Annotated in this window: 56 protein-coding genes and 1 tRNA gene (1 of these 57 running past the window's edge); 35 read left to right on the plus strand and 22 right to left on the minus strand. The window is 66.3% G+C overall.

Annotation, left to right across the window (positions count from 1 at the left end):
- The 8 genes from U1E69_RS16310 to U1E69_RS16345 form a co-directional block, all read left to right on the plus strand.
- On the plus strand, window positions 1–371 hold a 371-nt coding region (locus tag U1E69_RS16310), incomplete at its 5' end, for a S8 family serine peptidase (protein WP_416200299.1).
- Between the two features lie 381 nt (window positions 372–752).
- The gene (locus U1E69_RS16315) at window positions 753–2,357 is read left to right on the plus strand and encodes a peptide ABC transporter substrate-binding protein (RefSeq protein ID WP_322245474.1); all 1,605 of its coding nucleotides are present in this window, start codon (window positions 753–755) and stop codon (window positions 2,355–2,357) included.
- Between the two features lie 66 nt (window positions 2,358–2,423).
- On the plus strand, window positions 2,424–3,386 hold the full coding sequence (locus U1E69_RS16320) for an ABC transporter ATP-binding protein (protein WP_322245475.1): 963 nt from the start codon (window positions 2,424–2,426) through the stop codon (window positions 3,384–3,386).
- Window positions 3,383–4,312, plus strand: coding sequence for an ABC transporter ATP-binding protein (locus tag U1E69_RS16325; RefSeq protein ID WP_322245476.1), 930 nt, complete (start codon window positions 3,383–3,385; stop codon window positions 4,310–4,312). The genes U1E69_RS16320 and U1E69_RS16325 overlap by 4 nt, the downstream gene beginning before the upstream one ends.
- Before the next feature lie 9 nt (window positions 4,313–4,321).
- The gene (locus U1E69_RS16330; protein WP_322245478.1) at window positions 4,322–5,251 is read left to right on the plus strand and encodes an ABC transporter permease; all 930 of its coding nucleotides are present in this window, start codon (window positions 4,322–4,324) and stop codon (window positions 5,249–5,251) included.
- Entirely contained in the window at window positions 5,248–6,105 is an 858-nt protein-coding gene (locus U1E69_RS16335; RefSeq protein ID WP_322245480.1) for an ABC transporter permease, read from the plus strand. Before U1E69_RS16330 ends, U1E69_RS16335 begins: the two co-directional genes overlap by 4 nt.
- 1 nt (window position 6,106) lies before the next feature.
- Window positions 6,107–7,300: an aminotransferase class V-fold PLP-dependent enzyme gene (locus tag U1E69_RS16340; protein WP_322245481.1), complete on the plus strand. Its 1,194-nt coding sequence runs from the start codon at window positions 6,107–6,109 to the stop codon at window positions 7,298–7,300.
- 38 nt (window positions 7,301–7,338) lie between these two features.
- Window positions 7,339–8,061: a FadR/GntR family transcriptional regulator gene (locus U1E69_RS16345; protein WP_322245482.1), complete on the plus strand. Its 723-nt coding sequence runs from the start codon at window positions 7,339–7,341 to the stop codon at window positions 8,059–8,061.
- Window positions 8,062–8,070: 9 nt separating this feature from the next.
- On the opposite strand, the gene U1E69_RS16350 is transcribed toward U1E69_RS16345, so the two are convergent.
- On the minus strand, window positions 8,071–8,535 hold the full coding sequence (locus U1E69_RS16350; protein ID WP_322245483.1) for an Lrp/AsnC family transcriptional regulator: 465 nt from the start codon (window positions 8,533–8,535) through the stop codon (window positions 8,071–8,073).
- Between the two features lie 121 nt (window positions 8,536–8,656).
- On the opposite strand from U1E69_RS16350, the gene U1E69_RS16355 reads away from it, so the two are divergent.
- Complete coding sequence (locus tag U1E69_RS16355; RefSeq protein ID WP_322245484.1) at window positions 8,657–11,026, plus strand: 1-deoxy-D-xylulose-5-phosphate synthase N-terminal domain-containing protein; 2,370 nt, start codon at window positions 8,657–8,659, stop codon at window positions 11,024–11,026.
- Between the two features lie 96 nt (window positions 11,027–11,122).
- On the opposite strand, the gene U1E69_RS16360 is transcribed toward U1E69_RS16355, so the two are convergent.
- Window positions 11,123–11,197: transfer RNA gene (locus tag U1E69_RS16360), tRNA-Thr, on the minus strand.
- Between the two features lie 112 nt (window positions 11,198–11,309).
- Between U1E69_RS16360 and U1E69_RS16365 the strand changes: the two genes are divergently transcribed.
- From U1E69_RS16365 to U1E69_RS16395, 7 genes are all read left to right on the plus strand, one after another.
- On the plus strand, window positions 11,310–11,483 hold the full coding sequence (locus U1E69_RS16365) for a hypothetical protein (protein ID WP_322245485.1): 174 nt from the start codon (window positions 11,310–11,312) through the stop codon (window positions 11,481–11,483).
- Between the two features lie 5 nt (window positions 11,484–11,488).
- Entirely contained in the window at window positions 11,489–12,757 is a 1,269-nt protein-coding gene (gene murA, locus U1E69_RS16370) for a UDP-N-acetylglucosamine 1-carboxyvinyltransferase (RefSeq protein ID WP_322245486.1), read from the plus strand.
- Window positions 12,754–13,227, plus strand: coding sequence for a DUF2948 family protein (locus U1E69_RS16375; RefSeq protein ID WP_322245487.1), 474 nt, complete (start codon window positions 12,754–12,756; stop codon window positions 13,225–13,227). Before murA ends, U1E69_RS16375 begins: the two co-directional genes overlap by 4 nt.
- A 129-nt stretch (window positions 13,228–13,356) precedes the next feature.
- A complete protein-coding gene (hisD, locus tag U1E69_RS16380; protein ID WP_322245488.1) occupies window positions 13,357–14,658 on the plus strand; it encodes a histidinol dehydrogenase in 1,302 nt (433 codons plus the stop codon).
- A gap of 213 nt (window positions 14,659–14,871) precedes the next feature.
- The gene (locus tag U1E69_RS16385) at window positions 14,872–15,024 is read left to right on the plus strand and encodes a hypothetical protein (protein WP_322245489.1); all 153 of its coding nucleotides are present in this window, start codon (window positions 14,872–14,874) and stop codon (window positions 15,022–15,024) included.
- A gap of 408 nt (window positions 15,025–15,432) precedes the next feature.
- A complete protein-coding gene (locus U1E69_RS16390) occupies window positions 15,433–15,909 on the plus strand; it encodes a UPF0262 family protein (RefSeq protein WP_322245490.1) in 477 nt (158 codons plus the stop codon).
- A 62-nt stretch (window positions 15,910–15,971) separates the two neighbouring features.
- Window positions 15,972–16,367, plus strand: coding sequence for a low molecular weight phosphatase family protein (locus tag U1E69_RS16395; RefSeq protein WP_322245537.1), 396 nt, complete (start codon window positions 15,972–15,974; stop codon window positions 16,365–16,367).
- Window positions 16,368–16,476: 109 nt separating this feature from the next.
- On the opposite strand, the gene U1E69_RS16400 is transcribed toward U1E69_RS16395, so the two are convergent.
- Both U1E69_RS16400 and U1E69_RS16405 read right to left on the minus strand, forming a co-directional pair.
- On the minus strand, window positions 16,477–16,953 hold the full coding sequence (locus tag U1E69_RS16400) for a hypothetical protein (protein ID WP_322245491.1): 477 nt from the start codon (window positions 16,951–16,953) through the stop codon (window positions 16,477–16,479).
- A gap of 8 nt (window positions 16,954–16,961) precedes the next feature.
- A complete protein-coding gene (locus tag U1E69_RS16405) occupies window positions 16,962–17,357 on the minus strand; it encodes a helix-turn-helix domain-containing protein (protein ID WP_322245492.1) in 396 nt (131 codons plus the stop codon).
- 93 nt (window positions 17,358–17,450) lie between these two features.
- On the opposite strand from U1E69_RS16405, the gene U1E69_RS16410 reads away from it, so the two are divergent.
- On the plus strand, window positions 17,451–18,281 hold the full coding sequence (locus U1E69_RS16410) for an NAD(P)H-binding protein (protein ID WP_322245493.1): 831 nt from the start codon (window positions 17,451–17,453) through the stop codon (window positions 18,279–18,281).
- Window positions 18,282–18,309: 28 nt separating this feature from the next.
- On the opposite strand, the gene U1E69_RS16415 is transcribed toward U1E69_RS16410, so the two are convergent.
- Entirely contained in the window at window positions 18,310–18,957 is a 648-nt protein-coding gene (locus tag U1E69_RS16415) for a hypothetical protein (protein ID WP_322245494.1), read from the minus strand.
- A 42-nt stretch (window positions 18,958–18,999) separates the two neighbouring features.
- Between U1E69_RS16415 and U1E69_RS16420 the strand changes: the two genes are divergently transcribed.
- On the plus strand, window positions 19,000–19,704 hold the full coding sequence (locus U1E69_RS16420) for an endonuclease/exonuclease/phosphatase family protein (RefSeq protein WP_322245495.1): 705 nt from the start codon (window positions 19,000–19,002) through the stop codon (window positions 19,702–19,704).
- A gap of 172 nt (window positions 19,705–19,876) precedes the next feature.
- Here the strand turns inward: U1E69_RS16420 and ade are convergent, their stop codons facing one another.
- Complete coding sequence (gene ade / locus U1E69_RS16425) at window positions 19,877–21,577, minus strand: adenine deaminase (protein ID WP_322245497.1); 1,701 nt, start codon at window positions 21,575–21,577, stop codon at window positions 19,877–19,879.
- Between the two features lie 75 nt (window positions 21,578–21,652).
- On the opposite strand from ade, the gene U1E69_RS16430 reads away from it, so the two are divergent.
- Complete coding sequence (locus tag U1E69_RS16430) at window positions 21,653–22,597, plus strand: DMT family transporter (protein ID WP_322245498.1); 945 nt, start codon at window positions 21,653–21,655, stop codon at window positions 22,595–22,597.
- Between the two features lie 148 nt (window positions 22,598–22,745).
- Here U1E69_RS16430 and U1E69_RS16435 read toward each other — a convergent pair whose 3' ends face one another.
- Window positions 22,746–23,864: an aromatic ring-hydroxylating dioxygenase subunit alpha gene (locus U1E69_RS16435; RefSeq protein WP_322245499.1), complete on the minus strand. Its 1,119-nt coding sequence runs from the start codon at window positions 23,862–23,864 to the stop codon at window positions 22,746–22,748.
- A 142-nt stretch (window positions 23,865–24,006) separates the two neighbouring features.
- On the opposite strand from U1E69_RS16435, the gene U1E69_RS16440 reads away from it, so the two are divergent.
- Window positions 24,007–24,132: a hypothetical protein gene (locus tag U1E69_RS16440; protein WP_322245500.1), complete on the plus strand. Its 126-nt coding sequence runs from the start codon at window positions 24,007–24,009 to the stop codon at window positions 24,130–24,132.
- 591 nt (window positions 24,133–24,723) lie between these two features.
- Here U1E69_RS16440 and U1E69_RS16445 read toward each other — a convergent pair.
- Window positions 24,724–25,056, minus strand: coding sequence for a DoxX protein (locus tag U1E69_RS16445; protein WP_322245502.1), 333 nt, complete (start codon window positions 25,054–25,056; stop codon window positions 24,724–24,726).
- An 80-nt stretch (window positions 25,057–25,136) separates the two neighbouring features.
- A complete protein-coding gene (locus U1E69_RS16450; protein WP_322245504.1) occupies window positions 25,137–25,598 on the minus strand; it encodes an Lrp/AsnC ligand binding domain-containing protein in 462 nt (153 codons plus the stop codon).
- 104 nt (window positions 25,599–25,702) lie between these two features.
- Between U1E69_RS16450 and putA the strand changes: the two genes are divergently transcribed.
- A complete protein-coding gene (gene putA / locus U1E69_RS16455) occupies window positions 25,703–29,176 on the plus strand; it encodes a bifunctional proline dehydrogenase/L-glutamate gamma-semialdehyde dehydrogenase PutA (protein WP_322245506.1) in 3,474 nt (1,157 codons plus the stop codon).
- A 22-nt stretch (window positions 29,177–29,198) separates the two neighbouring features.
- Here the strand turns inward: putA and U1E69_RS16460 are convergent, their stop codons facing one another.
- Window positions 29,199–29,579: a hypothetical protein gene (locus tag U1E69_RS16460; protein ID WP_322245508.1), complete on the minus strand. Its 381-nt coding sequence runs from the start codon at window positions 29,577–29,579 to the stop codon at window positions 29,199–29,201.
- Window positions 29,580–29,794: 215 nt separating this feature from the next.
- Between U1E69_RS16460 and U1E69_RS16465 the strand changes: the two genes are divergently transcribed.
- The 4 genes from U1E69_RS16465 to U1E69_RS16480 all read left to right on the plus strand — a co-directional run bounded on the left by U1E69_RS16465 (window position 29,795) and on the right by U1E69_RS16480 (window position 32,675).
- On the plus strand, window positions 29,795–30,538 hold the full coding sequence (locus U1E69_RS16465; protein ID WP_322245510.1) for a rhomboid family intramembrane serine protease: 744 nt from the start codon (window positions 29,795–29,797) through the stop codon (window positions 30,536–30,538).
- 55 nt (window positions 30,539–30,593) lie between these two features.
- Window positions 30,594–31,280: a DUF1194 domain-containing protein gene (locus tag U1E69_RS16470; RefSeq protein ID WP_322245511.1), complete on the plus strand. Its 687-nt coding sequence runs from the start codon at window positions 30,594–30,596 to the stop codon at window positions 31,278–31,280.
- A 117-nt stretch (window positions 31,281–31,397) separates the two neighbouring features.
- Entirely contained in the window at window positions 31,398–31,817 is a 420-nt protein-coding gene (locus tag U1E69_RS16475) for a L,D-transpeptidase (protein WP_322245512.1), read from the plus strand.
- A gap of 72 nt (window positions 31,818–31,889) precedes the next feature.
- A complete protein-coding gene (locus U1E69_RS16480) occupies window positions 31,890–32,675 on the plus strand; it encodes an inositol monophosphatase family protein (protein WP_322245513.1) in 786 nt (261 codons plus the stop codon).
- A gap of 70 nt (window positions 32,676–32,745) precedes the next feature.
- Here the strand turns inward: U1E69_RS16480 and U1E69_RS16485 are convergent, their stop codons facing one another.
- Window positions 32,746–33,651 carry a LysR family transcriptional regulator gene (locus U1E69_RS16485; RefSeq protein ID WP_322245514.1) on the minus strand — a complete coding sequence of 302 codons (906 nt, stop codon included), beginning with the start codon at window positions 33,649–33,651 and terminating at the stop codon, window positions 32,746–32,748.
- 86 nt (window positions 33,652–33,737) lie between these two features.
- On the opposite strand from U1E69_RS16485, the gene metF reads away from it, so the two are divergent.
- From metF to U1E69_RS16505, 4 genes are all read left to right on the plus strand, one after another.
- Window positions 33,738–34,607 (plus strand): methylenetetrahydrofolate reductase [NAD(P)H], encoded by an 870-nt coding sequence (metF, locus tag U1E69_RS16490; protein ID WP_322245515.1) that lies wholly within the window; start codon window positions 33,738–33,740, stop codon window positions 34,605–34,607.
- A gap of 166 nt (window positions 34,608–34,773) precedes the next feature.
- The gene (gene aroQ, locus U1E69_RS16495; RefSeq protein WP_322245516.1) at window positions 34,774–35,214 is read left to right on the plus strand and encodes a type II 3-dehydroquinate dehydratase; all 441 of its coding nucleotides are present in this window, start codon (window positions 34,774–34,776) and stop codon (window positions 35,212–35,214) included.
- Complete coding sequence (locus U1E69_RS16500; RefSeq protein WP_322245517.1) at window positions 35,211–36,506, plus strand: AMP-binding protein; 1,296 nt, start codon at window positions 35,211–35,213, stop codon at window positions 36,504–36,506. The genes aroQ and U1E69_RS16500 overlap by 4 nt, the downstream gene beginning before the upstream one ends.
- On the plus strand, window positions 36,494–37,570 hold the full coding sequence (locus tag U1E69_RS16505; protein WP_322245518.1) for a thiolase family protein: 1,077 nt from the start codon (window positions 36,494–36,496) through the stop codon (window positions 37,568–37,570). The genes U1E69_RS16500 and U1E69_RS16505 overlap by 13 nt, the downstream gene beginning before the upstream one ends.
- Here U1E69_RS16505 and U1E69_RS16510 read toward each other — a convergent pair.
- The 5 genes from U1E69_RS16510 to U1E69_RS16530 form a co-directional block, all read right to left on the minus strand.
- Window positions 37,556–38,098 (minus strand): biotin transporter BioY, encoded by a 543-nt coding sequence (locus tag U1E69_RS16510; RefSeq protein ID WP_322245519.1) that lies wholly within the window; start codon window positions 38,096–38,098, stop codon window positions 37,556–37,558. The two genes, U1E69_RS16505 and U1E69_RS16510, sit on opposite strands and share 15 nt — an antisense overlap.
- A 26-nt stretch (window positions 38,099–38,124) precedes the next feature.
- Entirely contained in the window at window positions 38,125–38,721 is a 597-nt protein-coding gene (locus tag U1E69_RS16515) for an energy-coupling factor transporter transmembrane protein EcfT (RefSeq protein WP_322245520.1), read from the minus strand.
- Complete coding sequence (locus tag U1E69_RS16520; RefSeq protein WP_322245521.1) at window positions 38,696–39,427, minus strand: ABC transporter ATP-binding protein; 732 nt, start codon at window positions 39,425–39,427, stop codon at window positions 38,696–38,698. Before U1E69_RS16520 ends, U1E69_RS16515 begins: the two co-directional genes overlap by 26 nt.
- A gap of 97 nt (window positions 39,428–39,524) precedes the next feature.
- A complete protein-coding gene (locus tag U1E69_RS16525; RefSeq protein WP_295074677.1) occupies window positions 39,525–39,791 on the minus strand; it encodes a YMGG-like glycine zipper-containing protein in 267 nt (88 codons plus the stop codon).
- Between the two features lie 146 nt (window positions 39,792–39,937).
- On the minus strand, window positions 39,938–41,212 hold the full coding sequence (locus tag U1E69_RS16530) for a 4-aminobutyrate--2-oxoglutarate transaminase (protein ID WP_322245522.1): 1,275 nt from the start codon (window positions 41,210–41,212) through the stop codon (window positions 39,938–39,940).
- A 175-nt stretch (window positions 41,213–41,387) separates the two neighbouring features.
- On the opposite strand from U1E69_RS16530, the gene dprA reads away from it, so the two are divergent.
- The gene (gene dprA / locus U1E69_RS16535) at window positions 41,388–42,536 is read left to right on the plus strand and encodes a DNA-processing protein DprA (RefSeq protein ID WP_322245538.1); all 1,149 of its coding nucleotides are present in this window, start codon (window positions 41,388–41,390) and stop codon (window positions 42,534–42,536) included.
- Window positions 42,537–42,877: 341 nt separating this feature from the next.
- Window positions 42,878–45,478: a type I DNA topoisomerase gene (topA, locus tag U1E69_RS16540; protein ID WP_322245523.1), complete on the plus strand. Its 2,601-nt coding sequence runs from the start codon at window positions 42,878–42,880 to the stop codon at window positions 45,476–45,478.
- Between the two features lie 157 nt (window positions 45,479–45,635).
- Here topA and choV read toward each other — a convergent pair whose 3' ends face one another.
- Genes choV through choX form a run of 3 tightly spaced genes read right to left on the minus strand, consistent with a single transcriptional unit; the run spans window position 45,636 to window position 48,483 of the window.
- On the minus strand, window positions 45,636–46,667 hold the full coding sequence (gene choV, locus U1E69_RS16545) for a choline ABC transporter ATP-binding protein (protein WP_322245524.1): 1,032 nt from the start codon (window positions 46,665–46,667) through the stop codon (window positions 45,636–45,638).
- Complete coding sequence (gene choW / locus U1E69_RS16550) at window positions 46,664–47,494, minus strand: choline ABC transporter permease subunit (protein WP_322245525.1); 831 nt, start codon at window positions 47,492–47,494, stop codon at window positions 46,664–46,666. The genes choV and choW overlap by 4 nt, the downstream gene beginning before the upstream one ends.
- A gap of 59 nt (window positions 47,495–47,553) precedes the next feature.
- A complete protein-coding gene (choX, locus tag U1E69_RS16555; protein ID WP_322245526.1) occupies window positions 47,554–48,483 on the minus strand; it encodes a choline ABC transporter substrate-binding protein in 930 nt (309 codons plus the stop codon).
- Window positions 48,484–48,571: 88 nt separating this feature from the next.
- Between choX and betI the strand changes: the two genes are divergently transcribed.
- From betI to U1E69_RS16570, 3 genes are all read left to right on the plus strand, one after another.
- Complete coding sequence (betI, locus tag U1E69_RS16560) at window positions 48,572–49,153, plus strand: choline-responsive transcriptional repressor BetI (protein WP_322245527.1); 582 nt, start codon at window positions 48,572–48,574, stop codon at window positions 49,151–49,153.
- Window position 49,154: 1 nt separating this feature from the next.
- The gene (betA, locus tag U1E69_RS16565) at window positions 49,155–50,804 is read left to right on the plus strand and encodes a choline dehydrogenase (protein ID WP_322245528.1); all 1,650 of its coding nucleotides are present in this window, start codon (window positions 49,155–49,157) and stop codon (window positions 50,802–50,804) included.
- A gap of 132 nt (window positions 50,805–50,936) precedes the next feature.
- Window positions 50,937–51,173, plus strand: a complete 237-nt coding sequence (locus U1E69_RS16570; RefSeq protein ID WP_322245529.1) for a YdcH family protein — start codon at window positions 50,937–50,939, stop codon at window positions 51,171–51,173.
- 61 nt (window positions 51,174–51,234) lie between these two features.
- On the opposite strand, the gene U1E69_RS16575 is transcribed toward U1E69_RS16570, so the two are convergent.
- From U1E69_RS16575 to U1E69_RS16585, 3 genes are all read right to left on the minus strand, one after another.
- The gene (locus U1E69_RS16575; RefSeq protein ID WP_322245530.1) at window positions 51,235–52,629 is read right to left on the minus strand and encodes a helix-turn-helix domain-containing protein; all 1,395 of its coding nucleotides are present in this window, start codon (window positions 52,627–52,629) and stop codon (window positions 51,235–51,237) included.
- Window positions 52,630–52,679: 50 nt separating this feature from the next.
- Entirely contained in the window at window positions 52,680–53,885 is a 1,206-nt protein-coding gene (locus U1E69_RS16580; protein WP_322245531.1) for a multidrug effflux MFS transporter, read from the minus strand.
- Window positions 53,886–53,947: 62 nt separating this feature from the next.
- Complete coding sequence (locus tag U1E69_RS16585; protein WP_322245539.1) at window positions 53,948–54,301, minus strand: DMT family protein; 354 nt, start codon at window positions 54,299–54,301, stop codon at window positions 53,948–53,950.
- Window positions 54,302–54,499: 198 nt separating this feature from the next.
- Here U1E69_RS16585 and U1E69_RS16590 point away from each other — a divergent pair, with 198 nt between their 5' ends.
- Window positions 54,500–55,133, plus strand: partial view of an acyl-CoA carboxylase subunit beta gene (locus U1E69_RS16590; RefSeq protein WP_322245532.1) — the beginning only. It continues 899 nt past the right edge of the window; only the first 634 of its 1,533 coding nucleotides appear in the window; its start codon is at window positions 54,500–54,502; its stop codon lies off the right edge, out of view.

Here is a 55,133-nt window from a genome sequence, read left to right on the forward strand (position 1 = left end):
AGGGCGTCATCCTGGACCCGTGGAAGGCGGTCGATCCGATGATCGTCCAGCCCGCCGACGATCCCACACTGGGCGGGCCTGTCGTGGACCTGCCCGCAGAAGGGTTGATCGCGCTGGATGCGCCTGGGCCATATGGCTACAACCCCTCGCCCTTCCGCTACCGTCCCAGCGGCAAGGGTCCGCATTTCGATGTTGGCTCGCTTTACTGCCAGTTCTCCGGCACCTCCGCCGCGACTGCGCTTGCCGCCGGGCTGATCGGTCTTGCGATCCAGGAAAGCGGAAAGTCCTCAAACTCGGAAAAGGCGCCTGAAACCCTTAAGCCGGGGAAGAAGGCCCTGACCTACGCGGAAGCCAAGAAACTTTACCGGTAGCGGGGCCTTTGAACGCATGCGGCTGCTGTGCGTGAGTCCCAGCGCCAATTCCGGCTGACGTGCCTGCACGGGGAAAGAAACGAAGCGCGCTGGGTCACCGGGCCTGGAAGGTCCCCGGCGTGGAAAGTCCCCGGCGTGGGAAGTCCCGAGCGGGTTCGCACGTCCCGGGGCAGGGGGCTGGTCGGGCTGACGATCCTCCGACCTGTGTCAGACCCGCCTGCACCTGCAGCGAATGTGACGCTTGCGCGGTCGCGGTAAATTTGTCAGACATCTGACATTGGCCTGACAGCTCAACGCCGCAGACCAGTGACGCGCCCGCATCGCACCACCCGGCCGACGTGGGGGCGCCAGCCAATAGAACGCGACACGGTGGAGGTACCGATGACATTTCTAAGACGATTGGTGGGGGTTGCTGCGGCCGCGACGCTGCTTGCGACCACCCCCCTGGCGGCCGAGATCACGATCAACAGCGCCGGCGACATGACCAGCGGCTCTTACATGGACTACATGAAGACCGTCTACGCCCGCGCCGGAAACCCCGAGATCGTGCAGCTGCCGCTGACCAGCTTCGACAACAACTTTGAGCTGCACCCAATGGCGGCCGAAAGCTGGTCGCAGTCCGAAGACGGGCTGACCTGGACCTTCAAGCTGCAGCCCGGCCTGACCTGGAGCGATGGCCAGCCGCTGAAAGCCAGCGACTACATCTTCGCCCTGCAGCGCGCGGCGACAACGGGCTATGACTTCGCCTGGTACTGGGGTTATGCCGGCGGCATCGCCAACTGGGACCCGGTGACGAAGGGCGAGGCCGATGTCTCCACCCTGGGCATCGCGGCACCTGATGACCTGACCATCACCGTCACCACCTCGGCGCCGAAGCCCTATCTGCCGGGCGTCGTGTCGCTTTGGTATCCGGTCCCGAAGCACGTCTGGGACGTCCACGGCGACGAATACGCCGCCAATGTCGAGACGATGGTGTCGTCCGGTCCCTTCCTTCTGGAAACCTGGGAGAAGTCGAACAACAAGATGACCTTCGTCAAGAACCCGACCTACACCGGGCCTTGGCCACCCCAGGCGGACCGCCTGGTGATCGACCCGTCGCTGGGCGCGCCCGAGGTCGGGCTTCCGGCCTTCATGGCGGGCGAGTCGGACTTCTCCTACCTGAACGCGGGCCAGATCCCCTTCGTCGAACAGCGCTTCCCCGGCCAGATCGCCAAGAACGCGGTCTTCGCGACCTCGTATCTGTCCTTCGACCTGGAAAGCCCGCCGTTCGACAACATCAACGTCCGCAAGGCCCTGATGTACGCGATCAACCGGGACGAGATGACCGCGACCGTTCTCAAGGACCTGGCGATCCCCGGCAAGTCGCTGTTGCCGCCGGGCTATCCTGGATACAACGAGACGATCACCAGCCAGGCCGTCTATGACCCCGACAAGGCCCGTCAGTTCCTGGCCGATGCGGGCTACCCGAACGGCGAGGGCTTCCCCGAAGTCGAGATCTGGTATCGCGACCAGGGCGGCTACAACGGGGCGATCACCGCGCCGATGCTTCAGTACCTGCAGGCCCAGTTCAAGGACCAGCTTGGCATCACGATGAACATCAAGGTCATGCCCACCCAGGAATGGATGGCCGGCCTGATGGAGCGGAAGAACAACCTGTTCCTTGCGCCCTATGAGTATGACTACCTCGACCCGTCGAACTTCTTCGGCATCTTCTACAACGGCGGCCGTCACCACCACATGGTCAAGGCCTATGACGACCTGGTGGCGCAGGCCGACAGCAACCCCGTCTGGGAAGAGCGTCTGAAGCTTTACATCGCGGCGGAACAAGTGCTGATCGACAACGCCTCCTTCGTGCCGCTGGTCCACCCGGTGACGAACGCCGTGGTCAGCGCCGATCTGAAGGGCGACGGCACGCTGCCGAACAAGCTGGGCTTCACCCCGCTGCGCCAGCTGGCCCTGTACTTCTACACGCATGTGACGAAGTAATCTTCGCAAAGACCGCCTCTTCCGGTTCCGCCGGAAGAGGCTTTCCCAATACACGCGCCCGGACACATGCCGCTTGTCGACATCCAGAACCTGCATGTCAGCTTCCCCCAGCACGAGGGCCTGGTGCAGGCCGTCCGCGGGATGTCCCTGACCATCGAGCCTGGCGAAAGCCTGGGCATCGTCGGCGAAAGCGGCTCGGGCAAATCCGTGACCTGCATGGCGGCGCTGCGCCTTTTGCGCCAGCCGCCCAGCCGCATCACCGCTGACCGGCTGATCCTTGACGGCACCGACATGCTGACCGCCCGGGGCCGCGACCTCGCGCGGGTCCGGGGCAAGGTCGCCTCGATGGTCTTTCAGGACCCGATGTCGGCCTTCGACCCGGTCTTCACCATCGGCCACCAGATCGTCGAGACGATCCGCGCCCATAGCGATGCCAGCATGGCCGCCGCCAAGGACCAGGCCATCGCCCTGCTGGACCGGGTGCGGATCAAGACGCCGGTCTCGATCCTGAACAGCTATCCGCACCAGCTCTCCGGCGGCATGCTGCAACGCGCGATGATCGCGATGGCGCTGTCCTGCCGCCCGAAGATCCTGTTCGCGGACGAGCCCACCACCGCGCTGGACGTGACGATCCAGGCGCAGATCCTGGCGCTGATCAAGGAGTTGCAGGCCGAGCTTGGGATGGGCCTTGTCATGGTCACCCATGACCTTGGCGTCGTGGCCGAAACCGTGGACCGCGTGGTCGTCATGTACGGGGGCCGCGTGATGGAGGAAGGGCCGGTAGAGGCGATCTTCGACGACCCGCAGCACCCCTATACCCGCGCCCTCCTGAACTCGATCCCCGGTCGCACCCCCGGCAAGCAGCGCCTGACCGAGATCCCGGGCCAGTCCCCGAACCCGGTCAACCCGCCCTCGGGCTGCCCCTTCCACCCGCGCTGCACCGTCGCCCTGCCGGACTGCGCCACCACCGCCCCCGCCACGCGCCCCATCGGGCCGGGACGGGCCGCCGCCTGCTGGGGGCTGACATGACCGCGCCCGTGCTGGAACTGCGCAACCTCTGCAAGACCTTCCAGCTTCCCCGCAAGGGCGGCTGGTTCGGGGGCCACATCGACCACCACGCTGTCCGCGACGTGAGCCTGACCCTGCCGCGCAACACGATCCTGGGTCTGGTGGGCGAATCCGGGTCGGGCAAGTCCACCACCGGCCTGATGACCATGCGGCTGATGGAGCCGACCTCGGGCCAGGTCCTGATCGACGGGGCCGACATCACCGCCCTGACCCCGGCCCAGCTGAAGCCCTACCGTCGCCAGATGCAGATCGTCTTTCAGGACAGCTACTCCGCGCTGGACCCGATGATGACCCTGGCCCGCATCGTTGCGGAACCCCTGCATATCCACGGAATCGGCTCGCCCAACGACCAGACGGAACAGGCGCTTGCCATGCTTACCCGTGTCGGCCTGCACCGCAGCTACGGCCAACGCTACCCGCATGAATTGTCCGGCGGCCAGCGCCAGCGCGTCGCCATCGCTCGCGCGCTGATCCTGCGCCCGCAGGTGCTGGTGGCGGACGAGCCGACCTCGGCGCTGGATGTCTCGGTCAAGGCGCAGATCATCAACCTCCTCCTCGACCTGCAGCAGGAGATGGGCCTGTCGATCCTGTTCATCAGCCATGACCTGTCGGTGGTCCGGTCCCTCACCGACCGCGTCGCCGTGATGTTCAACGGTCGCATCGTCGAGACGGCGGCCACGGAAACCATCTTCTCCGATGCCCGCCATCCCTACACCCAGGGCCTGCTGTCAGCGATCCCGGTCCTGAACCCCCGCGACCGCCGCCCGCGCCGCTTCCTGACCGCCGACGAGATCGAGCGCGGCATCCCTCGCCTCCCCGGCGCCGGGACGACCCCCGCCCTGGTCCAGGTGGCGCCCGGCCACCTTGTCGAAGCCGTCGCAGGATAGGAGGCACGGATGCTGCGCTACATCATCGGACGGCTGCTTTCGATCCTCCTGACCTTCTTCCTGGTCTCACTCATCGTCTTCCTGATGATGCACGCCGTCCCCGGCGGGCCGTTTGACGGCAACGACATGCCGGTCTCGGACGCGGTGAAGGCCCAGCTGAACGCCAGCCTCGGCTTGGACAAGCCGCTTTATGAACAATACCTGCGCTACATGTGGGGGGTCCTGCACTTCGATTTCGGCGTGCCGTTTCAAAGCCCCGGTGAAACGGTCACCGAACTTCTCGCCCGCGCCTGGCCGCCCAGCCTGATCCTGGGCGGTTCCGGCGTCCTGATCGGCGCGCCATTGGGCATCCTGATGGGCATGGCCGCCGCGATGCGCCGGAACACCTGGTTCGACTATGTCGTCTCGGCTTTCTCGACCTTGGGCCTGACGATCCCGGTCTTTGTCATCTCGATGATGCTGATCATGGTCTTCTCGGTCTGGCTGAACTGGCTTCCGGCCGGCGGGTGGGAGAAACCCTACAGCTGGATTCTGCCAATCACCGCCTATGCGGCCGTGCCGATGGCGACCTATGCCCGCTACACAAGGTCGGCGATGCTGGATGTGATGAACAAACCCTTCGTCACGGTCCTGCGCGCCAAGGGCCTGTCCGAACGCCGCATCATCTTCCAGCACGTCCTTCGCAACGCCGCCTTGCCCTTGGTCACCGTCTTCCTGCCGATGTTCATCGGCACCGCCACCGGGTCGATCTTCGTCGAGGCGATGTTCCGTGTGCCCGGCCTTGGCGCCTATTTCGTCTCGTCCATCGAACTCCGCGACTACCCGCTGGAAATGTCGCTGATCCTGATGATCACCATGATGTTCTGCGTGGCTTACCTGATCTCGGACATCGTCTACGCGCTTTTGAACCCGCGCATCCGGTTCGGGGGCAAATCATGAGCAAGACCCGCAGCCCGCTCTACTTTGCCCTGCGGCGTTTTGCCGACAACAAGGCGGCTGTCGTCTCGGCGGTGATCCTGGGGGTCATCCTGCTGATGGCGATCTTCGCGCCCCTCATCACGCCCACGGGCTATGCCGACCAGGCTTACCTGACCGAAGGGCTTGCCTTCCCCTCCGCCCAGCACTGGATGGGGGTCGACGATTTGGGCCGCGACTTCTTCACCCGGATCGTCTATGGCGCGCGGGTCTCACTCTCCATCGGCTTTTCGGCCGCCCTCTTCGCCGTCCTGATCGGCATCCCGCTGGGGGCCATCGCCGGCTTTTACGGCGGCTGGGCCGACTGGGTCGTCATGCGCCTGATCGAGCTTTTCTCGGTCGTCCCGCCCCTTCTGGCCGCGATGCTTCTGGGTGCGCTGACCAACGGCGGGTTCTTCACCATCGTCCTCATCGCCTCGCTGTTCGGCTGGGTGCAGGTCTGCCTTCTGGTCCGCGCCCAGGTGAAGGCTTTCCGGGAAAAGGAATTCGTCCGTGCCGCCCAGGCCTTGGGGGCCAGCCCCGGCTACATCATCCGCCGCCACCTGATCCCCAACTCGATCTCGCCCATCATCGTGGGCTTCGTCCTTGCCATCCCCCTGGCGATGATGCTGGAGGCCTCGCTCAGCTTCCTTGGCATCGGCGTCCCGCCCCCGGTTCCCAGCTGGGGCCAGATGATCAATGTCGGAATGGACTTCATGTATTTCTACTGGCACCTCGCCGTCTTCCCCACCCTGGCGCTTGCCGTCACAGTCCTTGCGACGACGCTTCTGGGCGACGGCCTGCGCGACGCGCTGGACCCGACCATGAAAGGCCGCTGACATGGGACAGAACCTGGCCGCCCAGTTCCTTCTCGACCCCGAAGTCACCTTCCTGAACCACGGCTCGTTCGGGGCCTGCCCCCGCCCGGTGTTCGAGGCCTACCAGCGCTGGCAGTTGAAGCTGGAACGCCAGCCGGTGGCCTTCCTTGACCCCAACCGCGGCCTCTCTGGCTGGATGCGCGAGGCGCGTGAGGCGCTGGCCGAAGTGGTCGGGGCCGATCCCGACGACATCGTCGGGCAGACCAACGCCACCGCCGCCTTGAACATCGTCGCCCAGTCGCTGCCCCTGCAACCCGGCGACGAGATCCTGACCACCGACCACGAATATGCCGCGCTGGAAAAGACCTGGGCCTATGTCTGTCGCCGCACCGGCGCGCAGGTGAAGGTCGTCCCCATTCCCCTGCCGCTCACGCAGGAAGCGCAGTTCACCGACACGCTCCTGTCCGGCCTGACCGACCGGACCCGCGTGGTCTTCCTCAGCCACATCACCTCGGCCACCGCCCTTCTGTTCCCCATCGGCCGCATCGTGACCGAGGCCCGCGCCCGCGGCATCTGGAGCGTGATCGACGGTGCCCACACGCCGGGCCACATCCCGCTGGACCTTGATGCGCTTGGGGCGGATTTCTACGCGGGTAATTGCCACAAATGGATGATGTCACCCAAAGGGGCTGGCTTCCTGCATGTCCGGCGCGAGCTTCAACCGATGCTGAACCCCCTCGTCATCAGCCACGGCTGGACCGAGGACGCCAACCAGCCCGGCGCGAAGGGGCCCTTCGGCAACTCCTCCTTCATCGACATGCTGGAGATGCAGGGCACCCGTGACCCCTCGGCCTGGCTGACGGTGCCGGCGGCCCTTGAATTCACCCGCCAGCACGACTGGGCCACCGTCGCCCGCGCCTGCCGGGCGCTGGTCCAGGACACCGCCGCCCGCGTCGCCGCGCTGACCGGCCTGCCCGCCTTTTCGTCGCCCGACTTCTGCGCCCCGCAGATGGTGTCGATGCCGGTTCCCCCTTGCGACCCCCTCCTCCTCCAGCGCAGCCTGATGGAGCACTACGGGATCGAGATCCCCTGCTTCACCTGGAAGGCGCACACCATTGTCCGGGTCTCGGCCCAGGGCTATAACACAGCCCAGGAGATGGACCGTCTGGTGACGGCCCTGACCGACCTTCTGCCCAAGCTTTCTGCCCAGGCCTGACCGGCGCGGCCCCCGCCACGCCCTATCGGAGTGACCCCATGAAGCGCGGCGCGCTGCACCTGCTGGAGCCGATCGAGACCCCGTCGCGCGGGGCCGCCGTCTTGGACGCGATGGCCGAGATGATCGAGAAGGCGGGCCTTCAGGTCGGCGACCGCCTGCCTCCCGAAGTGGCGATTGCCTCGGCCCTTGGTGTCGGGCGTTCAACGATCCGCGAGGCGCTGAACCGCTGGGAGGGCATGGGCCTGATCCGCCGCCGCCAGGGCGATGGCACCTATCTGACCGCAAAGGTCCACGCCTCGCACGGGCCGCTGCCAACGATGGTGCAGCTGGAAGGCGAAGCGATCCTGCGCCTTCTGGAGGTCCGCCGCGTCATCGAAAGCGGCACCGTGCGCCGCGCGGCCACCAATGCGACGGCCGCGCAGCGGGCCGAGATCGACACGCTTTGCACCCAGCTTCTGCGGATCATCGACGCGGGCCAGCCCTACCGCGCCGCCGACATGGCCTTCCACGCCGCCATCTGCGATTCCACCGGCAATCCGATGTTCGGCCAGATCCTGCAGCGCATGGACGAGGCGTTTGAACGGTCGGTTGAATCCCCGTTCTCCGTCCCCGGTTTCGGGCTTGCGTCCTTTCCGCCGCACCGCGACCTGGCCGATGCCATCGTGGCGGGCGACCCGGATGCCGCCGAAGCGGCACTCCACCGGATCATCGACCTGGTCGACGCCGAAATCCGCGAAATCATCGACGGCAAGAAGGCCTGACCGACCTGCTTAAAGGATGCGCGCCAGCCCGCCCTTGACGCGGCGCAAGGGGATCGAGGATTCGATGGACGCAACCCCACGCACCTTGGTCAGGCGCCCGACCAGAAACCGCTCGAACTCCCCCAAGCCACTGGTGACCACGCGCAACAGGTAATCGCGGTTGCCGGTCATCAACCAGCAATCCACCACCTCGGGGAAGGCGCTGATCGCCGCCTCGAAATGGGCCAGCGCCTCGTCCACCTGCTTGTCCAGCTGGACCGAGACGAAGACCGTCACCCCGAACCCCAGCGCCTCTTCGTCGATCAGCGCCGCATAGCCGCTGATGATCCCCGCCTCCTCCCGCCGCCGCAGGCGGCGGGCGGTGGGCGAGGGGCTAAGACCGATCCGCGCCGCCAACTCGTTGATCGTCTGCCGCCCGTCCTTGTGCAGCGCGCGCAGGATTTCGGTATCGAAGGGATCAAGGTTGGCTGACATCGGCGGGATTTCTCAGATTGGTGGCGATTTGCACCATATATACCCACACTTTCGCCCGAAAAAGCCGGAAATCATCGTAGGATTGGCCATATGCTGCGTGAAAAGGCACAGGACACCGCAGATGACCGATCTCAAGACCGTCGAACAGCGCCTTCTCTGGCTGTCGCACTGGATGATCCACCACGCCAACCACATCCGCCCCAAGGTCGACGCCATCAAGACCGGAGGCCACCAGGCCTCGTCCGCCTCGATGGTGTCGATCCTGACCGCGCTCTACTTCTCGGCGCTGCGACCTCAGGACCGGGTGGCGGTGAAGCCGCATGCCGGGCCGGTGTTCCATGCCATCCAGTACCTGATGGGCAACCTTGACCGGAACCGGATGGAAAACTTCCGCGGTTTCGGTGGCGTCCAGTCCTACCCCTCGCGCACCAAGGATGTCGACGACGTGGACTTTTCCACCGGCTCGGTCGGCCTTGGCGTGGCGCTGACCTCGTTCGCGTCGATCATCCAGGACTATGTCACCGCAAAGCCCTGGGGCCAGGGCCGCCCCCTTGGCCGGATGGTGGCGCTGGTGGGCGACGCCGAACTGGACGAAGGCAACGTCTACGAGGCCCTGCAAGAGGGCTGGAAGAACGGGTTGCGCAACTGCTGGTGGATCATCGACTACAACCGCCAGTCCCTGGATGGCATCGTCCGCGAAGGGCTTTTCGCCCGGATCGAGGCGATATTCACCGCTTTCGGCTGGGACGTAGTGCGGGTGAAATACGGCGCTCTCCAGCGCGCGGCTTTTGCCGAACCGGGTGGCAGCGCGTTGCGCGACTGGATCGACCGCTGCCCGAACCAGCTTTACGCGGCGCTGACCTTCATGGGCGGTGCGGTCTGGCGCAAACGGCTGCTCGACGACCTGGGCGACCAGGGCGACGTGACCCGGCTGATCGAAAGCCGGTCCGACGCGGACCTCGCCGCCCTGATGGAGAACCTGGGTGGCAACTGCGTCGAGACGATGGCCGCAACCTTCGCCGCCATCGACCATGACCGCCCGGTCTGCATCCTTGCCTACACGATCAAGGGCTGGGGCACGCCCATTGCCGGGCACAAGGACAACCACGGCGGGCTGATGACAAAGACCCAGTTCGACGCCTGGCAGGACCACATGGGCGTGCCGAAGGGGCAAGAATGGGACCGCCTTGCCACCATTGCAGACCCAACCGCCTTCCAGGACTGGCTGGACAGCGTGCCGTTCTTCGCTGAAGGCCCCCGCCGCTTTCAGGACGAGGCACTGCCGGTGCCAGCCATCCAGCCCCCGGCCGACCGCGAAATCTCGACCCAGATGGCTTTCGGCAAGATCCTTGACGACCTCGCCCGCGGCGACAGCCCATTGGCCGAACGGATCGTCACCACCTCGCCCGACGTGACCGGCACCACCAGCCTTGGCCCCTGGGTCAACCGCCGCAAGCTGTTCGCCCGCACTGCGCAGGCCGACGCCTTCATCGAACAGCGCATCCCCTCGACCGCGAAATGGGAGTTCGCACCCCAGGGCCAGCATATCGAACTGGGCATCGCCGAGATGAACCTGTTTCTCCTCTTGGCCGCCGCGGGCCTGTCGGACAGCCTGTTCGGCAAGCGGCTGATCCCGATCGGCACCGTCTACGATCCCTTCATCTGCCGCGGCCTCGATGCGCTGAACTACGCCTGCTACCAGGACGCGCGGTTCCTGATCGTCGGCACGCCCTCGGGCATCACCCTCGCCCCCGAGGGCGGCGCGCACCAGTCCATCGCGACCCCGCTGATCGGCCTGGCTCAGGATGGGCTGGCGGCTTTTGAACCCGCCTTTGCCGACGAACTCGCCGTCATCCTGGAATGGGCCTTCGCCTACCTGCAGCGGGAAGCCGAGGGCCAGCCCGACGAACGCACCTGGCTTCGGGACCAGACGGGCGGCTCGGTCTACCTGCGCCTGTCGACCAACCCCGTCGAGCAGCCCGGCAAGCGCCATGACGACGCCTTCCGGCAAGGTGCCATCGACGGAGCCTACTGGCTGCGGCCCCCGGGGCCGAACTGCGAGGTGGTCATCGCCTACCAGGGCGTCATCGCGCCCCAAGCCATTGCGGCGGCGGGACTTCTGGGAGACCAGAAACGGGATGTGGCCGTCCTGGCCGTGACCTCGGTCGACCGGCTGAACGCAGGCTGGACCGCCGCCGCCCGCGCCCGATCACACGGGAGCCACCAGGCCCTGTCGCATGTCGAACGGCTTCTGGCGGGCCTGCCGTCGCATTGCCTTGTGACAACGGTCATCGACGGACACCCCGCGACGCTGGCCTGGCTTGGGTCGGTCCTCGGCCACCGCACCCTGTCGCTCGGGGTCGAACATTTCGGCCAGACCGGGACCATCGGCGATCTTTACAGCCACTACGGCATCGATACCGCCAGCATCGTGAAGCGCATCCTGGACACCCGTCCCCCCCGCCGGCCTGGTCCACGGCCTTTACCCTGAACAACTGGGGTCACCCGGCCACGATCCAGCCGCTGGCGCAGCCAATGGCAACACCCGCTTGGGCTTGAGGGTCTTCTTCCGGATCAAGGGGCTAAATGGTGCTGCAAGAGAGGATTGAACTCTCGACCTCTCCCTTACCAAGGGAGTGCTCTACCACTGAGCTACTGCAGCGCCGTTGGTGGGCGGGTGATTAGACGCAATCGAAACGGGGCGCAAGGGGGTAAGGGCGGGAATTCCGACCGTCTCTGGACCCATCCGCGCCCTTGAGGTAGAAGCCATCCCCATGCGCAGCCCCTCGGACCCGCCCGTTAGCGAAAAGGCCCGGAAACCTGAACGCGCCCTGAACCGGGAAGACCGGCTGAAGGCGGCGCTCAAGGCCAACATGGCGCGGCGGAAGGCACAGGCACGGGCTCGGACCGCCGAAGACGCGGCCGGGACAACCAAGGACGAGGAGTAGGGCGGATGGATTCGATTCTGGTGCGCGGCAATGGGGCCCTGTCGGGGGCGATCCCGATCGCGGGGGCGAAGAACGCCTGCCTGACGCTGATGCCGGCGACGCTGCTGTCCGACGAGCCGTTGACCCTGACCAACGCGCCGCGCCTGTCGGACATCCGCACGATGACCCAGCTGCTGCAGTCGCTTGGGGCCGAGGTTGCCAGTCTGCAGGACGGGCTGGTGCTGGCGCTGTCCAGCCACTCGATCACCAACTTCAAGGCCGACTACGACATCGTCCGCAAGATGCGCGCCTCGATCCTTGTCCTTGGCCCGATGCTCGCCCGTTACGGCCATGCCGTCGTGTCGCTTCCGGGGGGCTGTGCCATCGGCGCGCGCCCCGTGGACCTGCACCTCAAGGCGCTGGAGGCGATGGGCGCGGATCTTGAACTGCGGGACGGCTATGTCCATGCCAAGGCTCCCGGCGGGCGGCTGAAGGGCGCAGTGGTGGAATTCCCCTTCGTCTCGGTCGGCGCCACGGAAAACGCGCTGATGGCCGCCACGCTGGCCAAGGGCACCACGGTGATCAAGAACGCCGCGCGCGAGCCCGAGATCGTCGATCTGGCCCGCTGCCTGAAGAAGATGGGCGCGAAGATCGACGGCGAGGGGACCTCGACCATCACCATCGAGGGCACTGACCGACTGGGTGGGGCGACTCATCAGGTCGTCACCGACCGCATCGAACTTGGCACCTACATGCTGGTCCCCGCGATCTGCGGCGGCGAGGTGGAGTGTATCGGCGGCACGCTGGATCTGGTCGCAAGCTTTGCCGAAAAGCTGGATGCGGCGGGGGTTTCCGTGACCCAGACCAACCGGGGCCTGAAAGTGTCCCGCAAGAACGGCCGCGTGCGCGCGGTGGACGTGATGACCGAACCCTTCCCCGGCTTCCCCACGGACCTGCAGGCGCAGATGATGGCGCTTCTGTGTACCGCCGACGGCGTTTCGGTACTGGAAGAAAAGATCTTCGAGAACCGCTTCATGCATGCCCCGGAACTGATCCGCATGGGTGCAAGGATCGACGTCCACGGCGGTACCGCCACCGTGACCGGGGTCGAAAAGCTGAAAGGTGCGCCGGTCATGGCCACCGACCTGCGCGCTTCGGTCTCGCTGATCCTGGCGGGGCTCGCCGCCGAGGGTGAGACCGTCGTTTCCCGCGTCTACCACCTGGATCGCGGCTATGAGCGGGTGGAAGAAAAGCTGCGCGCCTGCGGGGCGCATATCGAACGGATCAGCGCATGACCGACGCCCGGTTTCAGGACGGCGGCGAAGAGCCTTTGCGGTTGGTGGCCCAGGACGCGGATGACCTGCAGGTCATCTCGACGCTGATCCAGGACGCCGTCTTTCCGGTGACGGAACTGAAGTTCGATGCAAAGCGGCACCGCTTCGCCATCCTTCTGAACCGCTTTCGCTGGGAAGACCGGGTCGAGGCGGAACGCCTGGGCCGCGCCTATGAGCGGGTCCGTTCGGTGCTGGTGGTTGAAGATGTGCGAAAAGTGCAAACCCTGGGCTTTGATCGGGCCGACAAGGACCTGGTGTTGTCGCTTTTGTCCATGTCCTTCGAACCGGGCCTGGACGGGACGGGCCGCCTGACGCTGGTGCTGGCGGGTGACGGGGCCATTGCGCTGGACGTCGAGGCGCTGGAGGTCCTGCTGGACGACGTGACCCGGCCCTATCGGGCCCCCTCGGGCAAGGCGCCGCACCACGAGTGATATCGGGCACCGGAGCCTGCAAAGGCTCCGACACGATGTCTTCGAAGACATCGGGTGTGACGCTCTCGGCTTGAGGCCAATGCCCACGCGCGCTATCTGGTCCTCGACCGTGATGCCCCGGAGGCCCCGATGCCTGTCTTCCTGAACACCGCCGACCCGGACTTCGAACCTGCCTTCGCCGCGCTCCTGGGCCAGAAGCGGGAAGAGGCCGAGGATGTCGATCAGGCTGTTGCGGCCATCATCGCCGATGTCCGGGCGCGGGGTGACCAGGCGGTCATCGACCTCACGGGCCGCTTTGACCGACTGACGCTGACGCCGCAAACGCTTGCCTTCACGCGCGACGAGATCGAGGCCGAGGTCGCCAAGGTCTCGGCCGGGGATCGTGCGGCCCTTGATCTTGCCGCCACCCGCATCCGCGCCTACCACGAACGCCAGAAACCGCAGGACGAAAGCTGGACTGACGCCATCGGTGCCACCCTCGGCTGGCGCTGGACGCCGGTCTCGGCGGCGGGGCTTTACGTGCCCGGCGGCACCGCCTCCTATCCGTCCAGCGTGCTGATGAATGCCATCCCCGCCAAGGTCGCTGGTGTCGAACGGCTGATCATTGCCTGCCCGACCCCGGACGGCAAGGTGAACCCGCTTGTCCTGCTGGCCGCCCAGATCGCCGGGGTTGACCTGATCTACCGCATCGGCGGTGCGCAGGCCGTGGCCGCCTTGGCCTACGGCACCCAGACCATCGCCCCCGTCGACAAGATCACCGGCCCCGGCAACGCCTTCGTCGCCGCCGCCAAGCGCCGGGTCTTCGGGCGCGTCGGCATCGACATGATCGCCGGGCCGTCCGAGATCCTGGTCATCGCCGACGCCGACAACGACCCCGACTGGATCGCGCTCGACCTCCTCTCACAGGCCGAACACGACGAAAGCGCGCAGTCGATCCTGATCACCACCAGCGCCGCTTTTGGCCAGGCCGTCGCGGATGCCGTCACCAAGCGCCTTGAAACGCTGGAACGACGCGCCATCGCCGGGGCGTCCTGGGCGCAAAACGGTGCGGTGATCGTCACCCGCAGCCTGTCCGAGGCGGCACTGCTGTCCAACCGCGTCGCCCCCGAACATCTGGAGCTTTGCGTCGCCGACCCGGACGCTCTTGCGCAAGAGATCACCCATGCCGGTGCGATCTTCCTGGGCCAGTACACGCCCGAGGCCATCGGCGACTACATCGGCGGACCGAACCACGTTCTGCCCACCGCGCGGTCGGCACGCTTTTCCTCGGGCCTTTCGGTCCTGGACTTCATGAAGCGCACCACGCTGGCGAAGATGACGCCCGAGGCGCTGAAGTCCATCGGCCCCGCCGCCGAGCGGTTGGCGCAGTCTGAAAGCCTGCAAGCGCACGGGTTAAGCGTCCGCGCCCGGCTTGACCGGCTGAACGGGTGACCTGCGGATCGGTGCAGTCGTAGCGCAGCCTGCGGCTTGCCGGGCTTTGGGTCTGTGGGGCAGGGTGGACCGAACGGTCTAAGGCCCCCTGCTTGGGCATTATTGCGCGCGCAACCCGAACCCGCGGCTGGCCATCGCCGTCGCCCGCCAGATGAACACCCCCGTGAGGCTGGACTGGGCCGCCCCTTCGCCCCCGACCAGGCCAAACGGTTCGTGCAGCTTAACCCGACCCAGCGCATTCCGATCCTGGTCAAGCACGGGGCCGAGCCGCTTTGGGAAGCCGACGCCATCGCCTGCCGCCTGTCGCAGATGGTCGGCTCGGATTTCTGGGGGCAGAGAAGCGCGCAGCCCGACATGATCCGCTGAGCAAGCTGGGGGAAGGAAAATTTCGTCCGGGCCTGTGACATGGTCCAGTTCGAGCTGGGGACGAAGCGGCGGTCCGGGATCGGCCCCACCGGCCAAGGTGGGCACGGCGCTGTTCCAGAAGGCCGCTGTCCTTCTGGACCGGCATCTGGAAACCCGTGACTGGCTGACCGGAACCAAGCCCAGTCAAGCCGACTTCCGCATGGCAAGCTTCCTGCCCTTCAACGCCGTCATGCGCCAGCGGCTGCCCGACTATACCCCGCGTCAGCCGTCTGGCATGCCCGGCTTGAGGCCATCCCCGCCTGGGCTGACCCCTTCGCGGGCCTTGATGCCCCCGATCTGCCCCCCATCCCCGCTTGACCCAAGCCCCCCCGGCATTGCATCACGGGCGCCAGCCCCCGGGGACCAGACATGAACCGCATCTGCCAGATCGACATCGACGAAAAGGGCCTGGCCCGCCCCACGCCCGAGATCGAACAGGAACGCCGCGTCGCGATCTATGACCTTCTGGAGGAGAACTCCTTCATCCCCGCCCGCCGCCCCGACCGCGAGATGCCCGAGGGGCCGTACCGCGTCCTGCTGGCGATCCGTGAGGGCCGCCTTGTCTTCGATATCGCCACGGAAACCGGAGAGAAGGCCGCCGAGTTCCACCTCTCGCTTGGGCCGTTCCGCCAGGTGGTGAAGGACTACTTCCAGATCTGCGAAAGCTATTTCGACGCGGTGAAGCGCCTGCCGCCCAGCCAGATCGAGGCGATCGACATGGCCCGGCGCGGCATCCACAACGAGGGCGCCTCGATCCTGCGCGACCGGTTGGAGGGGAAGGCCGAGGTCGACACCGACACTGCGCGGCGCCTTTTCACCCTGATCTGTGTCCTGCACTGGGGCTGAGCTTGGGCGATTTCCCGCAATCGGTTCTGTTCTGCTGCGACCACAACGCCGTGCGGTCGCCCATGGCCGAGGCGCTGATGAAGCAGATGTACGGCCAACGCGCCTATGTCCAATCCGCGGGCGTGAAGAACGACATGGAGGTGGACGGTTTCTCCGTCGCCGTCTGCCAGGAACTGGGAATCGAGCTTTCCCGCCACCGGTCGCGGTCCTTCGATGAGATGCAGGACTGGGGCGACGACCTCAGCCAGTTCGACCTGATCATCGCCCTTTCCCCCGCCTCGCAGCGCATGGCGCTGGAGCTGACGCGCTTCCACCACCTCGACATCGAATACTGGCCGATCCTCGACCCCACCGGCTTGGGTGAAACGCGCGAGGCGAAACTCGCCGCCTACCGCCAGGCCCGCGACCAGATCAGGACACGGATGCTGGAACGGTTCGGCCCGCCGACCGAGGACTGAAAGCGGGCCGCAAATGTCAACTGCGAGGCCCTTGGGTTTCTGGGGAAGTTGGCTGCTTTTCGGCCGATCATCGAGCGGGAATTGGCCGGCGCAGCTTGGCTGCACTCCATTAGCGACAGTCAGACTCATTCCAGAAACTGGCAGAAAAGCTTCTTTTGCCGTCAATGCTTTGCAGTTGGACCAAGGCACCGCCGTCACCTGTGATGAAACGAGCATCAATGGTAGAAATGATCCCAGTTCCCGAAGGCACGCTCAGAATCTGAGTTTCAGGTTCGCCAAACTTGACGGTCAATGAAAACACCAGTGCCGTAAACTCCTCAAGATCGCCGTTCAGTCGCTCCGTGATCGAGGTTACTGTGTCGCCGCAGACAAAAAGCGTCTGGCCTGTTTCGGCTACGCTCCAAGATCCTGGCAAGTCGTCAGAAAGTGGCGCGAGTTTGAACCCGTTTGCCACAGCGTGCTTTTGTGCATCTTCAAACGAGCTTCCCAAAACAAAGCCGTGGTGCATTCCGGACTCGTCAGCCAGGGCGGCAGAGGCAACAAGCAGACCGAAAATCGTCGAAAGTTGAAACAGTGATTTGCGCATGCCCACCGTTACTCCGCCGCCACCCGCACCTGCCCCGCCATGATCTCGGGCAGCGCCCCCTCGATCCACCCGACCAGTGCCACCACATGGCGCGCAGCTTCTTGGCCCAGGGCGGTCAGTTCATAATCCACATGCGGCGGCACCACTGGATGCGCCGTCCGTAGCACGAACCCGTCCGCCTCCAGGTCCTTCAAGGTCTGGCTCAGCATCCGTTCACTCACACCTGCCACCTTCCGGCGCAACTCGGCAAAACGGTGCGGGCCGGTCGCCAGGGCCACCATCACCAGCGCGCCCCAGCGGTTCGTCAGATGGTTCAGGATGATCCGCGACGGGCAATCCGCGGCCAGCACGTTTCCCAGCTTCCAGCCCTCCAGAAGGGCCTGTGCTTTTTTGTCAGTGGTCACGTGCGGCCCTTTTCCATACTAACAAATTTGTGCGTACTTCCTTATCGTAAGTATACCCCGTATCTCTGCCCCGTCAACAGCAGGAGAGATACCATGACCATCGCCGTCACCGCAGCCACCGGCCACCTTGGCCGCCTTGCCATCGCCGCGCTCAAAGCGCGTGGTGCCACCCCCGTCGCCCTTGCCCGCAGCCCGGAAAAGGCCGCCGATCTGGGCGTGGAGGTCCGCGCCTTTGACTACACCACCGCTGATCCAGCGGCGTTGAAAGGGGTGACGACCCTCGTCCTCATCTCCTCAAACGATTTCAATGACCGCGCGGGCCAGCACCGCCGCACCATCCAGGCCGCGAAACAGGCCGGGGTCAGCCGCATCCTGTACACCTCGATCCTGAAGGGCGACGCCTCGCCCCTGATCCTGGCGCAAGACCACATCGCCACCGAAGCCGCAATTCGCGATGCCGGCATCCCCGCCACGATCCTGCGCAACGGCTGGTATACCGAGAATTACACCGGCGCGCTTGGTGCCGCCCTCGCCCACGGTGCGATCATCGGCGCGGCTGGTGGGGGCCTCGTCGCCTCCGCTGCCCGCAAGGATTACGCCGAGGCGATTGCAGTCACCGCCCTCGACGCATCTCATGCGGGGAAAACCTATGAGCTTGCGGGCGACACCGCCCATACCGGCGCCGACTTCGCCGCCGCTGTGGCCAAGGCTGCGGGCAAGCCGGTCGCTTACGTCAGCATGCCGCAAGCGGATTACGCGAACGCCCTGATCGGCTTCGGCCTGCCCGAAGGCTTTGCCCATATCCTCGCCGACAGCGATGCCCGGGCTGGCGAAGGTGCGCTGAACGACACCAGCCACACCCTCAGCCGCCTGATCGGCCGTCCGACCACACCGATTGCCCAGACCATCGCGGCCGCGCTTTGACCCGGCAAGGGGGGCCAAACGCCCCCCTTCACCCCCGCGTCTTCCGGGCAAAGACCTTCCTGAACCGCGCCCGGTTGGTCTCGATGAACAGATCGAAGGGCGCACCCAGCCGCCCCGCCCGGCCCAAAAGGTAGATCACCCCCGCCCCTGCGGCCAGCGCGGCCCCCAGCGTGTTGACGATGAAATCCCCCATCGTGTCCGGCAGCCCCGACTTCATCATGTTGAAGCCGAAAAGCGTGTCCATCGCGAACTCGAACAGCTCCCACACCACGCCCACCGTCATCGCAAGGCAAAAGGAAAGGACCCCCAGGGCCCAGGGCGGGGCGGCATAGCGGTCGCCCTGGAACAGCAAGAACACCAGCAAGAACCCCAGGAAGCCAAAACCCATCGCGGACCCGAAATGCAAGGCAAGGTCCCACCACCAGAACCGGTTGTAGAAATCCTGTACCTCGCCCAGATACAGCGTCGCCAGCACGAAGAGCGCGATGGCGGCCAGGAAGCTGGGCGGGAACCGCAGACCGACCCGGCTGGCCAGAAGGCCTGGCAGCAGGGTCAGCGCCAAAGCCGCCAGCGTCACGAAGACGGCAGGCCAGACCCCGCGCGCCGCCGCGACCAGGGCCTCGACCGCCAGCAGCAACCGGATGCCGTTCAACACGATGGCCGATGTCGCTGGCACTTCCCCTCTCCCGCTGCGGGTCCTGTTCCCTATATTGGGCGCATGAGCCCTGACTCCAAGCCCAGCCTCCGCATCGCCTCATGGAACATCCGCAAAGGCCTTGGCACCGACCTGCGCCGGGATGCGGACCGGGTCTTGGCCGGGATCGCCGCCCTTCAGGCCGACATCGTGGCGCTGCAAGAGGCCGACTTCCGCCTGGGCGACCGGCCCTCGGCGCTGCCGCGCGACCGGATCGCCGCGGCCACCGGGCTCGAGCCTCTGTCCATCGGCCGCAATGCGGTCAGTCTTGGCTGGCACGGCAACGCCCTTCTGGCGCGGCCGGGCATCCGGGTCTGTGGCCTCGAACACCTCGACCTGCCGGGGCATGAGCCGCGCGGCGCGGTGATCGTCGATCTCGACACGCCCGCACCGCTGCGGATCGTCGCGGTGCACCTTGGTCTTTTCCGCGCCGCTCGCCGCCGCCAGCTGGACGCGATCCGCGCGGCCCTGCAACGCCATTCGCTGCGGCCCACGGTGATCCTGGGCGACTTCAATGAACGCTCGCAGCGCGTGGGCCTTGGACGGATTGCCGGGTCCTTCGTGATCCTGCCGACGGGCCCCACCTTTCCCTCGCGCCGTCCCTTCCTGCCGCTCGACCGGATCGTTCATTCCCCGGACCTGGACCTGATCCCCCTGACCCATCCCCGCAGCCGTGGTGCGCAAGCCTCTGACCACCTGCCGCTCCTGGCCCAGCTGCACTGGCGCTAGACGCTCCCCCTCCCAGCCTTTCACATTTGCCCAAATATCCCCGCCGGAGGCCCTTCGCCCGAGCGTTTTTGCGTCCTTCACGCAAAAACGCGAGACAAAAGACGTGCGCGCCAGCGCTCCTTTCGAAAACCGCCCCAACCCCGTGCGACGGACGCCGTCTTGCCAGACGCGATCAGGGCATCACTTCGAAGCGATCGACGTCGACCATCCCCATATCGGTGATCTTCAGGTGCGGGATCACCGGCAGCGCCAGGAAGGCCAGCTGCAGGAAGGGTTCCTCCAGCACCACCCCCAGCGACGTCGCCGCCGCCCGAAGCTTGACCAGCTCGTCGCGCACCTCCTCGAAGGTCCCAAGGCTCATGAGCCCCGCGACCGGCAGCGGCAGTTCGGCGAGGACCCGGCCCCCCTCGACCACGACAAAGCCCCCCTCGATCTCGACCAGCCGGTTCGCCGCGACGGCCATGTCGGCATAATCCGCCCCCACCACCGCGATGTTGTGGTGGTCGTGGCAGACGGTCGAGCCGATGGCCCCCCGTTGCAGCCCAAACCCCTTCACGAACCCTGTCGCCCGGTTCCCGTTCACCCCATGCCGCTCGATCACCGCGATCTTCACCAGGTCGCGGGCGAGGTCCGGCCGCTTGTCCCCGTCCTGCGGGGCGATGTCATAGGTCAGATGCTGGGTGATGATCTTGCCCGGCAGGATGCCGATCACCGGCGTCTCGACGCGGTTGCCCCCGGTGCGGAACTGCACCGCCTCGATCTTCGCCGACTTGACCGAATGCCGCGCCACCGGCTCGGTCGTCCCCCGCGCCGCAAAGGCCGCGTCGTCGGCAATCACGCCCCCCGCCAGCACCAGGGACGCATGGCACCCCTCCAGACTGTCGATCACCGCGATATCGGCCCGTTTGCCTGGCGCGATCAGACCGCGGTCCTTCAAGCCGAACGCCTCTGCCGCCGACAGCGAGGCCGCACGGTAGACCGCCAGCGGCGGCGCCCCCAGACCGATCGCGGTGCGGATCATGTAGTCCAGATGACCGTGCTCGCCGATATCCAGCGGGTTGCGGTCGTCGGTGCAAAGGCACAGGTAGGGCGAGAACCGTTCCGTCAGCAGCCCCGCCAGCGCGTGGAGATCCTTCGACACCGACCCCTCGCGGATCAGGACCCGCATCCCCTTGCGCAGCTTTTCCAGCCCCTCGTCATGGGTGGTCGCCTCATGCTCGGTCCGGATGCCCGCCGCGATGTAGCCGTTCAGGTCGTTGCCGCGCAGCAGGGGCGCGTGGCCGTCGATGTGTCGGCCCTGAAACGCCTCCAGCTTTTCCAGACACCCCGCATCCTTCATCAGGACGCCGGGGTAGTTCATGAACTCGGCCAGCCCGATCACCTTGGGGTGGTCCCTGAACGGCGCAAGGTCGAAGGCCGACAGCCGCGCGCCCGTCGTCTCCATGTGCGTCGAGGGCACGCAGGACGACAGCTGCACCCGCAGGTCCATCACCAGTTGAGACGCTGACTCAAGGAAATACCGGATACCCTTGATCCCGCAGACATTCGCAATCTCGTGCGGGTCGCAGATCGCCGTCGTCACCCCGCGCGGGGTCACGCAACGGTCGAACTCGTGCGGGGTGACGAGCGAGCTTTCGACATGCAGATGCGTGTCGATGAACCCCGGCACCAGCACGCGGCCCGAGACGTCGATCTCGCGCCGCCCCGCATAGGTCCCGAACACCCCCACGATGGTATCGCCGCAGATCGCCACGTCGGTTTCCACCAGATCCCCGGTGATCAGGTCGAAGACCCGGCCCCCCTTCAGCACCAGATCGGCAGGAACCAGGCCCCGGCCCTGATCAATTCTGTCGGCTAGCGGCGCTTTCGGCATGGCATTCTCCTTTCCGATCAGGGAACCTGAAACCGCACCCCGCGTCCAGCCATACCGATCTTGCGGACCCTGTCGATGGAACCTGCCCAGCCTCGCCCGACGCGACCCCTTCGGGGGATCACTTTCAAACTGTGCTCGGTCATGGTGTTCATCGTCATGGCCTCGCTGATCAAGGCGACCTCGGCGCATGTCCCTGCGGGGCAGGCGGTGTTCTTCCGGTCAGCCTTCGCGATCCCGGTGATCATGCTGTGGCTGGCCTGGCGCAGGGAACTTGGCACCGGCTTGCGCACCGCGAACCCGATGGGCCATCTCTGGCGCGGCGTGGTCGGGACTGTCTCGATGGGCCTGGGCTTTGCCGGCCTTGGCTACCTGCCGCTGCCCGAGGTGACCGCCATCGGCTACGCCGCCCCGCTGCTGACCGTCATTTTCGCCGCGATGTTTCTGGGCGAGGAGGTCCGGCTTTTCCGCATCTCCTGTGTCATCCTCGGTATGGTTGGCGTGTTGATCGTTCTGACGCCGCGACTGTCGCTTGGGCCGGGGACCGCCAGCGTGACCGAGGCCTTCGGCGCGACGCTGGTCCTTGGCAGCGCCGTCTTCGCGGCCCTGGCGCAGGTCTTCGTGCGCAAGCTGGTGAACACCGAAGGCACGGCGGCCATCGTCTTCTACTTCTCGCTGACCGCAACCACGCTGTCGCTGGTCACCTTGCCCTTCGGCTGGGTCTGGCCCACCCCTTTTGAGGCGGGCTTGCTGGTCCTTGCAGGCCTGCTGGGCGGGGTCGGGCAGATCCTTCTGACCTCCAGCTACCGCGAGGCGGATGCCTCGCTGGTGGCGCCCTTCGACTATGCCTCGATGATCTTCGCGCTGGGCATCGGCTACTTCATCTTCTCCGAGGTGCCGACCTGGACAATGCTGGGCGGCGCCGCACTGATCGTGACGGCGGGCATCCTGATCATCTGGCGCGAACACAAGCTGGGCCTGGAACGCGCCCGGCAGCGCAAGGCGATGACACCGCAGGGATAGAGGACGCTCGTCGAGCATTTCATGCACTCCTCGCCGGGGCGGACCCTCGCGAGGAGAAGACGAAGTCGCACGACGAGCCGCCCAAAAGACCCATCCGCCCAAAAGACCCAGCCGCCCGAAAGACCCAGCCCGTCAAAGACCCAGCCCGTCAAAGACCCAGCTTGTCCACCACCCAGACCCCCATCGCCTGCACCATGTCATCGCGCCACGACAGCGGGCCGGGCCGGTACAGCGCCGATCCCAAGGCGCGCTGCTGTTTTTCCAGAATGCCCACATCTTCCTTCGCGACCCGCTCCCACCGGTCGTAATAGGGCGCGGCCCGGGCCTCGAAGTCAGGCAGCGCCAGCCGGTCAGCGGGGAAACAGCCGCCGACCTCCAGCACCGTTCGGCCCTCAGAGACAGGACGCGTGTTCAGCCACCACAGGCAATCCTGCGCCACGGCGAACTGCACGGTGGGGAAGACCACGGTAAAATAGGTGCCCAGCTGCGCCTCCTCATCCAGCCCCTCGATCGGCGGGAACGGGGGCTGGTCGCTGCCCAAGGTGGCGATGGAACGGCCAGAGATCACCTTGATCGCGATCCAGTCGCCCCGTGTCGCAGGCGACCGCGACTGCTGCGCCCCCACCGTGTCGCGGTGGACAATGCCGGTGTGATAGGTCTCGACCGCGTTTTCCAGGATCAGTTTCCAGTTGCAGGCCACATCCAGCGTCGCGGCCCAGGTGCACCGCATGTCCCCCAGCCTGTGGCTGGCCATCCGGTCGGGAAAGTCGCCCAGATGCTCCCGCAGGGTCGGGCCTTCGCGGGTGAACCGGGCGAAGACGAAGCCCTCCCACTGGTCCAGGTCCAGCGCCACCAGCCCGTTCTCGACCTTGTCGAACCCTTCCGCGTCCTTCATGTCCGGGCAGCCGTACAGGCGGCCGTCGTTCAGGTAGCTCCAGGCATGGTAGGGGCAGGTGATGCGACCGCCGACATTGCCCCGGCCTTCCAGCAGGATGGACCCCCGATGGCGGCAGTAGTTGGCAAAGCACCTAAGCTGCCCGTCAGTGCCGCGGATCAGCACGATGGGCCCGCCGGGGCTGTCGAAGGCGCGGTAGTCGCCGGGGCTTGGAAGCTCCTCGGCCCGGGTCAGGAAGAACCAGTGTTTCAGGAAGACCTGATCGCGTTCGGCCCGGAAGATCGCGGGATCGGTGTAGAACCCGGCAGGCATCGACCGCGCGCGGCTCAGGGGCTGGGTCGCGGCTGCAATCTCGGCGCGGTCAAGGCTCATCGGACACTCCCGGTTTCCCGTTGGTCCACTGTGCGACCAGGTCGGCAGGCTGGCAAGTCCGCGCGCATTTGGCCCGTGCAAATGTCGGGCAGGGGGCCTAAACTTGGCCAGGGCCGCGTCGGCCAAAGGGGAGACTGGGGTCATGGCCAAGGGCATGAACAAGCGCAAGGAAGTGAAGAAGCCGAAGAAAGAGGCCGCAAAGGCCCCGGTGAAAGTCGCGTCGTCCAGCGCGAAGGTCACGATCTCGCCCGGCAAGGACAAGGACTAGGCGTTTCGGGGACCGGGCCACAAAGGGGTCCGGTTTGTCTGCTCTCGTCGCTTGTGCAGAACGCAAAGGGGATCAGGGCGCGATGCGATCCAGGCGACGGGGAACGGCGGCTGGTTGCGCCTTTGCTGCCGAAAGCGTGCAAGGCCAAACTACACCCGGGTCAACCGCCCGGCCAAGCGTGGCATCTGGTGGACGTGTTCAAGGAACGGGCACAACGTTCGCCAGAACCCGTCGTTCGACAGCGTCATCATCCGCGCAAACACCGCCCCGGCCCTGCTTCAGATCGCTGCCGCCCGGCATCATGATTGCGGATCGTGGCGACCGCAGCCTTGCCCTGTTCAAGCGAAGGGCGGCCCGGGGCGGAAGGGCGCAGACCTCGACGCAACCCTGCGCCTCAGCCGCCAGAGCTTGACCGACAGCGCAGCCTGGTCGATCGGTCCTTCTGCATTCTCAAGCAATTCGCGCGTCGCAACCTGCTTCGCCAACCACGCGGCGAACCTCCCTGTCGCCGTCGCCCTGGCATCAGTGCGGCTTGAGTTGCGATCAGTTGCGTCCTCGCCCGGCACGGACAAGGACCAGGCCTTCCGGCGGCTAAGCCCTGCGGGAGGCCGCCAGCACCAGAAGCCCGCCCACAATCGCCCAGTTCTTGACGAAGATCGACATCTGCCAGCCATCCTGCGGCAGGAAATGGAAGAGGCTGGTCACGGCGCAGTAGCCCGCCGCGACCAATGCTGCCGCGCGCACCGTGGGCGGCCAGAGAAGTCCGGCGGCCAGAAGGAGGTTCAGCCCTAGCGCGGGCCAGATCAGCCAGCCCGGCAACGAGACCCCGCCAAGGAGGCCTTCCACCATCTGCGGTGCCAGCGCCTTCTGCACCGCGCCTGTCACGAAAAGTGCTGCGATCAGGATGCGACCGATGAGGTCCATGCGACGTCTCCCTTTGGCCAAGCTACGCGGCAAGGCGGGGGAAGTTACACCAGTAGGGTGGGCGATCCGCCCACCCCCCGTCAGAAGACCTCTTTCACCGCCTCCATCGCCACATAGGTCGAGGTCGACGCAACATGCGGCAGGGCGCTGATCACCTCGCCCAGCACGCGGCGATAGGACTGGATGTCCGAGGTGCGGACCTTCAACAGATAGTCGAAGCTCGAAGCCATCATGTGGCACTGCTCGACCTCGGGCACCACGAGGACCGCGCGGTTGAAGGCGGTCAGCGCCGCCTCGCGCGTGTCGGACAGGCGCACCTCGACAAAGGCCACATGGGCCTGGCCCATCCTGATCGGGTCCAGGATCGCGCGGTAGCCGGTGATGATCCCCGTCTCCTCCAGCCGCTTCATCCGGGCCTGCGTCGGGGACTTGGACAGCCCGATGCGGCGGGCCAGTTCCACCGCCGCGATGCGCCCTTCGGTTTGCAGGACCCGCAGGATCGCCAGGTCGAAGCGGTCCAGATCGGCGCGGTCATTTGGCATGGCGTTTATCCTGTATTCCCCACTTCCGGCCTGCCTAGCACAACACATTCAGGAAAACAGCCTGTCAGTTTCGCGATATGCTGGGCGGAAAGAAAGGTGCCCCCATGCCCGCCGATTCCGCCTCTGCCTGGTCCGTCATCACCACCGCCACCCTTTCCGACGAGACGGCGCTTGTGCAGCGCCTGGTGGCCGAGGCCGCTCTGGATACGCCCGCCCGCGCCGCCATCGTGGCGCAGGGCGCGGACCTTGTGCGCCGCATCCGCGCCAGCGCCAAACCGGGGCTGATGGAGGTGTTCCTGGCCGAATACGGCCTGTCCACCGACGAAGGCATCGCGCTGATGTGCCTGGCCGAGGCGCTGCTGCGTGTCCCCGACGCCGAGACGATGGATGCGCTGATCGAGGACAAGATCGCGCCGTCGGACTGGGGCCGGCATCTGGGGAAATCGGCCTCCAGCCTGGTCAACGCCTCGACCTGGGCCTTGATGCTGACCGGCAAGGTGCTGGACGACCGCGAGGGTGGCATCACGGGCGCGCTGCGCGGTGCCGTGCGCCGCCTGGGTGAACCCGTGATCCGCACCGCCGTTTCCCGCGCGATGAAGGAAATGGGCCGCAACTTCGTCCTGGGCGAGACGATCGACAAGGCGATGGACCGCGCCGAGGAACTGGAGGCCAAGGGCTACACCTACAGCTACGACATGCTGGGCGAGGCGGCGCGGACCGAAGCCGACGCGCGGCGCTATCACCTCAGCTACTCCCGCGCGATCACCGCCATCGCCCGGGCCGCCAAGGGCAACGACATCCGCACCAATCCCGGTATCTCGGTCAAGCTCTCCGCCCTGCACCCGCGGTATGAGGTCGCCAAGCGTGACCGCGTGATGGAGGAACTGGTCCCCCGCGTCCGTGCGCTGGCGTCCCTCGCCAAGGCGGCGGGCCTGGGCTTCAACATCGACGCCGAGGAAGCTGACCGTCTCGCCCTGTCGCTGGAGGTGATCGAGGCCACCCTCTCGGACCCCGCGCTGAAGGGGTGGGAAGGCTTCGGCGTCGTCGTCCAGGCCTACGGCCGCCGGGCGGGCGCGGTGATCGACTGGCTGCACGCGCTGGCGGTCAAGCTGGACCGCAAGATCATGGTGCGGCTGGTGAAGGGCGCCTATTGGGACGCCGAGGTGAAACGGGCGCAGGTCCTGGGGCTGGAAAGCTTCCCGGTCTTCACCCGCAAGCAGTCTACCGATGTCAGCTATATCGCCAACGCTCGCAAACTTCTGTCCTTGACCGACCGCATCTACCCGCAGTTCGCCACCCACAACGCCCACACCGTCGCCGCCATCCTGCACATCGCCAAGGCGCAGGGGCTGACCGCGATGGACTACGAATTCCAGCGCCTGCACGGCATGGGCGAGCGGCTGCACGACATCGTCCTCACCGACAACGCCACCCGCTGCCGGATCTATGCCCCCGTCGGCGCGCACCGGGACCTTCTGGCCTACCTCGTCCGTCGCCTGCTGGAAAACGGCGCGAACTCCAGCTTCGTCAACCAGATCGTGGATGAGGACGTGGCCCCCGAAACCGTCGCCGCCTGCCCGCTGATGGTGGTCGAGGGTCTGGCGGCCATCCCAAGCCCGGCGCTGAAAACCGGTCCGGCGCTTTTCGCCGGTCGGAAGAACTCGCGCGGCTGGGACCTGACCGACGCCGCCGACCTTGCCGCCATCGAGGCCGCCCGCGCGCCCTTTGCCGACAACCGCATCGACGCCGCCCCGCGCCTGGCCGGTCGGGTCGTCGGCGGCGCGCAACTGGCCGTCCTGAACCCCGCCACCGGGGCTCTGGTCGGGCATGTCACCACCGCGGGCCTGCCGGACGTGGACACCGCGCTCCGTCTGGCCGAACCCTGGGCCGCCGCTGCCCCCGAACGGGCCGAGGTCCTGAACCGCGCCGCCGACCGGATGGAACAGGATTTCGGCCGCATCTTCGCGCTGCTCGCGCGGGAGGCGGGCAAGACCCTTTCGGACGCTGTGGCCGAACTGCGCGAAGCGGTGGACTTCCTGCGCTATTACGCCAGTCAGACCGCCCAACCCCACCCGGCGCGGGGCGTCATCGCCTGCATCAGCCCCTGGAACTTTCCGCTCGCCATCTTCTGCGGCCAGATCGGCGCGGCGCTGGCCGCCGGGAACGCGGTCCTTGCCAAACCCGCCGAGCAGACCCCGCTGATCGCCTGCATCGCGGTTGACCATCTTCTTGCCGCTGGCGTCCCGGCGACGGCGCTGCAACTCCTCCCCGGCGATGGCGCGGTAGGTGCCGCGCTCACCCGCGACCCGCGCGTGAATGGCGTGGCCTTCACCGGCTCGACCGAGACGGCGCAGGCGATCCGGCGCAGCATGGCCGACCATCTGGACCCGACCGCACCGCTGATCGCGGAAACCGGCGGCCTGAACGCGATGCTGGTCGACAGCACCGCGCTGCCGGAACAGGCGGTGCGCGACATCATCGCCTCCAGCTTCCAGTCGGCGGGCCAGCGGTGCAGCGCGCTGCGCTGCCTTTATGTGCAGGAAGACATCGCCCAAACTGTCACCGAAATGCTCTTCGGCGCGATGGAGGACCTTTCGCTGGGTGACCCCTGGCACCTTGCCACCGACATCGGCCCGGTGATCGACGCCGAGGCGCAGGCGGGCATCCGCGCCTATGTCGATACCGCACGGGCCGAGGGGCGGGTGTTGCAGGACCTCAAGGCCCCGGGGCAGGCGACCTTCATCGCGCCCACCGTCCTGTCGGTGACGGGCATCCAGGACATGCCGCGCGAGATTTTCGGGCCGGTCCTGCACATCGCCACCTTCAAGGCGTCCGAGATCGACCGCGTCATCGCGGCCATCAACGCCACCGGCTATGGCCTGACCTTCGGCTTGCACTCCCGCATCGACGACCGGGTGCAGCACATCGTCGACGGGATGCGGGTGGGCAACACCTACGTCAACCGCAACCAGATTGGTGCGGTGGTCGGCAGCCAGCCCTTCGGTGGCGAAGGGCTGTCGGGCACCGGGCCGAAGGCGGGGGGGCCGCATTACCTGACGCGGTTCACCGCAGCCCCGATTCCCCCGGCCCCGCCCACCACCACGCCCGATGACGCCACGCCCGATGACGCCACGACCTCGGCGGCAGATGTCGCCAAGGCCCTTTTGGCACCCTGGCCCGCCAGCATGCCGGTGTCGCAGGACATGCCCGGCCCGACCGGCGAATCGAACCGCCTGACCCTGACGGCCCGCGCGCCGCTGCTTTGCCTTGGACCCGGCCGGGCCACCGCACTGCAGCAGGCCGAAGCCGTGCGCAAACTTGGCGGTCACGCGGTCGAGGCCCCGGGCCTGGACCCGCAGGCCCTGACCACGCTCTCCGGCTTTTCCGGCGCGCTCTGGTGGGGCAAGCCCGACCTGGGCCGCCCCTACGCTCAGGCCCTTGCGCAGCGCCAGGGTCCGATCCTGCCCCTGATCGCCGCCCCCGACGCGGGCCACGCGCATCTTGAGCGCCACCTGTGCATCGACACCACTGCCTCGGGCGGCAATGCCCAGCTACTGGCCGAGGTGGCCGAAGCCTGACCGAGCGGGGGAACGAACCGCCCTAGCAGCGGGCCAGCGCGTAAAGCGTGAAGTCCGCGCCACCGTTGGCGTAGGTCAGGCGCTGGTTCAACGCAGGGTCGAAACGCTCCCACCGGCATCTGGCCCCAGAGTCCAGGGCCGCCTTGGCAAGGCGCTGTCTTTGCTCAAGGTCTGCAGGTGGCTGCCCGTTCTGGCCTGGCGCGACGATGAACATCAGCGTCTTCAGCCCGCTTGGCCCCTGTCCCACGATCGCGGAGGCATCGGACCATTTCACCGTATAGCCGTCGATGACCCGAGCGTCGGCGTCCCTGAAGGTGGCGCTGGTACCGCCCGAACAGCCGGCGATCAGCGCGATGGCGGCGCAGCCGGCAGCCCTTTTGCCGAAAGTTGCAATCATGAACATTCGGTTTCTCCTTTGAGTGGGCGTTGCCCGCGGGCGGCCGGACGGCACGCTGCGAAATCCCATGACAAGATGACACAACAAAGGCGGCATTGCGGACCGCCGGTTTCTGCACCGCCCGGTTCAGGGGAACGCCCACCATCCCCGGCAGGAAGAACATGCGGCCCGTCACTTGGCCCTGTCTTGACGGAGCCTGGCCTATCGGAAAGGGTGACCCCATGTTTCCGATCCGCGACCACAACCCCTCGGGCCAGACGCCCTATGTCACCTTCGCGCTGATCGCGATCAACATTCTGGTCTTCCTTGGCTACTTCGTCAGCATGACCGAAGCCCAGCTGGGAGAGTTCTTCTGGACCTGGGGCCTGATCCCCGCGCGTTTTCTGTCGGGTGACGGGCTGGAGACGATCTTCACCTCGATGTTCCTGCATGGCGGCTGGTTCCACCTTGCGGGCAACATGCTGTTCCTTTGGATCTATGGCGACAACCTGGAAGAAGAGATGGGCCATCTGGGCTTCCTGCTCTTCTATCTTGCCGCCGGGGTTGTGGCGGGCCTGGCGCAGGCGCTGCCCGATCCGGGGTCCATGATCCCGATGGTCGGGGCCTCGGGGGCCATCGCGGGGGTGATGGGGGGCTACCTGCTGCTTTTCCCCAGGGCAAAGGTCGATGTCCTGTTCATCTTCATCATCTTCTTCCGCATCTTCGCGATCCCGGCCTGGATCGTCCTGGGCATCTGGCTGGGCATCCAGATCTTCTCGGGCGTCTCGACCCCCAGTGATGCGGGCGGCGTGGCCTACTGGGCGCATGTGGGCGGCTTCGTCGCCGGACTGGTGCTGGCCCTTCCGGTCTGGCTTCGCCGCGGGGCGCAGGCCTTCTGGCGGCGCACCGATGGTCATCCTCCGCACCCCGCCACCCAGTTCGAGGCCGCCCGGTCGAACGTTCCCCTGGTCCGCCGTAAACGCTGAGCGCTTTGCGCAACGCCGTGCCCGGCGTAGGATCGTGGGTGGGGAGGGTCCCGCGATGCTTCGTCTGGTCCTGCTTGCCGATTGCCTTGGCGCACCCGCCGCAGCCGACTGCCGCCTGGCACTGGCCTTGGCGGTCGATGTCTCGCGGTCCATCGATTCGCAGGACTACGTCATCCAGACCGATGGCCTGGCCGGGGCGCTGCAAGACAAGGACGTCCGCGCCGCGATCTTCGGGGCCGAGGGCGAGGTGGCGCTGGCGATCTACTACTGGTCGGGGCGCGGCTATCAGGACCTCGTGCAGCCCTGGGTGATCCTGGACAGCCCCGAAGCCCTGGACGCCGCGATCTGGCAGGTCCGCCGCACCCCGCGCCCCGCCGCCCCCCTGGCCACGGCACTGGGCGATGCGCTCAACTATGGACTGGACCTGATGTCCGACGCGCCGGACTGCGACCGCCGGGTGATCGACGTCGCGGGTGACGGACGCAACAACGAGGGCATCTCGGTCGCCCGCACCTACGAGCGTCAGGATTTCACCGGGATCACCATCAACGGCCTGGCGGTCGGCGAACACGAGGCCGACATTCTGGACTACTACGCGCGTGAGGTGATCCGAGGCCCCGGCGCCTTCGTCGAAGTGGCGCCGCGACAGTCGGACTACCCCCAGGCGCTGCGCCGAAAGCTTCTGCGCGAACTGCGGGGACCGATGATCGGCGGGCTTCCCCTGCACCTGTCGCAAGGTTGACCCGCAATCGCCATGATCAGGGAATTCCTGACCCGAATTTCGCCGGTTTTTCGGTTGACTGATGGGGGCATCCGGGACTTCACTCCCGAAGATTGATCGACGAATTCGGAGGTTTCCATGCGCCGCCATTTTGCCGCGCTTCTGCTTGCCCTGCTGCTTCCCGGTCCTGCCCTGGCCGAACGTGTCGTGGCCCATGTTTCGGTCACCTCGCAACTGATGAAGGTCTACCACGAGGGGCGGCTTCTCTACACCTGGCCGGTCTCGACCGCCAAGCCGGGCAAGATCACGCCATCGGGCACCTACGAGCCCGAGTTCCTGTCGAAGAACCACCGCTCCAGCCGCTACAACAACGCGCCGATGCCCTTCGCGATCTTCTATGACGGGCATTATGCCATCCACGGCACCGACCAGATCAAGCGTCTGGGCAACCCCGCTTCGAACGGCTGCGTGCGGCTGCACCCGGACAATGCGAAGATCCTGTTCAACATGGTCCGCGCCGAGGGGATGGAAAACATGCGCGTGGTGATCGTTCAGTAAGGCCCCGGCCCCCTTCCTTTCCGCGCCCCGACCCGCTATAGCGCCGGGCTTGAAATGCTGCGGGAGCGGACAATGCAGGGCTCGGCCAACCTCAACCTGATGATCAAGGCCGCGCGCAAGGCGGGCCGCAGCCTGGTGAAGGACTTCCGCGAGGTTGAGAACCTTCAGGTCTCGACCAAGGGTCCGGGCGACTTCGTGTCCAAGGCCGACCGCGAGGCGGAACGGATGATCAAGGAAGAGCTGCTTGGCGGCCGCCCGACCTATGGCTGGATCGGCGAGGAAACCGGCGTGACCGCAGGCGCCGACCCGACCCGGCGCTGGATCGTCGATCCCTTGGACGGAACCACGAACTTCCTGCACGGGATGCCGCATTGGGCCGTGTCCATCGCGCTGGAGCACAAGGGCGAGATCGTCTCGGCCGTCGTCTACGACCCGGCCAAGGACGAGATGTTCTGGGCCGAAAAGGGTGCAGGCTGCTGGCTGAACGACAACCGCCGTCTGCGGGTGTCCGGCCGTCGCGCGATGCACGAGGCGGTGTTTGCCACGGGCGTGCCCTTCGGCGCGAAATCCACGCTGCCCGCGATGCTGAAGGACCTTGGCCGCCTGATGCCCGCCTGCGCTGGCGTGCGTCGCTGGGGGGCTGCGTCCTTGGACCTCGCCTATGTCGCCGCGGGCCGCTTCGATGGCTACTGGGAGCGTGAGCTGTCGGTCTGGGACATCGCCGCCGGTGTGCTGCTGGTCAAGGAAGCCGGTGGCCTGGTCGAGGGCCTGCGCGCGGGCACCGACCCCCTGGACGGCGCGCTGATCGCGGCGAACGACGGGCTTTTCAAGGCGATGGCCGACACGGTTCGCGCCTGACGCTCGTCGATGACTTCGTCACTCCTCGCGGGGCCTACCCGACGAGAAGACGAAGTCGCACGAGGAGGCGTCACCCGCGCTGCAGTTTCACTGGCTCGCTGCGCGCCAGCCGCAGGAAATGCGCCATATAGGGCTTGGCCGCGTCTTCCTCGCGCGTCGCCGCATACATCCGCTTCGTCACCACCTCCGGCCCCAAAGGCCGCGTGATGTAATCCGCGTTGGTCTTCACTTCGCGCATCACCCAATCGGGCAGCACCGCCACCCCCCGGTTCGAGCCCACCAGCATCAGGATCACCGCCGTCAGTTCCGCCGTCCGCTGGGCGCGCGGCTCCACCTTGGCGGGGGTCAGGATCTCGGTGAAGACATCCAGCTTGTCGCGGCTGACCGGATAGGTGATCAGCACTTGATCGCGGAAATCCTCGGCCGTGATGAAGTCCTTCGCGGCCAAGGGGTTCTGCGCCGACCCCACGAAGGTCGGGTGATAGTCGAAAAGGGGGTTGAACACGATCCCCGGCGGCGGCTCGCGGTCAGAGCTGATCACCAGATCCACATCCTCGCGGTTCAGCGCGGGCAGCGCCTCGAAGGCCAGCCCCGCGCGGATGTCCACATCGATCTCGGGCCAGGCGTGGCGGAACATCTCCAGCACCGGGAACAGCCAGTCGAAACAGGCGTGACACTCGATGGCGATGTGCAGCCGCCCGGTCCGCCCCGCCCGCAACGCGCGGAACTCCTCCTCCATCGCGTCGATCTCGGGCAGGATGCGTTCCGCAGCCCGCAGCATCCGCACCCCCGCCGCCGACAGCCGCATCGGTTTGGACCGCCGGACGAACAGCTCCATCCCCGCCTGATCCTCCAGCCCCTTCACCTGATGGCTCAGGGCGGACTGCGTCATGTTCAGCACATCCGCCGCCCGGGCAAGGCCCCCGGCCTGCTGGATTGCCCGGATCGTCCGCAGGTGCCGCAACTCGATGTACATGAACCAGCCTCATGAAGATGGTGAGAATTATGAATTGGTCTCACATGCCGCGATCTGCGACAAGAGGGTCATTGAAGGAGACCACCATGACCAACGCGCCCCGCATCAGCTTTGAATTCTTCCCGCCGCAGTCGCTGGACGCCTCGTTCCGGCTGTGGGAGACGGTGCAGGCGCTGGCCCCGATGCAACCCTCCTTCGTCTCCGTGACCTACGGCGCAGGCGGCACGACGCGGACCCTGACGCATGAGGCGGTCTCGACCATCCACCGCAACTACGGGCTGCCCGTCGCCGCGCACCTGACCTGCGTTGACGCGACCCGGACCGAGACGCTGGCCATCGCCGAGGCCTATGCCGCGGTGGGAGTGACCGAGATCGTCGCCCTGCGCGGTGACGCCCCGAAAGGCGCGCAACGCTTTGTCCCGCACCCCCTGGGCTTCGCCAACTCGGTGGAGCTGGTGGAAAAGCTGGCCCGCACCGGCAAGTTCAAGATCCGCGTCGGTGCCTACCCCGAGCCGCATCCCGATGCCGCCGACAAGACCTCGGACGTAACCTGGCTCAAGCGCAAGATCGACGCCGGGGCCTCCAGCGCCATCACCCAGTTCTTCTTCGACGCCGATACCTTCTTCCGCTTCCGCGATGCCTGCACCAAGGCCGGGATCACCGCCCCGATCATTCCCGGCATCCTGCCGATCACCTCGTGGGAGGGCGCCAAGAAGTTCGCCCGCCGCTGCGGGACCAGCGTGCCGCAAAAGCTGGACGAGGCTTTCGCCACCGCCGCCCGCGACGGTCGCGAAGAACTGCTGGCCCTGACCCATGCGACCCAGCTTTGCGACAAGCTGATCCAGGGCGGGGTTCAGGACCTGCACTTCTACACCCTGAACCGCCCCCACCTGACCCGCGAAGTTGTGCGCGCGCTTGGCATCCAGCCGCAGGTGGTGCTGGAGAAGGTGGCCTGAATTCAGCCCACGAAGGGCAACCGTCGTCTCCCTGGGCGGCTTTCCGACCTGTCCCCAGCAGGTGCCCGGAAAGCCGCCAATTTTTTGCCCGCTGCCCCCTGCTTTTGGCAGTTGCTGGGGGGGGCATATCGGCTAATCTCGCGCGACCCTTATCCGCGGACCAGTCATGCCGAAGCTTGTCACCCTTCTGAACGGCCCGAACCTCAACCTCCTCGGCCTCCGCCAGCCCGAAATCTACGGGCGCGAGACGCTGGACGACGTGGCCGCCAAGGTTTCCGACCTGGCCGAGGAGCTGGGCCTTGGCCTGAAGGCCCTGCAATCGAACCACGAAGGCCAGCTTGTCGACTGGATTCACCAAGCACGCGGCACCTCCGCCGCGATCATCATCAACCCTGGGGCCTATTCCCACACCTCCATCGCCATCCTGGACGCGCTGAACGCCTACGAAGGCGTGGTGATCGAGGTCCACATCTCCAACATCCACAAGCGTGAGGCGTTTCGCCACCACTCCTACGTTTCGGCCCGCGCCGACGGTGTTATCGCGGGCTGCGGGACCGAGGGCTACCTTCTGGCCCTGCGCCGGATCGCCAGCCTGCTTCAGGCATGACCGACAGCTTCCGCTGGCACCCCGAGGCCCGCCTGTTCGACAGCGCGGCGACCGAGGTGCCGGCATCGGCCCCCCCAAGACCCCGCAAGGCCGACGCAAGACGCACCCCGGGGATCATCCTGCCCGACAGCCCTCAAGGCCTTGCCGCAGCCTTCGCTCACCCCGCCTTCCGCATCGGCGCGCCCGATCAGCCGCCGCCAGACCCCCACACCCAGCCGATCCTTGAGACGCTGACCTCCGGCTCCACCGGCCAGCCCCGCCGCATCCGCCGCACCCAAGCCTCCTGGACCGCCAGCTTCGCCGTCACCGCCAGCCTTGGCATCGGTCCCGGCACCCGCGTCGCCACCCTGGGCCGCCTGATCCACTCCCTCTCGCTTTACGGCGCCATCGAGGGGCTGCACCTCGGCGCAGAGGTGCACCTCCTGTCAGACCTCCGCCCCGACCGCCAGCGCGCGACCCTCGGCATCCGGCAGATCACCCACCTCTACGCCACCCCCGCGCAACTGCGCCTGATCCTTGGACCCGGCGCACTGCCCGACCTTCGCCTGATCCTGGTCGGCGGCTCCAAACTTGACCCCACCCTCCGCGACCACCTCAAACGCCTCGCCCCGAACGCCGACCTCCGCGAGTTCTACGGGGCCACCGAAACCAGCTTCATCACCCTCGCCGACGCAACCACCCCCGAGGCGTCCGTAGGCCGCCCCTATCCCGGCGTGGACCTCCAACTCGACCCCTCCGGCGAGGTCTGGGTCAAAAGCCCCTATCTTTTCCTGGGCTACGCCCCCGACTTTCACACTTGCCCAAATATCCCCGCCGAAGGCCCTTCGCCCGAGCCGGTTGCGCGTCCTTCACGCGCAGAGGCGAGACAAAAGGAATGCGCGTCAGCGCTCGATTCAACTACCCCCGCCACCCGCTGGCGCGACGGCTGGCTTTCCGTGGGCGAGATCGGCGAGATGCGGGATGGCTACCTCACCCTCAAGGGCCGCGCCGGGCGGATGGTCACCGTGGCCGATCAGAACGTCTTTCCCGAAGAGATCGAGGCGCTTCTTCACACGCTCCCCGGCGTCACCCGCGCGGCAGTCCTGCCGGTCCCGGATCCAAGGCGCGGCCACAGCCTGATCGCAGTCCTGCAAGGCGACCCAGCCCTGGCCAAGGGCATCCTCTTTGCCCTTCGCACGCAGCTTGGCCCGCTGAAATCCCCCAAGTCCCTGATCTGGCGGCAGGATTGGCCCGTGCTGGCGTCCGGAAAAACCGATCTCAAGGCGCTGGAGGCCACTCTTTGGCCCGCCTGATCGCGGCCCGCCGCACGGCCGTCGTCCCGCGCAACGGCGCCTTCGCGCGCCTGTCGCTGGAAGACCTTGCCGCCCCCGTCCTGCAAGCCTGCCTTGCCGACGCCGGGCTTGCGCCCTCGCAGGTCGACGAGGTCATCCTCTCCAACGCGCTTGGCGCGGGGGGCAACCCGGCCCGCCGAGTATCCCTTGCGGCCGGACTGCCCGAAACCGTCGCGGGCCTGACCATCGACCGGCAATGCGCGGGCGGCCTGGATGCCATCCTGCTGGCCAGGGCGCTTGTCGACTCCGGTGCCGCCGACATCGTCCTGGCCGGCGGCGTTGAAAGCTACTCCCGCCGCCCGCTGCGCCTGAAGACCGACCCGGAGGGTGGCGCGCCCATCCCCTACGATCAGGCCCCCTTCACCCCTTGGCCCGACCGCGACCCGGACATGGGACAGGCGGCCGAAGCGCTCGCCCGCCGCCTGTCGATCTTGCGCGACCGGCAGGAGTCCTGGGCCGCCCACAGCCACGCCAAGGCGCTGGCTGCCGACCTTTCCGCCGAGATCGTCCCGCTGAACGGGATCACCCGCGACGCCTTTCCGCGGGCGCTCTCCCCCAGGCTTCTTGCCAGGGCCCCCCTCTTGACGGGTAGCATCACTGCCGCCACCGCGGCCGTCGCGGCCGATGCCGCCGCAGTCTGCCTGATTCTGTCCGACCGCATCGCGCAGGGCAGGGGCCTGGCCCTACTGGCCGGAGCCACTGTGGGAGGCACGCCCGAGGAACCCGGCCTTGCCCCGGTCGCAGCCATCCGCCGCATCTGGGGGGGCGAACGCCTGCAGCAGGCCGAGATCATGGAGGCCTACGCCGTCCAGGCCCTTGCGGTGATCGACGGCGCTGACCTTGACCCGCAGATCGTCAATCCCGGCGGGGGCAGCCTGGCACGGGGCCACCCGATCGGCGCGTCCGGGGCCATTCTGGCGGTCCGGCTCTTCCACGGGCTGCGACAGGGCAGGGGCCTTGCCGCCATCGCCGCGGCGGGGGGCATCGGGACAGCACTTCTGGTCGAAACCTCAGGCGCGCGATAGCAGCGAAGCCGGGCGCATCCGTGCTAGACTTTGGGTCACCAGACCGGCGATCACCGCCTTGATTGCATCGCCCGGCAGGAAGGCAAAGGACAGGAAGGCCGCTTCGGACAGGCTCTTGCCCAGGACCAGAGCCATGCCGGTGATGCCAAAGACATAAAGCACCCCGATCCCGCCGATCACCGAGGCGGCCGTGGCGGCAACGGCGGGGGAAAGCGTCGTGCGCTCCATCACCCAGCCCGCGACGAAAGCGGCAATGGGAAAGCCCACCAGGAACCCGACCGAAGGCCCCGCGAAGACGCCGATCCCCCCGCGCCCACCAGACAACAGCGGCAGGCCAGCCGCCACCAGCGCCAGAAACAACAGGACCGCCAGGGCGCCCCGTCTGGCCCCAAGGACCGTGCCGCACAGCATGATCCCCAGCGATTGCGCGGTGATCGGCACCCCGGCGGCCAGGTCAATCTTCGGCACCAGCCCCAGCACGGCAATCAGCGCCGCGAAAAGGGCGATATGGGTCAGGCTGCGTTCCATCAGGTCCTCCGGGGGTCGGGACCCCCTTACCCCGCTCCGCCCCGCGCCCGCAAGGCCTCGGCCACCCGGTCCGCATCCTCCAGCGCTGCCAGCGTCGCCGGGACCATGACCCGCCAGCGCGGCGACCGGGGCGACCGGGCGGACCAGGATTGCCGGATCAGCCCCATCCGGTCGACCATGACCGGAATGAAGCGGATCACCAGCGCAAAGGCCAGGCCCAGTCGGCGCGGCGGCAGGATCGGCGACAGGGGCCGGGCAAGACGCTCGAAGACGGACAGCATGTCCGACAGGCGCGTCGTCATCGTGACGAAATTGGCCAAAGCCACCGCCGTGACCATCCGCAGAAGGATCGCGACGCCATCCTCGACGTCTCTTGTCCAAAGGTGCCAAAGCCCCACGATCACCACAAAGGGCCACAGCGGCCAAAGCTGTCGCGCCCCGGCGGCGACGAAGGCCAGCCCGCCTGAAAGATACAGCGACGCGGTCCCCGCAAAGGCCACTGCCAGCACCCAAGGCACATTCACCAGGAACAAGCCCGTGGTCGCAAGGGCCAAGGCCGCCAGCTTTGCCCCCGCAGGCAGCCGGTGCGCCCAGGTCTCAACCGGCGAGGTCAGCGTCAGCATCGCGCGCTCCGATCCGGGCCATCTCGGCGGTGAAAGCGGGCAGCACCTGCGCGGGGGGGCCGTCGGCGACCACCCGGCCTGCCTCCAGCCACAGCACCCGGTCCGCGTCGGCCAGCACGGCCGGGTCATGGGTGATCGTCACCAGCCGTTGCGGCAGGGCTGCAAAGCGCCGGGCCAGCCGGGCTTGAGTCGGCAGGTCCAGGCCCGCCAAGGGTTCGTCCAGCAGGATCGTGCGCGGCTGCATCAACAGCACAGACAGCAGGCACAGGTAATGCCGCTGCCCCTGGCTAAGGGTCGAAACCGGGGCAGTCGCCCAGTGCGCCCGACCTTCCGACACCAGCGCAGCCCGCGCCCGCCCCAACGCCTCGGCCTGTGGCAGGCCCTGCTGCGCCAGCCCGAAGGCCAGTTCTTCCTCGACCGTGGGGAACAGGATCTGATGGTCCGGGTTCTGAAACAGGATGCCAAGCGCCGCCAGCGCGGCCTTGCGGTCCTTGAACGGGTCCACCCCATCCACCCGCACTGTCCCTGCATCCGCAGCAATCAGCCCGGCAATCAGCCGCAGAAACGTGGTCTTGCCCGACCCGTTGCGCCCCAGGATGCCGATCCGCGCTTCAGTCAGCCGCAGGTTCAGCCCGTCCAGCACGACGCGACCGCCCAGCCTGACGCTGGCGGAGACAAGCTCGATGCCGGTGGAAAGCTTGGACATATGCGGCCCTGATGCGGAATGTCCGCCCTTCTAGCCGCTTCACCCCTGGTCCGGAAGGGGTGTGCCCCGGCCCGGATCGGGGCCGAGGCAGAAGGTCTTAGCGGCAGTCGGCGATGAAACGGTTGCCGTACTGGTCGCGGTAGTAGCATTTGCCGGTGCGCTGCGGCACGGGGCCAAGCAGCTGCGAGGCAGCGACGCCGACCACGGCACCGACGATGGCACCTTTTTCGCGGTCGTCACCCGACGACACCGCCGCGCCGACGGCAGCACCACCCACGGCACCCAGCGCCGCGTTCTGCTCGGCAGGGGTGCAGGCCGCGATCGGCAGGGCCAGCAGGGGAAGGGTCAGAAGGAAACGTTTCATGGTCTTGCTCCAGTTATGAGTCTGCGGACGGACAGTAGCTGTCTGACCCTCGCCTTGCGCCTGGAAATTGGCGCGATGCGCGGAAACCGACCGATCCGTTGCCATGCCTATAACCCGCGACGGGCCGAAGGGTTCCGTCTGGACCCTTATTGCCGCGCCGCCGCGATCGAGGCCTCCAGAATATCCATCGCTTCGGCGAAATGGGCGTCAGGGATGGTGATTGGCGCCAGAAAGCGAACAACGTTGCCGTAAACGCCGCAGGTCAGAAGCAAAAGCCCACGCTTCAGCGCTTCAAGCCGCACCCGTCCGGTGAACCCTGCGTCGGGCTCGTGGGTCGACGGATTGGCGAACTCGACCGCGACCATGAAGCCCGGTCCGCGGATGTCGACGATTTCCGGCGTGGTCGCGCGGATCGCCTCCAGCCGCTGCTTCAGCCGCGACCCAAGCTCATTGGCGCGGGCGCAAAGGTCTTCCTCCTCGATCACGTCCAGAACGGCATTGGCGGCCGCAATCCCCAAGGGGTTGCCCGCATAGGTCCCGCCAAGCCCGCCTGGATTGGCCGCATCCATCAGCTCGGCCTTGCCGGTGACGGCGGCCAGCGGCAGGCCCCCGGCCAGACCCTTGGCCATCGTGGTCAGGTCCGCGGCCACGCCATGCACCTCCATCGCGAAAAGCGCCCCGGTCCGTGCAAAGCCGGTCTGCACCTCGTCGGCAATCATGACGATGCCATGCTGGTCGCACAAAGCGCGGATCGCCTTCACCAGGTCAGTGGGCGCCGGGTAGAACCCGCCTTCACCCTGCACCGGTTCAAAGATGATCGCGGCCACCCGGGCCGGATCGAGGTCGGCCTTGAACAGCTTCTCGATCCCCGCCATCGCGTCCTTGGTAGAGATCCCATGCACATCCATCGGGAAGGGCACGTGGTAGACGTCGGGCATCATGCTGCCGAAACCCTTCTTGTAGGGCTCGACCTTGCCGGTCAGCGACATGCCCATGAAGGTCCGGCCGTGAAAGCCGCCGCCAAAGGCGATGACGGCGTTCCGCCCCGTCGCGATGCGGGCGATCTTCACGGCGTTCTCGCAAGCCTCGGCGCCCGTGGTCACGAAGATGGTCTTCTTCTTCCACGGCCCCGGCACCTTGTCGTTCAGCCGCTCGGCCAGCCGGATATAGTTCTCGTACGGCATCACCTGGTGGCAGGTGTGGGTGAACTTCGACATCTGGTTCGCCACCGCCGCCATCACCTTCGGGTGGCAATGCCCGGTGTTCACCACCGCGATCCCTGCCGCAAAGTCGATGTAGCGGTTGCCCTCGATGTCCCAGACTTCCGAGTTCAGCGCCCGATCCGCATAGATCTGGGTCATCATCCCCACCCCGCGCGAGATGGCATCGTCGCGGCGCTTGGCTACTTCGGCGTTCAGCATGGTCGTGCTCCCTGAAAGACCCCGCCCGAGTCGTTTGTCCGGCCCCAGGGTCACGCTGCGTCCATTTGATCAAATAACCGGCGCGGGTTCAAGGCTGACCGGTGCACGGATGCGTTCAGACTTCATTAACCAGTTCCGTTGCAGAGTGGGCCTTGCGAACGAGGCGAGGCAGCGGATGGCGGACGGGCAGCTTTCGAACCCCACACACCCCACACCCCAGAAGGATGACCGTCTGGACCGGCTCCGCCTCGTTCGCTCACGCCGGGTGGGCGCGGTGACCTATCACCGCCTGCTTGCCGAACATGGGTCCGCCCGCGCCGCGTTGCAGGCCTTGCCGGGAATTGCCCAGGCGGCGGGCGTTGCCGAGTATGAAATCTGTCCCCTCGGCGTCGTCCAGGCCGAGCTGAAGCAGGGCCGGGCGCTTGGGGCCACCCTGCTGGTGTACGGCGAAGCGGATTATCCGCAGGCGCTGATGGACATTCCCGATGCGCCCCCGGTCCTTTGGGCGCTCGGCGACATCTCAGTGTTGAACCGTCCCGCCATCGGCCTGGTCGGCGCCCGCAACGCCTCGTCCCTTGGCGTCCGCATGGCCCGGCGACTGGGGGCGGGTCTTTCTGACGCAGGCTTCACCGTTGTCTCCGGCCTGGCCCGCGGCATCGACGCCGCCGCGCATGAGGCGGCACTGGACGGGCAGGGCAAGACGGTCGCGGTCATGGCCGGTGGGATCGACGTCATCTATCCGTCCGAGAACGCCGCCCTTGCCGCCGCCATCGACACCGCGGGCTGCCGGATCAGCGAACATCCCCCCGGCCTGGACCTCCAGGCCCGCCACTTCCCCCTCCGCAACCGCATCGTCGCGGGCCTTTGCCGCGCCGTCGTCGTGGTCGAAGCCGCCGCGAAATCCGGCAGCCTGATCACTGCCCGCGCCGCACTGGACTATGGCCGCGAGGTGATGGCCGTCCCCGGCCACCCCTTCGACGCCCGCGCCTCGGGCTGCAACATCCTGATCCGCGACGGAGCACTTCTGGTGCGCGGCCCGCAGGACGTGCTTGAGGCTTTGGGTGCCCCCACCGCCGGCACGCCCGAACCCGAGATGCGCCTTGCCCCCATGCCCGGCCCCGCCGCGTCCCAGCGCCCGCTGAAAGAGGTGGCGCTGCTCCATTCCATGATCCTGAACCGCCTTGGTCCCAGCCCCCTGGCCGAGGATCAGCTGATGCGCGACCTGAACGTCACGTCCGCCCAGCTTGCGCCGGAACTGCTGACGCTCGAGCTTGACGGCCGCATCGCCCGCCAGCCCGGCGGTCTTCTGGCGCGGGTGGAGTAGGGTGGGCGATCCGCCCACCGCCCGTTTTCAAAAAGCCGATTCGGCAACCCTGGTTAACGCCCGCCGCGCCATACGTGCGTATGTATCGAATCCATACCGAAAACAGACGCCGGGAATACCTCGGATCTTGCCGAAGCCACGCCGGTTAACGCTGCGCTCACAATGCCTTGCAGGACTCCACCTTCCCGATGTCCCGCTGTTGCGCATGGCGGCGTTCACCTTTCCGAAACCATCGCCGCGACGCCCGTCCCTCGGCGCCTCGCCTGCCCCCCGGTTGACAAGCCTCCCGCTTCGCCCACATGTTGCCGCGCCATTTGCCGGCCCGGGAGTTTCAGGAACACATGCCAGTCGTCGTCGTGGAATCCCCCGCCAAAGCCAAGACAATCAACAAGTATCTTGGCCCGGACTTCGTTGTCCTCGCCTCTTACGGCCACGTCCGCGACCTGCCCCCCAAGGACGGCTCGGTCGATACCGAGAACGGTTTCGAGATGCTGTGGGAGGTCGCGCCCGAGTCGAAAAAGCACATCCGCGCCATCACCGAGGCCTTGAAGACCGACGACACCCTGATCCTGGCCACCGACCCTGATCGTGAGGGCGAGGCGATCAGCTGGCACTTGAAGGAAGCCCTGCAAAGCAGCCTGAAGAAAGGCAAAAAAGTCGCCCGCGTGACCTTCAACGCCATCACCAAGGACGCGGTGACCAAGGCGATGAAGGAACCCCGCGACATCGACACGCCGCTGGTCGAAGCCTACCTCGCCCGCCGCGCGCTGGACTATCTTGTCGGCTTCACCCTGTCCCCGGTCCTCTGGCGCAAGCTTCCCGGTGCCAAATCCGCAGGCCGCGTGCAATCGGTCTGCCTTCGCTTGATCGTCGAGCGCGAGATGGAGGTCGAGGCCTTCAAGGCTCAGGAATACTGGACCGTCAAGGCCGTCTTCCGCACCCCGCGCGGGCAGGAGTTCGAGGCCGGGATGGTCACCCTTGGGGCCAAGAAGCTGACCAAGTTCGACATCCCCACCGCCACCGCCGCAGAACTGGCCGTCGAGGCTGCAAAGCACCGTGATTTCAAGGTGATGGCGGTCGAATCGAAGCCCGCCACCCGCAACCCCTGGCCGCCCTTCATGACCTCCACCCTCCAGCAGGAGGCTTCCCGCAAATATGGCATGGGTGCCAAGCAGTGCATGAACGCCGCGCAACGCCTCTATGAGGCCGGGTACATCACCTATATGCGGACCGACGGCATCGACATGGCCCCCGAAGCCGTGATGGCCACCCGCGACGAGATCAAGCGCCGCTTCGGGGCGCAATACGTCCCCGACAGCCCGCGCATGTACAAGAACAAGGCCAAGAATGCCCAGGAAGCCCACGAGTGCATCCGGCCAACGGACATGGGTCTGGGGCCCGAGAAGATCCGGGTCGAGGATGACCAGCGCAAGCTTTACGACCTGATCTGGAAGCGCACGATTGCCAGCCAGATGGCGGCGGCCCGGATGGAGCGGACAGCGGTGGACATCACCTCGCCCGATGGCCAGGTCGGGTTCAGGGCCAACGGTCAAGTCGTTCTTTTCGATGGATATCTCAAGGTTTACGACCAGGGCCGTGATGACCGGCAGGATGGCGATGAAGACGAAGAAGGCCGCCTGCCACAGGTGATGCAGGGCGAGGCGATGGACAATGGGGCTGTCACGCCCGAGCAGCACTTCACCCAACCCCCGCCGCGCTATACCGAGGCGACGCTGGTCAAACGGATGGAAGAGCTGGGGATCGGCCGCCCGTCCACCTATGCCTCGATCCTGACCACGATCGTCGACCGCGAATACGTGCGGAAGGACAAGAATCGTCTCTTCCCGGAAGACAAGGGGCGGCTGGTCACCGCGTTCCTGTCCAACTTCTTCCACCGCTATGTCGAATACGACTTCACCGCCGACCTTGAGGCGCAGCTTGACGACGTCTCGGCTGGCGAGCGCGATTACAAGGACGTGCTGTCCCGCTTCTGGCGCGATTTCAGCGCGGCTGTGGCCGAAACCGCAGACCTGCGGATCGGCGAAGTGCTTGAAAAGCTGGACGAGTTTCTGGCTCCGCATCTTTACCCGGCGCGGGCCGATGGCAGCGATCCGCGCGTTTGCCCGACCTGCGGCACAGGGCGGCTGCATCTGAAGACGGCGCGCTCGGGCGGGGCCTTCATCGGCTGCGGGAACTATCCGGAGTGTCGCTATACCCGGCCCATTGCGGGCGACGCGGAAAGTGCGGCCTCGGACGGGCGAATCCTGGGGCAGGACGGGAACGGGGTCGACATCAGCCTGCGCGCAGGGCGCTTCGGACCCTACGTCCAGCGCGGCGAAGCGTCCGAGGCACAGCCGAAACCGGACCGGGCCAGCCTGCCGAAGGGCTGGACGCCAGATGGGCTGACGCTGGACCGGGCGCTTGCCTTGCTGTCGCTGCCGCGAGAGGTGGGCAAGCATCCGGCGGACGGACAGCCGGTCGAAGCCGCGATCGGACGCTTCGGGCCCTATGTGAAGCATGGCTCGGTCTACGCCAACATCCCGGATGTAGAGGAGGTCTTCACCATCGGGATGAACCGCGCCGTGGAAGTGCTGGCCCAGAAGGCCACGCGGGGGGGACGGGCGGCTCCGGCGGGGCCCTTGCGGACCCTGGGGACGCATCCGGACGGCGGTGAGATCCAGGTCATGCCGGGCAAGTACGGGCCTTATGTGAAGTGGGAGAAGGTCAACGCGACGCTGCCGAAGGGGGTGGAACCGGAGGCGGTCACGCTGGAGGAGGCGCTGGTTCTGATCGCCGAGAAGGCGGGGAAGTCGGGGGGCAAGAAGAAGGCGGCTCCGAAGAAGCCGGCGGCTGCGAAGGCCCCGGCAGCGAAGAAAGCCGCCGCGAAGAAGGCTCCGGCCAAGAAGGCGGCTCCGACGAAGAAGGTCGCCGTCGCCGAGTGAGTGTCCACGGTGGACAATCCGGCTTAGGCAAATGAAATCAATGGCTTGCTTGCGGGCGTTAGGACGATCTTAGCTTTTGGCCGCAGCGCCTGCGACACGCGGAACCAAATTCCTTACTCAAGGAATTTGACAAGAATTTTACTTAAAATTCTTGGCCTTAGCCCCGCGGGTTGATCAGTTTGGCCATCAGCCCGGCAGTGCGGATCATGCCGAGGTTGCGACCGTTTTCCGTCACCACAAGCTCGGCCACGCCCTGGCTCATCAAGTCCATGATCTGCTTCACCGGCGTCTCGGCGGGAAGCTGATGCGCGGCGGCCGAGGCTTCGCCCGGCTCCATCACATCGCGCGCGGTCAGAACGCCAAGCGGGTTCATGTGGGCCACGAAATCGGCCACATATTCGCTGACCGGATTGGCGATGATCTCGCGTGCGGTGCCGCATTGCACGATCCGGCCCCCCTCCATCAGAGCGATGCGGTTGCCGATCTTGAACGCCTCGTCGAGGTCGTGGCTGACGAAGACAATGGTGCGTTTCAGCTTCGCTTGCAGATCCAGAAGCTCATCCTGCAGCTTGGACCGGATCAGCGGGTCAAGGGCCGAAAACGGCTCGTCCATCAGCAGGATCGGCGCGTCGGTGACGAAGGCGCGGGCCAGCCCGACACGCTGCTGCATGCCCCCGGAGAGGTCGCCGACCTTGCGCTCGGCCCATTGGCTGAGGTTTACCAGTTCCAGCTGCGCGTCGACCTTGGGCTTGCGCTGGTCCGGGGTCATGCCCGCCAGTTCAAGCCCCAGCCCGACGTTTTCCCGCACCGACCGCCAGGGCAGAAGGCCGAATTGTTGAAAGACCATCGCGATCCGGGTGGCCCGCAGGCGGCGCAGGGTTTCCGGGTTGGCCTTGGTGACGGACACCATCTTGTCGTTCTCAAGCACCCGCACTTCGCCCCGGACCACAGGGTTCAGGGCATTGACGCCGCGCAGAAGGGTGGACTTGCCCGAGCCGGAAAGGCCCATGAGAACAAGGATCTCGCCCTCGGCCACGGTCAGGGAGCAATCGTGGACGCCCAGCACCTGCCCGGTGGCCTGCTGGACCTCTTGCCGCGACTTGCCCTGGTCCATCAGCGGCAGGGCACGCTCCGGGTGGTCGCCGAAGACGATGGAAACGCGGTCGAATTCAACGGCGGCGCGGCTCATTTCGACACCCTCAGCATGCGGTCCAGAAGGATGGCCACCACGACGATGATGAAGCCCGATTCGAATCCAAGCGCGGTGTTCACAGAGTTCAGCGCTCTGACCACGGGGACGCCCAGGCCGTTGGCACCGACCAGCGCCGCGATCACGACCATCGACAGGGACAGCATGATGGTCTGGTTCAGCCCCGCCATGATCTGCGGCATCGCCCAGGGCAGTTCCACTTTCCACAGGCGCTGTTTCGGGGTCGCGCCAAAGGCGGTTGCGGCTTCGAGAAGCGCCATCGGGGTCGAGGAGACGCCAAGATGGGTCAGCCGGATCGGCGCGGGCAGGACGAAGATCACCGTGGCGATCAGGCCGGGGACCATGCCGAGGCCGAAGAAGACGATGGCCGGGATCAGGTAGACGAAGGTGGGGAGGGTCTGCATCAGGTCAAGGATCGGGACCATCGCGGTGTAAAGCCGGGGCCGGTGCGCGGCGGCGATTCCGATCGGGACGCCAAGGCCCATGCAGACCACGCAGGCCGACAGGATCAGTGTGAGGCTTTCCGTGGTTTCTTCCCAGTAGCCCTGGTTCAGGATGAAGAGAAAGCCGAGGAACACGCCAAGGCAGACTTTCCAACTGCGTTGCAGGTACCAGGTCAGAGCCACGAAAAGGGCCACGAGAACAAGGGGATGCGGGGCCTGCAGAAGCCAGAGAATCCCCTCGATCATCGCTTCCATGACTGCCGAGATGGCGTCGAACAGCGGCGAGAGGTTGTCCTTCATCCAGTCGAAGATGGTCTTTGCCACCTTGCCGACCGGGATCTTGTAATCCGTCAGCCAGTCCATTCCCTGTCCCCCAGGTTGGAACGAAAGCGGCCCCGGGTTGGGTCCCGGGGCCTTGATGCTTACTGGAGCGCAGCCGTCACGGCAGCCACGGCATCCCCGCCGTCCTTGGTGGTCACGCCGTCCAGCCAGGGCTTCCAGGCGTCGGGGTTGGCGGCCAGCCAGGCCTTGGCGGCATCGGCCGGGTCTGCGCCGTCGTTCAGGATCGCGCCCATGATCTCGTTCTCCATCGGCAGCGAGAAGGCAAGGTTCTGCAGCAGTTTGCCCTGGTTCGGGCATTCCGCGACGTAGCCTGCGCGCACGTTGGTATCGACCACCGCGCCGCCGAAGTTCGGGCCGAAGAAGTCGTCGCCGCCCGTGAGGTAGGTCATCTTGAAGTTGGCGTTCATCGGGTGGGGTTCCCAGCCGAGGAAGATGATCGGCTCACCGGCCTCTGTCTTCTTGGCGACCTCGGCCAGCATCCCCTGTTCGGAAGATTCGACCAGTTCAAAACCGTCAAGGCCGAAGGGGCCGCCCTCGATCATTTCGAGGAGGATGCGGTTGCCGTCGTTGCCAGGCTCGATCCCGTAGATCTCGCCGCCGAGCGCGTCCTTGTGGGTGGCGATGTCCTTGAAGTCGGCGATGCCGAGGGCGGCCCCGGCCTCGTTCGTGGCCAGCGTGTATTTCGCGCCTTCAAGGTTGGTGCGGACGGTTTCGACCTTGCCTGCGTCACGGTGCGGGGCGAGGTCGGCCTCCATCGTCGGCATCCAGTTGCCCAAGAAAACGTCGACGTCGCCTTCGGCAAGGCCGGTGTAGGTCACGGGGACGGAAAGGACCTTGATTTCGGTCTCATAGCCGAGCGCCTCGGCGATCAGGGCGGTGGCGGCGGTGGTGGCGGTGATGTCGGTCCAGCCGACGTCGGAGAAGACGATCTTGTCGCAGCCTTCCGCGAAGGCCGATCCGGCCAGGGCAAAGGTGACGGCGGTTGTCAGAAGGGTAGAACGGATGGACATGCAGGCTCCCCGGTGTTTTTGTTGATTGACGAGTCAATAAACTTCGCCCTACTTCGGTTTGGCAAGACATTTTTGGGGCCGCACCGACATGCCGAAGCTTGGGATGGAGCCTATCCGCAAGGAAGCCTTGGTAAAAGCCACGATTGTCGAGATCGGCAGGGTGGGGTCTCTGGACGTCACCGTCAGCCAGATCGCCAAGCGGGCGGGGATGTCCAGCGCGCTGGCACATCACTACTTCGGGTCCAAGGAAGAGATGTTCCTGGCGGCGATGCGCCACATCATGACGCTGTATGGGGCCGAGGTGCGGGGTGCCTTGGCGGTGGCCGAGGGGCCAGAGGGGCGGATCCGGGCGATTCTGCGGGCGTCGTTCAGCCCCGGGAACTTCCGGCGCGAGGCGGTGGGGGCCTGGCTGAACTTCTGGGTGCTGGCGCAGACCGTGCCAGAGGCGAAGCGGTTGCTCGCAGTCTACCAGGGGCGTCTGCGGTCGAACCTGGTCGCGGGGCTGCGGCCTTTGGCGGGGGCGCGGGCGGAAGAAATCGCCGAATCGCTGGGTGCGCTGATCGACGGTTTGTACCTGCGGGAAGTGTTGAAATCGGGGGCCCCGGACGGGGCGGTGGCGGTGGGGGTGGCCCTGCGCCACCTGGAAGCCGAATTGCAGCGGGGGGCCTGAGATGCACGCGGATTATGTGATCGTCGGGGCGGGATCGGCGGGCTGCGCGATGGCCTACCGACTGGCCGAGGCGGGCCGTCGGGTGACGGTGATCGAGCATGGCGGATCGGACGCGGGGCCCTTCATCCAGATGCCCGGCGCGCTGTCCTATCCCATGAACATGGGGATTTACGACTGGGGCTTCGCGACCGAGCCGGAACCTCACCTCGGGGGACGGCGGCTGGCCACGCCGCGGGGCAAGGTGATCGGCGGGTCGTCCAGCATCAATGGAATGGTCTATGTCCGGGGACACGCGAGGGACTTCGACACCTGGGCCGAAATGGGGGCCGACGGTTGGGGCTATGCCGATGTGCTGCCGTATTTCAAGCGGATGGAGCAGTCGCACGGCGGCTCGGGGCCGGAGTTCCGGGGCACCGACGGCCCGTTGCATGTCGGAAGGGGCACGCGGGAGAACCCCTTGTTTGACGCCTTCATCGAGGCGGGGCGGCAGGCGGGCTATCCGGTGACGACGGACTATAACGGCCAGCAGCAAGAGGGCTTCGGGCCCTTTGAATCCACGATCCACAAGGGGCGGCGCTGGTCGGCGGCGAATGCCTACCTGAAACCCGCGATGGCGGGGGGGAATGTGCAGATTGCCCGGGGCTTTGCCCGGCGCGTTGTGATGGAGGGCAAGCGCGCGGTCGGGGTCGAGATCGACACGCGCGCCGGACGGCAGGTCATTCGGGCGGGGCGCGAGGTCATCATTGCGGCGTCCTCGATCAACTCGCCCAAGCTTCTGATGCTGTCGGGGATCGGGCCCGCGGCGCATTTGCGCGAGCATGGGGTCGAGGTGGTGGCAGACCGGCCGGGGGTGGGGGCTAACCTGCAGGACCACCTGGAGATTTACATGCAGTTCGCGGCCAGCCAGCCGATAACCCTTTACAAATACTGGAACCTTTGGGGAAAGGCCTGGGTCGGCGCACAGTGGCTGCTGACGGGCAAAGGCCCGGGCGCGTCGAACCAGTTCGAGGCTTGCGCCTTCATTCGGTCGAAGGCCGGGGTGGAATACCCCGACATCCAGTACCACTTCCTGCCCATCGCCGTGCGCTATGACGGCAAGGCGGTGGCGGCGGGCCACGGCTTCCAGGCGCATGTGGGGCCGATGCGGTCGAAGTCCCGGGGGTCGATCACTCTGCGGTCCGGCAACCCGACGGACGCGCCGGTCATCCGGTTCAACTACATGTCCGACCCTTCGGACTGGGAGGATTTCCGCACCTCGATCCGCCTCACGCGCGAGATTTTCGGCCAGGAGGCGTTCAAGCCCTACCTGAAATCCGAGTTGCAGCCGGGGCCGGGCGTCGAGACCGATGCCCAACTGGACGATTTCCTGCGCGAACATGTCGAAAGCGCCTATCACCCCTGCGGCACCTGCCGGATGGGCCGGGCGTCGGACCCCATGGCGGTGGTTGATCCCGAGTGCCGGGTGATCGGGGTCGAGGGCCTGCGGGTCGCCGATTCGTCGATCTTCCCGCAAGTGACGAACGGCAACCTGAACGGGCCGTCGATCATGACGGGCGAGAAGGCGGCGGATCACATCCTGGGCCGCACGCCCTTGCCGGCGTCAAACCTGGAGCCGTGGATCAACCCGAACTGGCGCGTGTCGCAGCGGTAAACGCCCCTCACCCCCGGCCCCTCTCCCCCGGGGGGAGAGGGGAGTGGCTGGCGTCGCGTCACTTGATCCGGGTCAAGGCAGTGTGGCGAGGGCTCCTTTAGACTGCAGGGGACAGTCAAGAAGGAGACAGGCATGTCGAATACCCCGCACACGCTGCACGAGGAATTCCCGGCAGAGGCGCAGAAGATCAGTGCGTTGAAGGCGTCGGACGCGCATTTCGCGAAGCTGCTGATCGAATACGACGTGGTCAACGACAAGGTGCATCGCGCCGAAACCCGGATGGACCTGATGACCGAGGATGAGGAAGAGATGCTTCGCCGGGTGCGGTCGCGGCTGAAGGATCAGATCGCGACCGCGCTACGGAAGTAGGGGCGGCTCGTCGTGCGCCTTCGGCTTCTCCTCGCAGGAGGAGCGAAGGGACCGACGTGGGTCAGCCGATCTCGTAGGGCAGGACGTCGCGGGCGTTAGGGTTGATCTTCAGTCGGCCTTCCAGCGGAGGGACGCTGCGCTGGTGGCAATTCACCCTTTCACAGATCCGGCAGGAAATGCCGATGGGCTCGAACCGGCCTTTCAGGTCGAGCCCGTCGGAATAGACCATCTGGGCTGCGTGCTGCACCTCACACCCCAGGCCGATGGCATAGCGGCGGACGGGGGCCAGGAACGCCCCGGCCGGTTTCGAGACATCTCGCGCAAGGGAGAGGTAGCGGACACCGTCGGGAGTCTCGGCCAGCTGGCGCAAGAATTGTCCGGGGGTTTCGAAGGCCTGGTGGACGTTCCACAAGGGGCAGGCGCCACCGAAGCGGGCGAATTGCAGGCGCGTGGACGAGTGCCGCTTGGTGATCGTGCCTGCCTGGTCGACGCGGACGAAGAAGAACGGGATGCCTTTCGCGCCGGGTCTTTGCATCGTCGAAAGCCGGTGGCCCACCTGTTCGATCGAGGCCCCGAAGATGTCGGCCAGGCGTTCAAGGTCATGGCGGACCTCTTGTGCGGCGGTCAGGAAGGCGCGGTAGGGCAGGAGGGCGGCCCCGGCGAAATAGTTGGCCAGGCCGATCTTGGCGATGTCGCGCGCCTCGGGCGTGGAAAATCGTGCCAGATCAAGGGTTGCTTCCAGAAGTTCATTCTGGGTGAGAAGGGCGACCTGATGCAGCAGCTGAAAGCGCTGCGAGGGGCCGGAGGCGCGGGCCGAGATGTCGAGGCGCTTGGCTTGCGGGTCATAGTGACGCAATGGCGCGGTGTTCGAATAGTGCAGGCTGATGCCTGCGCGTTTCAGCAGGTCCTGCGCCAGAGATTCGATGGATTTTCCGTTGGTTGCCGAGGTCGCAAAATGTTCGGCGGCTCGGTCGATGGCATCGAGGTAATTGTCGCAATAGTGAAAGAAGTCCCGGACCTCTTCCCAGGCGGAGGGGCGAAGGGTGGCGTCTTCGCGGCCCAGAGCCTCGTCCAGGGAAGCCAGGCGTTCGTGGGTCTGGCGGTAGGCGCGGTGAAGGTCAAGGAAGGCGCGGGCCAGGGCGGGGGCGTTCGAGGCGGCAAGGCGCAGGTCGGCCAGGGGTGGCGTGGCGGTGGTGAAGACGGGGTCGGCCAGAGCCTCGCGCATGTCGGTCACCAGACGCTCGCTTTCGCCGACGGTCAGCTCGGTGACATCCAGGCCGAATTCCTGGGCGAGGGCGAGGACCACGGCGGCGCTGACGGGCCGGTGGTTGTTCTCCATCTGGTTCAGATAAGGCAGGGAGACCGACAGCTTGTCGGCGAAAGCCTTCTGGGTCAGCGAAAGACGGCCGCGGATCTCGCGCAGTTTGACCCCGGCGTAGAGCTTCTGGGTGGCCATCCGTCCCCCTTGGTTTGCAAACCAGACGGTGGCTTTGCAAAGCCTGCGCGTCAAGCGCCGATCTGGCGGGCGCGACGGATGACAAAGAGGATCGACACCACCGAGGCGAGGGAGGAGGCGAGCATCAGGAGGATCAGCGGCATCTCGGAGGATCCGGGACCAAGGAGGACCCCGGCGAAGGCCGCAAGCGCCGCGCCGCCGCCAATCAGGATCGCCCCGCCCAGGCCCGAGGCGGTTCCGGCAAGGTCGGGGCGGACAGACAGCATCCCGGCATTGGCGTTGGGCAGGCAGATGCCGTTGCCCAGGCCCATGAATACGGTGAGGCCGAAGAAGGTCGTGGGGCCGGAGAGACCCGCGAAGGTGAGGAGGGTCAGAAGGGCCAGGCCAAACGAGGTGACAATGCAACCGATCAGGATCATCCGGTTCATCCCGATGCGGACCGAATAGCGCCCGGCGAAGAAGTTGCCTGCCGCGTAACCGATGGCCGTCAGGGCGAAAAGCGCACCCACATGGGTCGAGGTCAGGCCGAAGATCTTGTCGCCGACGTAGGGTGCTCCGCCCAGATAGGCGAAGAAGCAGCCCGAAGCGAAAGCGGCGGACAGGGTATAGCCCCAGAACCTTCGCGACGCGAAGAGGGTGGGATAGGTGCGGATCTGGTCAGCCAGGCTGACGCGGCGAAGGGTGGCCGTTTCGCCCAGGTCGGCCCAGACCAGGGCAAGGGTGGCAAGGCCCAGGATCAAAAGCAGGGCGAAGTTGGCTTTCCAGCCGTAGAAATCGTCCAGGACGCCGCCGATCACCGGACCGATCATGGGCACGAGGCTCATCCCCATCGTGACGTAGCCGATCATGCTGGCGGCCTGCGCATCGGCGACCATGTCGCGGACGACCGCCCTGGACAGGACCATCCCGGCAGCGATCACGGCCTGGGCCATGCGGAAGATCAGGAACCAGGTGGCGGTGGGGGCGAGAAGCGTGCCGATGGTGGCCAAAAGGAACAGGACCAGCGACCAGATCAGCACCGCACGGCGGCCGTAGCGGTCCGAAATCGGGCCGATGACGATCTGCAACAGCGCCGAGAGCAAAAGGTAAAGCGCCACCGACTGCTGCATCACGCCGTAAGAGACGTCAAAGTACGTCGCCATGCCGGGGAGGGACGGCAGGAAGATGTTCATCGTCAGGGCCGAAAGTCCGGCCATCAGGATCAGGGTGACGATCTTCGGGGGGGTCGTCCGGTCCAGGAATACGGCGTCTTGCATGGGAAAGGGCTACGCCTGGCGCTCCGGTTTGTCCACGGGGCCGGGGGTGGGGAAACCCGACGTCACGCCCATTTGTGGAAGATGAAGAACGCCCCCGCGCCGATGAACGCAAAGCCGACCAGGTGGTTCCAGTGCAATGGCTCTTTCAGATAGAAGACCGAGAAGACGGCGAAGACGGACAGGGTGATGACCTCCTGGATCGTCTTCAGCTCGGCGGCCGAGAAGTAGCCGTGGCCGATGCGGTTTGCCGGGACCTGAAGCACGTATTCGAAGAAGGCGATCCCCCAGCTGACCAGGATCACGGTGATCAGCGCGCTTTCCTTGAATTTCAGGTGGCCATACCAGGCGAAGGTCATGAAAATGTTCGAGGCCAGGAGAAGGCCGATGGTCACAACGGGATTGGGCAGGTTCAGCATGATGTCCTTGGGGTCCAGCGTCGGGGTCCAGCGTCCGGCGGACATAGCGTGGCAGGTCCGGGACGGCCACAACTTTGCAGTTTCGCAATTTGATGTGCCTTGGTTCGAATGAATATGCAAATTTTCTCTTTCGTGCTTCTCGCATGTGCAGCGTTCCCCTAGATTGCCGCGAAGCCATCAACCGTGGGGGAGCGCGCGATGAAGGATATCCTGGGGCAGCTGGAGGAACGCCGTGGTGCCGCACGCGCCGGGGGCGGCGAGCGCCGCGTTCAGGCGCAGCACGCCAAGGGCAAGCTGACAGCTCGCGAGCGGATCGAGCTTCTTCTGGACGAAGGCTCGTTCGAAGAATTCGACATGTTCGTCGCGCACCGCTGCACCGACTTTGGCATGGAAAAGGATCGCCCTGCAGGTGACGGCGTCGTGACCGGCTGGGGTACGATCAACGGGCGGCAGGTCTATGTCTTCTCCCAGGACTTCACGGTGATGGGTGGTTCGGTCAGCGAAACCCATGCCGGGAAGATCTGCAAGATCATGGACATGGCGATGCAGAATGGCGCGCCGGTGATCGGGATCAATGACTCGGGTGGGGCGCGGATTCAGGAGGGTGTCGCCTCGCTGGCGGCTTATGGCGAAGTGTTCCAGCGCAACATCGAGGCCAGTGGCGTTGTCCCGCAGATCAGCCTGATCATGGGGCCGTGTGCTGGCGGGGCGGTCTATTCCCCGGCGATGACGGACTTCATCTTCATGGTGAAGGACTCCAGCTACATGTTCGTCACCGGCCCCGATGTGGTGAAGACGGTGACGAACGAGGTCGTGACGGCCGAGGAACTGG

Source organism: Tabrizicola sp. (genome assembly GCF_034366665.1).
Taxonomy (GTDB): domain Bacteria; phylum Pseudomonadota; class Alphaproteobacteria; order Rhodobacterales; family Rhodobacteraceae; genus Tabrizicola.

Excerpts from the sequence above, each read along its gene's own strand:
- U1E69_RS16315 (WP_322245474.1), top strand. The coding sequence starts at position 753 with ATGACATTTCTAAGACGATTGGTGGGGGTTGCTGCGGCCGCGACGCTG.
- U1E69_RS16320 (WP_322245475.1), top strand. The coding sequence starts at position 2,424 with ATGCCGCTTGTCGACATCCAGAACCTGCATGTCAGCTTCCCCCAGCAC.
- U1E69_RS16325 (WP_322245476.1), top strand. The coding sequence starts at position 3,383 with ATGACCGCGCCCGTGCTGGAACTGCGCAACCTCTGCAAGACCTTCCAG.
- U1E69_RS16330 (WP_322245478.1), top strand. The coding sequence starts at position 4,322 with ATGCTGCGCTACATCATCGGACGGCTGCTTTCGATCCTCCTGACCTTC.
- U1E69_RS16335 (WP_322245480.1), top strand. The coding sequence starts at position 5,248 with ATGAGCAAGACCCGCAGCCCGCTCTACTTTGCCCTGCGGCGTTTTGCC.
- U1E69_RS16340 (WP_322245481.1), top strand. The coding sequence starts at position 6,107 with ATGGGACAGAACCTGGCCGCCCAGTTCCTTCTCGACCCCGAAGTCACC.
- U1E69_RS16345 (WP_322245482.1), top strand. The coding sequence starts at position 7,339 with ATGAAGCGCGGCGCGCTGCACCTGCTGGAGCCGATCGAGACCCCGTCG.
- U1E69_RS16350 (WP_322245483.1), bottom strand. The coding sequence starts at position 8,535 with ATGTCAGCCAACCTTGATCCCTTCGATACCGAAATCCTGCGCGCGCTG.
- U1E69_RS16355 (WP_322245484.1), top strand. The coding sequence starts at position 8,657 with ATGACCGATCTCAAGACCGTCGAACAGCGCCTTCTCTGGCTGTCGCAC.
- U1E69_RS16365 (WP_322245485.1), top strand. The coding sequence starts at position 11,310 with ATGCGCAGCCCCTCGGACCCGCCCGTTAGCGAAAAGGCCCGGAAACCT.
- murA (WP_322245486.1), top strand. The coding sequence starts at position 11,489 with ATGGATTCGATTCTGGTGCGCGGCAATGGGGCCCTGTCGGGGGCGATC.
- U1E69_RS16375 (WP_322245487.1), top strand. The coding sequence starts at position 12,754 with ATGACCGACGCCCGGTTTCAGGACGGCGGCGAAGAGCCTTTGCGGTTG.
- hisD (WP_322245488.1), top strand. The coding sequence starts at position 13,357 with ATGCCTGTCTTCCTGAACACCGCCGACCCGGACTTCGAACCTGCCTTC.
- U1E69_RS16390 (WP_322245490.1), top strand. The coding sequence starts at position 15,433 with ATGAACCGCATCTGCCAGATCGACATCGACGAAAAGGGCCTGGCCCGC.
- U1E69_RS16395 (WP_322245537.1), top strand. The coding sequence starts at position 15,972 with ATGGCCGAGGCGCTGATGAAGCAGATGTACGGCCAACGCGCCTATGTC.
- U1E69_RS16400 (WP_322245491.1), bottom strand. The coding sequence starts at position 16,953 with ATGCGCAAATCACTGTTTCAACTTTCGACGATTTTCGGTCTGCTTGTT.
- U1E69_RS16410 (WP_322245493.1), top strand. The coding sequence starts at position 17,451 with ATGACCATCGCCGTCACCGCAGCCACCGGCCACCTTGGCCGCCTTGCC.
- U1E69_RS16420 (WP_322245495.1), top strand. The coding sequence starts at position 19,000 with ATGAGCCCTGACTCCAAGCCCAGCCTCCGCATCGCCTCATGGAACATC.
- ade (WP_322245497.1), bottom strand. The coding sequence starts at position 21,577 with ATGCCGAAAGCGCCGCTAGCCGACAGAATTGATCAGGGCCGGGGCCTG.
- U1E69_RS16430 (WP_322245498.1), top strand. The coding sequence starts at position 21,653 with ATGGAACCTGCCCAGCCTCGCCCGACGCGACCCCTTCGGGGGATCACT.
- U1E69_RS16435 (WP_322245499.1), bottom strand. The coding sequence starts at position 23,864 with ATGAGCCTTGACCGCGCCGAGATTGCAGCCGCGACCCAGCCCCTGAGC.
- U1E69_RS16440 (WP_322245500.1), top strand. The coding sequence starts at position 24,007 with ATGGCCAAGGGCATGAACAAGCGCAAGGAAGTGAAGAAGCCGAAGAAA.
- U1E69_RS16445 (WP_322245502.1), bottom strand. The coding sequence starts at position 25,056 with ATGGACCTCATCGGTCGCATCCTGATCGCAGCACTTTTCGTGACAGGC.
- U1E69_RS16450 (WP_322245504.1), bottom strand. The coding sequence starts at position 25,598 with ATGCCAAATGACCGCGCCGATCTGGACCGCTTCGACCTGGCGATCCTG.
- putA (WP_322245506.1), top strand. The coding sequence starts at position 25,703 with ATGCCCGCCGATTCCGCCTCTGCCTGGTCCGTCATCACCACCGCCACC.
- U1E69_RS16460 (WP_322245508.1), bottom strand. The coding sequence starts at position 29,579 with ATGTTCATGATTGCAACTTTCGGCAAAAGGGCTGCCGGCTGCGCCGCC.
- U1E69_RS16465 (WP_322245510.1), top strand. The coding sequence starts at position 29,795 with ATGTTTCCGATCCGCGACCACAACCCCTCGGGCCAGACGCCCTATGTC.
- U1E69_RS16470 (WP_322245511.1), top strand. The coding sequence starts at position 30,594 with ATGCTTCGTCTGGTCCTGCTTGCCGATTGCCTTGGCGCACCCGCCGCA.
- U1E69_RS16475 (WP_322245512.1), top strand. The coding sequence starts at position 31,398 with ATGCGCCGCCATTTTGCCGCGCTTCTGCTTGCCCTGCTGCTTCCCGGT.
- U1E69_RS16480 (WP_322245513.1), top strand. The coding sequence starts at position 31,890 with ATGCAGGGCTCGGCCAACCTCAACCTGATGATCAAGGCCGCGCGCAAG.
- U1E69_RS16485 (WP_322245514.1), bottom strand. The coding sequence starts at position 33,651 with ATGTACATCGAGTTGCGGCACCTGCGGACGATCCGGGCAATCCAGCAG.
- metF (WP_322245515.1), top strand. The coding sequence starts at position 33,738 with ATGACCAACGCGCCCCGCATCAGCTTTGAATTCTTCCCGCCGCAGTCG.
- aroQ (WP_322245516.1), top strand. The coding sequence starts at position 34,774 with ATGCCGAAGCTTGTCACCCTTCTGAACGGCCCGAACCTCAACCTCCTC.
- U1E69_RS16500 (WP_322245517.1), top strand. The coding sequence starts at position 35,211 with ATGACCGACAGCTTCCGCTGGCACCCCGAGGCCCGCCTGTTCGACAGC.
- U1E69_RS16510 (WP_322245519.1), bottom strand. The coding sequence starts at position 38,098 with ATGGAACGCAGCCTGACCCATATCGCCCTTTTCGCGGCGCTGATTGCC.
- U1E69_RS16515 (WP_322245520.1), bottom strand. The coding sequence starts at position 38,721 with ATGCTGACGCTGACCTCGCCGGTTGAGACCTGGGCGCACCGGCTGCCT.
- U1E69_RS16520 (WP_322245521.1), bottom strand. The coding sequence starts at position 39,427 with ATGTCCAAGCTTTCCACCGGCATCGAGCTTGTCTCCGCCAGCGTCAGG.
- U1E69_RS16525 (WP_295074677.1), bottom strand. The coding sequence starts at position 39,791 with ATGAAACGTTTCCTTCTGACCCTTCCCCTGCTGGCCCTGCCGATCGCG.
- U1E69_RS16530 (WP_322245522.1), bottom strand. The coding sequence starts at position 41,212 with ATGCTGAACGCCGAAGTAGCCAAGCGCCGCGACGATGCCATCTCGCGC.
- dprA (WP_322245538.1), top strand. The coding sequence starts at position 41,388 with ATGGCGGACGGGCAGCTTTCGAACCCCACACACCCCACACCCCAGAAG.
- topA (WP_322245523.1), top strand. The coding sequence starts at position 42,878 with ATGCCAGTCGTCGTCGTGGAATCCCCCGCCAAAGCCAAGACAATCAAC.
- choV (WP_322245524.1), bottom strand. The coding sequence starts at position 46,667 with ATGAGCCGCGCCGCCGTTGAATTCGACCGCGTTTCCATCGTCTTCGGC.
- choW (WP_322245525.1), bottom strand. The coding sequence starts at position 47,494 with ATGGACTGGCTGACGGATTACAAGATCCCGGTCGGCAAGGTGGCAAAG.
- choX (WP_322245526.1), bottom strand. The coding sequence starts at position 48,483 with ATGTCCATCCGTTCTACCCTTCTGACAACCGCCGTCACCTTTGCCCTG.
- betI (WP_322245527.1), top strand. The coding sequence starts at position 48,572 with ATGCCGAAGCTTGGGATGGAGCCTATCCGCAAGGAAGCCTTGGTAAAA.
- betA (WP_322245528.1), top strand. The coding sequence starts at position 49,155 with ATGCACGCGGATTATGTGATCGTCGGGGCGGGATCGGCGGGCTGCGCG.
- U1E69_RS16570 (WP_322245529.1), top strand. The coding sequence starts at position 50,937 with ATGTCGAATACCCCGCACACGCTGCACGAGGAATTCCCGGCAGAGGCG.
- U1E69_RS16575 (WP_322245530.1), bottom strand. The coding sequence starts at position 52,629 with ATGGCCACCCAGAAGCTCTACGCCGGGGTCAAACTGCGCGAGATCCGC.
- U1E69_RS16580 (WP_322245531.1), bottom strand. The coding sequence starts at position 53,885 with ATGCAAGACGCCGTATTCCTGGACCGGACGACCCCCCCGAAGATCGTC.
- U1E69_RS16585 (WP_322245539.1), bottom strand. The coding sequence starts at position 54,301 with ATGCTGAACCTGCCCAATCCCGTTGTGACCATCGGCCTTCTCCTGGCC.